This window comes from Neolewinella aquimaris (genome assembly GCF_014197245.1).
Lineage (GTDB): Bacteria > Bacteroidota > Bacteroidia > Chitinophagales > Saprospiraceae > Neolewinella > Neolewinella aquimaris.
Genome location: NZ_JACIFF010000003.1, coordinates 1 through 57671, shown reverse-complemented (window position 1 = coordinate 57671; position 57671 = coordinate 1). Strand labels below are relative to the sequence as shown.

At 57.0% G+C, this 57671-nt stretch carries 43 protein-coding genes (1 of these 43 running past the window's edge); 14 read left to right on the top strand and 29 right to left on the bottom strand.

Translation table 11 applies throughout. From position 1 onward, the window contains the following. The 4 genes from GGR28_RS06965 to rsmG all read left to right on the top strand — a co-directional run. Window positions 1-461, top strand: the final stretch of a protein-coding gene (locus tag GGR28_RS06965; RefSeq protein WP_183495032.1) for a PAS domain-containing hybrid sensor histidine kinase/response regulator. It extends 2104 nt beyond the left edge of the window; only the last 461 of its 2565 coding nucleotides appear in the window; the start codon falls outside the window, past its left edge; it ends in the stop codon at window positions 459-461. Window positions 462-547: 86 nt separating this feature from the next. Next, window positions 548-718, top strand: coding sequence for a hypothetical protein (locus GGR28_RS06960; RefSeq protein WP_183495031.1), 171 nt, complete (start codon window positions 548-550; stop codon window positions 716-718). 47 nt (window positions 719-765) lie between these two features. Further along, window positions 766-1461 (top strand): RluA family pseudouridine synthase, encoded by a 696-nt coding sequence (locus tag GGR28_RS06955; RefSeq protein WP_183495030.1) that lies wholly within the window; start codon window positions 766-768, stop codon window positions 1459-1461. A gap of 115 nt (window positions 1462-1576) precedes the next feature. Further along, a complete protein-coding gene (gene rsmG / locus GGR28_RS06950; RefSeq protein ID WP_183495029.1) occupies window positions 1577-2212 on the top strand; it encodes a 16S rRNA (guanine(527)-N(7))-methyltransferase RsmG in 636 nt (211 codons plus the stop codon). 80 nt (window positions 2213-2292) lie between these two features. Here rsmG and GGR28_RS06945 read toward each other — a convergent pair whose 3' ends face one another. The 13 genes from GGR28_RS06945 to GGR28_RS06885 form a co-directional block, all read right to left on the bottom strand. Then, window positions 2293-2475, bottom strand: coding sequence for a hypothetical protein (locus tag GGR28_RS06945; RefSeq protein ID WP_183495028.1), 183 nt, complete (start codon window positions 2473-2475; stop codon window positions 2293-2295). A gap of 32 nt (window positions 2476-2507) precedes the next feature. Then, window positions 2508-3254 carry a 6-phosphogluconolactonase gene (gene pgl / locus GGR28_RS06940; protein WP_183495027.1) on the bottom strand — a complete coding sequence of 249 codons (747 nt, stop codon included), beginning with the start codon at window positions 3252-3254 and terminating at the stop codon, window positions 2508-2510. Next, entirely contained in the window at window positions 3247-7350 is a 4104-nt protein-coding gene (locus GGR28_RS06935; protein ID WP_183495026.1) for a DEAD/DEAH box helicase, read from the bottom strand. The genes pgl and GGR28_RS06935 overlap by 8 nt, the downstream gene beginning before the upstream one ends. 122 nt (window positions 7351-7472) lie before the next feature. Further along, window positions 7473-8324 carry a purine-nucleoside phosphorylase gene (locus tag GGR28_RS06930; protein ID WP_183495025.1) on the bottom strand — a complete coding sequence of 284 codons (852 nt, stop codon included), beginning with the start codon at window positions 8322-8324 and terminating at the stop codon, window positions 7473-7475. Between the two features lie 2 nt (window positions 8325-8326). Next, window positions 8327-8857, bottom strand: coding sequence for a rhodanese-like domain-containing protein (locus GGR28_RS06925; protein WP_183495024.1), 531 nt, complete (start codon window positions 8855-8857; stop codon window positions 8327-8329). 18 nt (window positions 8858-8875) lie between these two features. Continuing rightward, the gene (locus GGR28_RS06920) at window positions 8876-9985 is read right to left on the bottom strand and encodes a diphosphomevalonate/mevalonate 3,5-bisphosphate decarboxylase family protein (protein ID WP_183495023.1); all 1110 of its coding nucleotides are present in this window, start codon (window positions 9983-9985) and stop codon (window positions 8876-8878) included. 12 nt (window positions 9986-9997) lie between these two features. Beyond that, window positions 9998-12343 (bottom strand): M1 family metallopeptidase, encoded by a 2346-nt coding sequence (locus GGR28_RS06915; protein ID WP_183495022.1) that lies wholly within the window; start codon window positions 12341-12343, stop codon window positions 9998-10000. 375 nt (window positions 12344-12718) lie between these two features. Next, window positions 12719-14050 (bottom strand): threonine synthase, encoded by a 1332-nt coding sequence (gene thrC / locus GGR28_RS06910; protein WP_183495021.1) that lies wholly within the window; start codon window positions 14048-14050, stop codon window positions 12719-12721. Between the two features lie 37 nt (window positions 14051-14087). Further along, entirely contained in the window at window positions 14088-15035 is a 948-nt protein-coding gene (locus GGR28_RS06905) for a homoserine kinase (protein ID WP_183495020.1), read from the bottom strand. Window positions 15036-15041: 6 nt separating this feature from the next. Beyond that, the gene (gene thrA, locus GGR28_RS06900; RefSeq protein ID WP_183495019.1) at window positions 15042-17498 is read right to left on the bottom strand and encodes a bifunctional aspartate kinase/homoserine dehydrogenase I; all 2457 of its coding nucleotides are present in this window, start codon (window positions 17496-17498) and stop codon (window positions 15042-15044) included. A gap of 105 nt (window positions 17499-17603) precedes the next feature. Beyond that, window positions 17604-18029 (bottom strand): rRNA maturation RNase YbeY, encoded by a 426-nt coding sequence (gene ybeY, locus GGR28_RS06895; protein ID WP_183495018.1) that lies wholly within the window; start codon window positions 18027-18029, stop codon window positions 17604-17606. A gap of 8 nt (window positions 18030-18037) precedes the next feature. Further along, complete coding sequence (locus GGR28_RS06890; protein ID WP_183495017.1) at window positions 18038-18424, bottom strand: ATP-binding protein; 387 nt, start codon at window positions 18422-18424, stop codon at window positions 18038-18040. A 102-nt stretch (window positions 18425-18526) separates the two neighbouring features. Next, window positions 18527-21853 (bottom strand): DUF4175 family protein, encoded by a 3327-nt coding sequence (locus tag GGR28_RS06885; protein ID WP_183495016.1) that lies wholly within the window; start codon window positions 21851-21853, stop codon window positions 18527-18529. Window positions 21854-22115: 262 nt separating this feature from the next. Between GGR28_RS06885 and GGR28_RS06880 the strand changes: the two genes are divergently transcribed. Then, on the top strand, window positions 22116-23030 hold the full coding sequence (locus GGR28_RS06880) for a PAS domain-containing protein (protein WP_183495015.1): 915 nt from the start codon (window positions 22116-22118) through the stop codon (window positions 23028-23030). Between the two features lie 10 nt (window positions 23031-23040). Here GGR28_RS06880 and GGR28_RS06875 read toward each other — a convergent pair whose 3' ends face one another. Further along, window positions 23041-24117, bottom strand: a complete 1077-nt coding sequence (locus GGR28_RS06875; RefSeq protein WP_319936712.1) for an NRAMP family divalent metal transporter — start codon at window positions 24115-24117, stop codon at window positions 23041-23043. Window positions 24118-24243: 126 nt separating this feature from the next. Between GGR28_RS06875 and GGR28_RS06870 the strand changes: the two genes are divergently transcribed. Then, window positions 24244-24627, top strand: coding sequence for a hypothetical protein (locus GGR28_RS06870; protein WP_183495014.1), 384 nt, complete (start codon window positions 24244-24246; stop codon window positions 24625-24627). A gap of 19 nt (window positions 24628-24646) precedes the next feature. On the opposite strand, the gene GGR28_RS06865 is transcribed toward GGR28_RS06870, so the two are convergent. From GGR28_RS06865 to GGR28_RS06845, 5 genes are all read right to left on the bottom strand, one after another. Further along, the gene (locus GGR28_RS06865; RefSeq protein WP_183495013.1) at window positions 24647-25774 is read right to left on the bottom strand and encodes a COX15/CtaA family protein; all 1128 of its coding nucleotides are present in this window, start codon (window positions 25772-25774) and stop codon (window positions 24647-24649) included. A gap of 451 nt (window positions 25775-26225) precedes the next feature. Further along, window positions 26226-28097 carry an ABC-F family ATP-binding cassette domain-containing protein gene (locus GGR28_RS06860; RefSeq protein ID WP_183495012.1) on the bottom strand — a complete coding sequence of 624 codons (1872 nt, stop codon included), beginning with the start codon at window positions 28095-28097 and terminating at the stop codon, window positions 26226-26228. A gap of 58 nt (window positions 28098-28155) precedes the next feature. Next, window positions 28156-29397, bottom strand: coding sequence for a D-alanyl-D-alanine carboxypeptidase (locus tag GGR28_RS06855; RefSeq protein ID WP_183495011.1), 1242 nt, complete (start codon window positions 29395-29397; stop codon window positions 28156-28158). A 414-nt stretch (window positions 29398-29811) separates the two neighbouring features. Continuing rightward, the gene (locus tag GGR28_RS06850; RefSeq protein ID WP_183495010.1) at window positions 29812-30549 is read right to left on the bottom strand and encodes a response regulator transcription factor; all 738 of its coding nucleotides are present in this window, start codon (window positions 30547-30549) and stop codon (window positions 29812-29814) included. Window positions 30550-30587: 38 nt separating this feature from the next. Next, window positions 30588-32003: a sensor histidine kinase gene (locus tag GGR28_RS06845; protein WP_183495009.1), complete on the bottom strand. Its 1416-nt coding sequence runs from the start codon at window positions 32001-32003 to the stop codon at window positions 30588-30590. Window positions 32004-32126: 123 nt separating this feature from the next. Here GGR28_RS06845 and GGR28_RS06840 point away from each other — a divergent pair, with 123 nt between their 5' ends. From GGR28_RS06840 to GGR28_RS19180, 6 genes are all read left to right on the top strand, one after another. Beyond that, on the top strand, window positions 32127-32861 hold the full coding sequence (locus tag GGR28_RS06840) for an RDD family protein (protein WP_183495008.1): 735 nt from the start codon (window positions 32127-32129) through the stop codon (window positions 32859-32861). Then, window positions 32861-33628 (top strand): sulfite exporter TauE/SafE family protein, encoded by a 768-nt coding sequence (locus GGR28_RS06835; protein WP_246416462.1) that lies wholly within the window; start codon window positions 32861-32863, stop codon window positions 33626-33628. Before GGR28_RS06840 ends, GGR28_RS06835 begins: the two co-directional genes overlap by 1 nt. Window positions 33629-33734: 106 nt before the next feature. Continuing rightward, window positions 33735-34934: an efflux RND transporter periplasmic adaptor subunit gene (locus tag GGR28_RS06830; RefSeq protein ID WP_183495007.1), complete on the top strand. Its 1200-nt coding sequence runs from the start codon at window positions 33735-33737 to the stop codon at window positions 34932-34934. Between the two features lie 6 nt (window positions 34935-34940). Beyond that, on the top strand, window positions 34941-38129 hold the full coding sequence (locus GGR28_RS06825; protein WP_183495006.1) for an efflux RND transporter permease subunit: 3189 nt from the start codon (window positions 34941-34943) through the stop codon (window positions 38127-38129). Window positions 38130-38151: 22 nt separating this feature from the next. Next, window positions 38152-38700, top strand: coding sequence for a 5' nucleotidase, NT5C type (locus GGR28_RS06820; RefSeq protein WP_183495005.1), 549 nt, complete (start codon window positions 38152-38154; stop codon window positions 38698-38700). Beyond that, complete coding sequence (locus GGR28_RS19180; RefSeq protein ID WP_183495004.1) at window positions 38697-39101, top strand: GtrA family protein; 405 nt, start codon at window positions 38697-38699, stop codon at window positions 39099-39101. Before GGR28_RS06820 ends, GGR28_RS19180 begins: the two co-directional genes overlap by 4 nt. 678 nt (window positions 39102-39779) lie before the next feature. On the opposite strand, the gene thrS is transcribed toward GGR28_RS19180, so the two are convergent. The 7 genes from thrS to GGR28_RS06780 all read right to left on the bottom strand — a co-directional run bounded on the left by thrS (window position 39780) and on the right by GGR28_RS06780 (window position 53749). Next, on the bottom strand, window positions 39780-41711 hold the full coding sequence (gene thrS / locus GGR28_RS06810; RefSeq protein WP_246416460.1) for a threonine--tRNA ligase: 1932 nt from the start codon (window positions 41709-41711) through the stop codon (window positions 39780-39782). A gap of 95 nt (window positions 41712-41806) precedes the next feature. Continuing rightward, the gene (locus tag GGR28_RS06805) at window positions 41807-43456 is read right to left on the bottom strand and encodes a glycoside hydrolase family 32 protein (protein WP_183495003.1); all 1650 of its coding nucleotides are present in this window, start codon (window positions 43454-43456) and stop codon (window positions 41807-41809) included. A gap of 21 nt (window positions 43457-43477) precedes the next feature. Next, complete coding sequence (locus tag GGR28_RS06800; RefSeq protein ID WP_183495002.1) at window positions 43478-45295, bottom strand: FG-GAP-like repeat-containing protein; 1818 nt, start codon at window positions 45293-45295, stop codon at window positions 43478-43480. Window positions 45296-45382: 87 nt separating this feature from the next. Next, window positions 45383-47137, bottom strand: a complete 1755-nt coding sequence (locus GGR28_RS06795) for a RagB/SusD family nutrient uptake outer membrane protein (RefSeq protein ID WP_183495001.1) — start codon at window positions 47135-47137, stop codon at window positions 45383-45385. Between the two features lie 19 nt (window positions 47138-47156). After that, window positions 47157-50417 (bottom strand): SusC/RagA family TonB-linked outer membrane protein, encoded by a 3261-nt coding sequence (locus GGR28_RS06790; protein ID WP_183495000.1) that lies wholly within the window; start codon window positions 50415-50417, stop codon window positions 47157-47159. 98 nt (window positions 50418-50515) lie between these two features. Further along, complete coding sequence (locus tag GGR28_RS06785; protein ID WP_183494999.1) at window positions 50516-51853, bottom strand: sugar porter family MFS transporter; 1338 nt, start codon at window positions 51851-51853, stop codon at window positions 50516-50518. A 210-nt stretch (window positions 51854-52063) separates the two neighbouring features. Further along, on the bottom strand, window positions 52064-53749 hold the full coding sequence (locus GGR28_RS06780; protein ID WP_183494998.1) for a substrate-binding domain-containing protein: 1686 nt from the start codon (window positions 53747-53749) through the stop codon (window positions 52064-52066). Between the two features lie 142 nt (window positions 53750-53891). Here GGR28_RS06780 and GGR28_RS06775 point away from each other — a divergent pair, with 142 nt between their 5' ends. Then, window positions 53892-54326, top strand: coding sequence for a TonB-dependent receptor plug domain-containing protein (locus GGR28_RS06775; protein ID WP_183494997.1), 435 nt, complete (start codon window positions 53892-53894; stop codon window positions 54324-54326). Here GGR28_RS06775 and GGR28_RS06770 read toward each other — a convergent pair. From GGR28_RS06770 to GGR28_RS06760, 3 genes are read right to left on the bottom strand one after another with little or no spacing between them, the layout of a single operon-like run. Further along, the gene (locus tag GGR28_RS06770; protein ID WP_183494996.1) at window positions 54310-54930 is read right to left on the bottom strand and encodes a DUF4230 domain-containing protein; all 621 of its coding nucleotides are present in this window, start codon (window positions 54928-54930) and stop codon (window positions 54310-54312) included. The genes GGR28_RS06775 and GGR28_RS06770 overlap by 17 nt on opposite strands. Window position 54931: 1 nt before the next feature. Beyond that, on the bottom strand, window positions 54932-55792 hold the full coding sequence (locus GGR28_RS06765) for a DUF3108 domain-containing protein (RefSeq protein WP_183494995.1): 861 nt from the start codon (window positions 55790-55792) through the stop codon (window positions 54932-54934). After that, the gene (locus GGR28_RS06760) at window positions 55789-56748 is read right to left on the bottom strand and encodes a lysylphosphatidylglycerol synthase transmembrane domain-containing protein (protein ID WP_183494994.1); all 960 of its coding nucleotides are present in this window, start codon (window positions 56746-56748) and stop codon (window positions 55789-55791) included. Before GGR28_RS06760 ends, GGR28_RS06765 begins: the two co-directional genes overlap by 4 nt. Window positions 56749-56951: 203 nt before the next feature. Here GGR28_RS06760 and ruvC point away from each other — a divergent pair, with 203 nt between their 5' ends. After that, window positions 56952-57527, top strand: coding sequence for a crossover junction endodeoxyribonuclease RuvC (ruvC, locus tag GGR28_RS06755; protein ID WP_183494993.1), 576 nt, complete (start codon window positions 56952-56954; stop codon window positions 57525-57527). Window positions 57528-57671: the final 144 nt, after the last annotated feature.

The window sequence follows — 57671 nt, the reverse complement described above, 5'->3', positions numbered from 1 at the left end:
CGCAAGCTCCGGTCATCCCATTGCGGGTGCCTGCCGTAGTTGCCGACCCCGCCAGGATCGTTCTGCTGGTCGAAGACTTTGAGCCGAACGCCATCATCGCCGCACGTTATCTAGCCGTCTTTGGGTATACCTGTGACACCGCCACCAACGGCCGGGAAGCCGTTGAGAAGGTCAAAACCGGAAGCTACTGCGCCATCCTCATGGACATCCAGATGCCGGAAATGAACGGATTCCTCGCCACCCGCCACATCCGGCAGTACGAACGGGACACCGGGGCCGCTCGCACCCCGATACTCGCGATGACCGCCCACTCCATGGCGGGAGACCGCGAACGTTGCCTGGCCGCGGACATGGACGATTACCTGTCCAAGCCGTTTAAAGCGCTCGACCTGAAGACCAAACTCAGCGCCCTGGTCAAAGCACCCGCCCCCCGGGCCCGTAACACGATCGGGGTCCGATAGGATATTATAAACCACCGCCCGATCGCATTTATGGGTGGTTATGATCGGCGGGTGTAGATCGTTCCCAACTGCCGTACCTTTACGCCATGGATTTCATCTTCACCATCGCGCTTATCTACTTCGCCTACCGGGGTTACCGGTGGTACACCCACGTACAGCAACAGGTGCGTCAGGGACCCAAGCGCCCCCCCAACATCGACATTACTCCCGAAGAGGAGGAACGTGATGACTACATCGATTACGAGGAAGTAAAGTGATTCCTCGCTAGCCTTTACGAAGCTTTCGGCTTCTACAATACCCTTTCATGCCAGATTCCGCCCCCCAACGCTTCCCCGGCCGCCCCGGTGATTGGGTTCTCTATAAAGACAACCAGCTCATCGCCTTCAATAAGCCCGCCGGCATGGCCGTGGTGCCCGATAAGAAGAAGAGCGCCAACCTGCTCCAGATCGGTGCCGCCTACGCCCACCACGATCTTTACCCCATTCACCGCCTCGACCGGCCGGTCTCCGGCGTAGTCTTGTTCGGTAAAAAATCATCGGCCCAGGCCAGTGTTTCCACTCAGTTTCAGGAGCGTACCGTGACGAAGACCTACCTCGCCGTCGTCGCCGAACGCCCGGAGCAGGACGAAGCTACCCTCGTCCATTACATTCGTGAGGGCAAGGGCAATACCTCGGAGATCGTCGATCAGTCGGACCCGGCCAGTAAGCGAGCCGAACTCAGCTACCGCTACCTTGGCAGCAGCGATCGGTACCACCTGCTGGAAATCAAGCTCCTCACCGGCCGCAAGCACCAGATCCGGGCCCAGCTTGGAGCCATCGGGAGTCCGTTGCGGGGGGATACGAAGTACGGTTTTAAGCGGGCGAATGAGGGCAAATCGATTGATTTGCACGCGTATACGCTTGCGTTCGATCATCCGATTAGTGGGGCGCGGGTTGAGCTGAAGGCGCCGCTACCGGAGGGGGTGGTGTGGGAGGCGTTTGGGGGGATTGTGGGGTTGTAGGTATCGCTGCCGGAGGCAGCATTTTACTGGCGCTGCCGGTAGGCAGCATTTTACTGGCGCTGCCAGGAGGCAGCGTTTTACATCGCCGCCGGGAGGCAGCATCGTACTTTATATTATGGGTGTAGAAAATGTTTTTAGGTACTTCCCCGATTTGACGGAGCGTCAGCGCGAGCAATTTTCCGCTTTAGGAGACCTTTACCGCGACTGGAACGCCAAGATCAACGTGATCAGCCGGAAGGACATCGACAATCTTTACGTACACCACGTGTTGCATTCTCTGGCGGTCGCCAGAGTCGTTGCTTTTCGGGCGGGGACGCGGGTGCTGGACCTGGGTACCGGTGGTGGATTTCCCGGTATCCCGCTCGCTATTCTGTTCCCTGATGCTGATTTCCACCTCATTGACGGAACAGCAAAGAAGATCAGGGTATGCCAGGAGGTCATCATCGCACTCGGTCTCACCAATTGCCGGGCCGAACAGCGCCGGGCCGAGGAACTGAAGCGGCGCGACTACGAATTCGTGGTGACCCGCGCCGTAGCTAAGATTGATAAGCTTGCCGAGTGGAGCCTGCGCCTCATCACGGACAAACAACGCAACGCCCTGCCCAACGGTGTGCTTGCCCTGAAGGGGAGGGGGCTGAAGGAAGAACTCGCCGCACTGCCCAAAGGAGCCTACGTCGAGGAATACCCGATCGGAAAGTGGTTCAAAGAAGATTTCTTTGAGGAAAAGGAGGTAATGTACCTACAGTACTGAAGCCACAACCCTTGCGGGTCACCTAACGGGCAGGGGGGCATGACCCAAACCCAACAACTAAAAATTCAACAACTCACATCCTACATATACCCCAGTGCCATCACCAAAAAGGTCAGCATAAAGGGCATGGACACCCAGAACCACTGGTTCATGAAGATGAGCATGAGGAAGAAGATCACCAGAGATACGAGGAAGAGCATCCAGTAATTACGCCGGGTCGTGTGGGGTTGGTGTTCGGCGGAGACAGCGGATTTGGAAGTCATAGGGGCTATACGTTGAGGTGCAAAGATAGGGTTTAGTAGCCTACTTCAGCGGCGGCAGACTTATCTAAAAACCAGTGTAGCTGTCCGTTGGGCGGATTGATGTGGGCGGCGGGAAAGGTAGTAGCCAGATGCTCCTTATTCACGATTTGAGCAACGCGCAGGGTCTTGCTGCTGCCCGTAATCAAAAAGATCACTTCGTCGGAAGCATTGATGACCGGTCCGGTGAGGGTCACGCGCAACTGACCGCTTTCGGGATGGCGGGCGACGGCACAGACGCGGCTGTCGGTAAGCAAATCCATGCTGTCGGGAAAGATGGAGGCGGTGTGGCCATCGGTTCCCATTCCCAGCATATTGATGTCGAAGATGGGCATCCCGTCGGAGTTTTGGGGCAGCAACTTGCTGATCGTCTCTCCGTAAGCCCGGGCCGCTTCTTCGGGCTCAAGATCGGTCGGTACGGGATGAATTTGCTCCGCAACAACCGGAACGTGATCGAACAGCAGCTTTTTCACCTCACCGTAGTTGCTCTCCGGATCGTCGTAGGGCACCATCCGGTCGTCGCCCCAGAAGAAGTGGAGACGGCTCCAGTCAATGCGGTCCTTGTATTCGCCGGCCAGTATTCCAAATAACAATTTAGGAGTCGATCCGCCGGAAAGCGCCCAGTAAAGGGGTGCGTCTTCCGACTTGGTGAGCTTGTCTACCAGGTGGTCGGCAAACGCGCGCGCTACGTCCTCACCAGTATCGTATACGTGTAAGTTGGGGCTGTAAATCGATTTATCCATTTTTGATCAGGTCTAATAGGTCATCTGCGCTCAGCCCTGCACTTTGCTCGGTTCCGGCGAGCAGGCTGTCGGCAAGGTCGCGCTTCTCGGCGTGCAATTTCACGATTTTTTCTTCAATGGTATTCTCGGACACGAAGCGATACACGGTCACCGGACGCATTTGCCCGATCCGGTGGGCGCGGTCGCTCGCCTGATCCTCCACGGCGGGATTCCACCAGGGATCGAGGTGCAGAACGTAATCGGCCGCCGTGAGCGTAAGACCGGTACCGCCGGCCTTGAGGCTAATGAGGAAAATGTCTCCTTCACCACGCTGGAATGCCTGTACGGCATCGTCTCGCTTGGGACCGGGAGTACTGCCGTCGAGGTACTGATAGGGTACGTCGTTCTCGATCGCCCAGGCCTCAACGATCTTGAGATGCCTTACGAACTGACTGAATATCAGTGCCTTGTGTCCATTTTCCCGCAACTCCTGCACCGTTTCCGCCAGTAGTTCCAGTTTGCTACTGGAGATGTCGACGTTTGGATCCACAAGCTTCGGATGACAGGCGGCCTGCCGTAATTTCATCAGTTCGGCCAGTATCTGGAAACGGCGGTTCGGTCCCTCGCTGTCGTCAATGCTTTCTAGTGCGTGTTGGCGTAGTGCTTCGTAGAAGGCGCGTTCCGGCTGGGAGAGTTCGACGGTGAGGGTTACCTCCGTTTTAGGCGGTAATTCTTCCAGAACCTCCTCCTTACGCCTCCGCAGGATAAAGGGCTGTATAAGTCGCCTGAGCTGCTGCCGGCGCTCGTTGTCGTTGTTCCGGGTTATGGGAATGGTATACTTCTCGTTGAAGCGCTGGAAGCTGCCCAGCAGTCCCGGATTCAGGAAAGTGAAAAGGTTCCAGAGCTCGCCGAGGTGATTCTCGATGGGTGTTCCGGTCGTTACTACCCGAAAGTCGCCCTGAAGCTTCATGGCGATCTGGCTGCGCTTGGTTCCCCGGTTCTTGATCGCTTGCGCCTCGTCAAGAATGATGGTGCCAAAGCGCTTGGCGGCAAGTGCGTCTCCCTCGAAGGGAAGCAAACCGTAGCTCACCACCAGCATATCGTAGGGACCTACGTTGTCGATAATTTCCTGGCGGTCGTTGCCGACAAGTAGGATAGGATTAAGGGTAGGCGCGAATTTTGCCGCCTCCCGAATCCAGTTTCTGGTGACGGAGGCCGGCGCAATGACGAGGGCAGGACCATCTTCCGCACGGGCCTGTAGCATGGCAAGTCCCTGGATCGTCTTACCCAGACCCATGTCATCGGCCAGACAGGCCCCAACTCCCCAGTCGGCCAGCCGCATCAGCCACCGGAAGCCATCGAGCTGGTAGGGCCGTAGTTCAGCGCGAAAGGTAGACGGCACGCGCGCCATGGTCTGGTTGACGCTCTGGATGCGTTGCAAACTGTCGCGCCAGGCGATATCGGCCTCGAATCCGCCGAGTTGGTCGACAATGTCATCCAACATTCCGCCCGCCAGCGGGTGAAGCTGCATGCCATCGCCCTTCGCAGACATGAGCCCCTCCATTTCCCGCAGCTTACGCCGCAGTTGTTCGGTAAGGGCTACGTACTGTCCTTCACTAAGCTGAATGAAGTTACTCTGCTCGTTTTCGCTGACCTTCTCAATGAGTTCCCGGAAACTTATCACCTGCTGGTCGTCGACGGCCAGGGTACCCTCCACATCGAACCAACCGGCCTTTTCCTTCACTCCAAGGCTTAGATCGCCGAAATCGACACTGCCCAGAAGCTTGATTCGCTCGCCGCGCGGATGCTCGAGCACAATGCGTTCCATCGCCCGCAGCGGCTGCAGTTCCAGTAAGATATTGAGACAGTCCTCCACCTCGTCGATCTGCCATTCATAATCGCGGTGTACGATCTTCTGTAGGGTAGGGCAGTCGATGATCACGCTCTCCGCCCGCTCGATCTCGCGGGCCAGGTCGCGCTCGGCCAGCCGGCGGTGGCCGTCGATGTCGCTGATCACCTTGTTCCTGCCCCGACCGGGTTTGAAGTACTGATCCTCCTCGTGAATGGGCCGAACGAAGAATTCCACCTTGAAGGTCTCGCCGACGGGCAACAGGTGAACGTAAGTACGGGAATCCGCCTTGGTCTCATCCAGATCGTCAATCACACCGGCCAGGGTGTTTTGAACCTCGGTGAACTTACTCAGGTTGCGGGCAACTTCGAGTAGGCGGTGACGGGCGCGCTTGGGGATTTCCAGTCCTTCGCCTATCTGACGATGTATCTGATCGTGACCGTCGTTTACTTCGATCACCTGGTAGCGGGTCGGCGTTTCCTTGACTACCTGAACGCCCGTACCCGTAAAGTCCTGCGCAAATCGGAGGTGAAGCCGATTGTTGGTCTCCTCGATGAGGAGTTGGGGATTGCGGCGCACCAGTTCCACTCCAATGGCGGAATTCTTACTGAGGTAAAGGTTCGGATGACCCACGAGGGCCAGCAGGGCATCTTCGTAGTTGATGGTAAAGCTGCCGTTCGGATGATAGCGGCTGTAGTCTTCCTCGATTGCCTTGGCAATGGCAACGTCCTGAGGCGTCATTCCCTCCACGTCACCCTGCTTCACGCGCTTCAGCGCTACTTTTCGGCCCTTCGACCAGCTTCCGCCCTTACTGAGCGTTTGCTCCCGCGGTTCCAGCTCGCGCTTTTCGAAATCAACGAACCAGACGAAGCGACTCGTCTTTTTACTGCGCTTATCGTTTCCCCGGTCCGGGGTTCCCATCCCCACCAAAACCTCCAGCGCCCGTTCCCAGGGCTCGATGCGAGGCATGGCGTCGGCCAGCGAATAGATACGCAGTTGATCGCTCAGTTGCTGGGCGCGCGTAGCGTATGCTTCCCGCGCATCGGTTTCGGGATGCCGGAGGGAGAGGACCCGCGTGAGTTCCATTTCCACCCACTGGTACCCATTGTCCTGGGCTCGCTCCCGCAGCGACTCGAGCTTGGTAAGGTATCCGGGAGTAAGGGATTCCGCACTACTATCGGTCCACAGGTGATAGAGGGCATCGAAGGTGAGCGCAAAGGCATTTGCCTCCATGCGGTCCAGTCCCTGTTGAGCGACCACCTGTGCGTCTTCGTCGTTGCGTAGGTAAGCATGAAGCGCTTTAAAGACCAGATATGTCCCCCCCAACCGCAGGTTTTGGACCGGGTCGATGTTGTCCAGGTGGTGGCCAATGAGTTCCGCACTCTTCACGCCACCGTTGCGGAGTAGCGACAACAAATAAAGGTAACCGGCCAGGTGGGCGGGATACTTGTTATCAAACTCCCTGCGGTACCCTTTCCTTACTTCCTCGATGAGTTCGTTGGCGCCCTCGTCTTCGTCGCGGAGTACGTGGTAAATAAGGTGGTTGGCGGAGCTTCGCCACTCACTCGTCTCGAGGTCGGCCCATAGCTGCAGTCGACTCCACGCGCCCTGTAAAACGAAGGCCTCGGCGAGCAGTTCCCGCAGTGGACCCGATTCCGGATCACGGATGTGCTCATGCTGTTCCAGAAATTCGATGAGCGAATCCAGGGGTTCCATGGCCACCAGGGCCCGCCGAAAGGCGTTGCGGAGGTTAATTTCCTGCCACGCCGGCAGTAAGTTTTCCACCCAGCGGGGGTCGAACTCGGCAAAGAGGGGGTCGATGAAAATACCCGTGCGCGCCTGATCAGGATAGAAATTCTCCGTCTCCCGCTGCAGCCGATCGAAGCCCGCCTCGTTCTGTAAATAGAAAGCAATGCGGATCTCCCGCATCAATGCGTGCGGACTGCTGGGCTGCCAATACGTCTTGTAGGGAAGTTCCCGCCGTATTTCGTTGAGCAGGACCGTGAAGTCCGGTCGCCGGCCGGCCTGTCGCATGATGGCCTCACTGAACAGCGGATTGATCCGCCAGCCGTGGTCGCTCTGCTTGATGAGCACGCCGGCCGTGTGGAGTTGATGGACGATCTCTTCGGTGGCCGCGTGGGTAAACCGCGATTCACCGGCCGGGGGTGGCATGCCGATTTTATTCAGCAATCGGGAGAGATCAAGGACGGAACGCTCTTCGTACACGATGCTCATAGCAGTAGCTACGTCACGCTCGGTTGCACTCAAAGTTTTCCAGGTGGTGCGGAAGGCTCCGTTCATTCAGTTTCAATCAGGGTTAACTGGTTTTAAAGGCGCAACCGGTAGAGTTAGTTGCCCAATCACTCGTTTTTTTCCCTACCGTTCCTCCTTTATTCTTCCGCAGCTTGGTGGGCAACTTCCGCGAGTTCTTCCACAATATCCCCGATAAGGAGGCGTAGCTTAGGTTCCACTACCTGCACGGTAGCAATTACGTCGTTAACGGTAGTGGGCTGGATGTCGGCAATCGGAAAACACTTGTTGCTCACTACGGAAGCAACGAACACCGGTAGGTCGGCGTGCCGGGCCACCAGGACTTCGGGCACGGTAGACATTCCGATCACATCGGCACCGATGATGTTTGCCATCCGGTACTCGGCAGGTGTTTCCAGGTTCGGACCGGCCAGGGCCAGGTAAACCCCCTCGTGTGCATTCAGTCCGTGTCGCTTAGCCAACTCCATGGCGCGGGCGTTGAGCTCACGATCGTAGGTATTGAGCATATCCGGGAAACGGGGCCCCAAACGATCGTCGTTGTGCCCCCTCAGGGGGTTATCGGGTTGCATGTTAATGTGATCGCGGATAAACACGACGTCGCCGGCGCATATATCGGGATTCACGCTACCCGAGGCATTAGAGATGAGCAGATACTCAATGCCCAACGCCTTAAGTACCCGCACCGGAAAGGTGAGCTGCTGCATGCTGTACCCCTCGTAGTAGTGGAGGCGACCAGCCATGGCCACGACGGGCGTGCCCCGTAGCGTCCCCAAAACGAGCTTTCCCCGGTGGGTCGCAACCGTCGATACGGAGAAGAAGGGAAGCAGCCCGTACACAAACTCGCGTTCGACCTCGATTTCCTCGACCAGGGTGCTGAGTCCCGTACCCAGAATAATCCCGATACGCGGCTGCGTCTTCGCACGTTGCTTAATGAAGGATACGCACTCCTGAATCTGTTGGTAAAGGGTCATGGTCAGTAAACTTTAATTGCTAGGCTATCGGGAAAGTAAGTGCCCCACTTTCGGTTATAGGTATGGATACGCTCCGTAGGTCCCCCGGCACTCACAACGGGAAAACCCGCCAACTTCCACGCATAAAGGCTGCCGTACAGGTTATACACCTGGGTAAACCCCCGCTCTCGTAACCCGGCGGCGACACGTTCACTGCGGTAACCCACCGTACAATAAACTACCAGGGGAGTGTCTTTCGCCATACCGGCGAGCCCGCCGTAATCAGGGTCATCGAATCCGAGGTGTACCGCTCCGGGAAGATGGCTAACGGCGTACTCTTCTCTCTCCCGGGCATCGAGGTATACGGCCCGGGGGAGTGCATGCGCTTCCTGTGCACTGATGGCCAGCGAATCCGCCGTGACCATGCTAGCCAGGCGCTCGTTGAGGGGTGGATAAGGGGTTTGTAGTCGGTTGGGTACGTCCTGACTTCCCAGGCGACAACCCCAACAAATCAGCAGGCCTAGGGCCCAGGCCAGTACTTTCAAGTTTCGCATCAGTTACCCTAACACCAATCAGGCATTAGTCGTTTCGTTGACGGCCAACTCCTCCGGCCCCCGACCGATTCGGTCGGCGAGGTACATCTTGTCCTCACAGTAATGAAGCAGGTGTTCACGGATGAATTTCTTCACCGGATCAGCCACCACATCCGGATAGAGTAAGTGGACGTTCGGTCCCGCGTCGAGGGTAAAGTGAACCGGGTGCCCCGTCTCCCGGCGAAACTGTTGCAGGGTGTTGATAACGTGTAGGGTGTTCGGCTCGATGAGGGTGTAGTACGGATGACTACTCATCATCAGGGCATGCAAAGTAAGTGCCTCGCTCTCGACAAGTTCACCAAACCGCTCCGTGTCTCCCGTGCGCAGCACATCCAGCATCGTAACGACCCGTCGATTGGCCTGAGCGTACCGGGTCGGCGCGTACGGATTGTGTTCCATCAGCCCGTGTCCGGCACGGCTGCTGACGGCCTTCTCCGTCCGGGAGATCAGCAAAATATCGTCGTGGTAACTTTGGAACACAGGGTGCAGTCGGTCTCCCACCGGGACGGCATATTCGTCGCTACTCTCCCCGAGGTCCGGCACCCGACCCCAAACGGCAGCCGTGCCGTATACGGAGCGACAGGCGCTACCCGAACCCAATCGTGATAGATAACTTGCCTTACGATTAAATTCGGACCGATCCGTAAGGGGAGCAAAAAGACGTTCTTCGAGGCTTACCAGGCAAAGTGCGAGCGCGCTCATCCCCGAAGCGGAACTAGCAATACCCGCCGAGTGCGGGAAGCTATTCGTAGTATCGATTCGCAACGACAGCTGCCGTAGGAAGGGATAAATCGGCAACAATCGCTCTAGAAAACCCTTGGTCCTGGTGGTAAAATCGGGCTTCGACTCCCCGTGAAAGAACAGCTCGACCTCAACCCCCTCACCTGCCGACCGCCGGGCGGCGTAGTGAAGGGTCGTGTCGGTGGCGGCACCGTCTAGGGTAAAACTGACCGATGCGTTCTGCGGCAGTTGGTCACCGTGCTTCCCCCAGTACTTTACCAGGGCGATGTTGGACGGACTGCGCCAGCGAATGGAGCCGTCTTTCACCTCATCGCTAACGATCGTGAGGGCTGGATTGTCGTAAGTCATGTGGTTGTAGCGTTACCGTTGTGATCCGGTTCCGTTGCTCCGCTGGGTCTCCTGCGAACGCCGGTTGCGCTGCATCGGGTTCTCGCTTCCCCCCCGACTGCGGCTCTGGTACAGGTCGAAACGGTTAAGCGAGCTACGGGAAGGGTAGTAGTTGTTGCTCGTATCGGTATCGGCAGTTTCCAGGAATGGATCCAGGACCACCGAAGTGACTTCCTTCGCAAAGGGGAACACCTTAGTCACCTCATCCGTACCCATTCTCCAGATCTCCGCCGGTACGCGCTCCACCTGGGTCGTTCCGTCGGCAAACGTGAATTCCAGAACGATGGGCATAACTAACCCACCAATGTTTTTGAAACTCAGTTCGTAATAGTACTTATCGGCTTCCAGCGTAGCCCGCTCCTCTTCACTCAGTCCATCCAGATACTGCTGATACTCCGCCTCGTCTAGAATGGTAGATTCCAGGGGATCATAGTCGGTGTAATAATCGCGCAACGTAGTATCGATTTCATCGTAGGTCTGGCCAATCTCTTCGTTGCGAATGCTACTGATGTTGCGGGGTGCCTCGGCCTGCTGCTTTCGCAGATTACTGTTTTCAACAACCGGATTCATGGTGTTGATCCGGAATGGACGAACCGACGTAAGGGCAATGTCCACATGGTCTACCGTATAGAACCATCCCCGCCAGAACCAATCCAGGTCAATGGCCGATGCATCCTCCATCGTGCGGAACAGGTCGGCGGGCGCGGGGTGCTTAAACTTCCACCGGTTTGCGTACTTCTTGAAGGCATAGTCAAATTGCTCCCGTCCCATCACGGTTTCGCGAAGGATATTCAGTGCCGTGGCCGGCTTGCCGTAGGCGTTGTTGCCAAATTGCCAGATTGATTCGGAGTTGGTCATAATCGGCGAGATATACTGCTTGTCGCCCTTCATATAATCTACAATCTTGTCGGCGGGGCCGCGGCGGCTCGGAAAGTCACGTTCCCACTGCTGCTCGGCGAGGTACTGCAGGAAGGTGTTCAGTCCCTCGTCCATCCAGGTCCACTGCCGCTCGTCGCTATTCACGATCATGGGGAAGTAGTTGTGGCCGACTTCGTGGATGATGACACCGATCATTCCGTACTTCGTCCGGTCGCTGTAGGTGCCATCCGCCTCGGTACGACCGAAGTTGAAACAGATCATCGGGTACTCCATCCCAATTTCGGCCGCGTTGATCGACCAGGCGACGGGGTAGGGGTAGGCAAAGGTGTAGTGGCTGTACCAACGCAGGGTATGGGCCACGGCTTTGGTAGAAAACCTTTCCCAGAGTGGATTACCCTCCTTGGGATACATCGACATCGCCATCACGACGCTGCCGTCTTCCTGTTCGACGCCCATGGCGTCCCAGATAAACTTACGCGAGCTGGCGAAGGCGAAGTCACGCACGTTCTCTGCTTTGAAGTGCCAGGTCTTTTCCTTCTTCACCTTCGATTTTTCCCGCTCAACCGCCTCCTCCTGGGTCGCGATCACTACTGGCTGAACCCGCTCCTTGCGTGCCTCCGTGAGCCGGTCGCGCTGTTTTTTTGTCAGTACGTCGCCCTCGTTCTGCAGGGTACCGGTAGCTGCCACCAGGTGATCGGCCGGTACCGTGATCTTTACGTCGTAGTCGCCGAAGGTCAGGGTAAATTCTCCGCGACCCAGAAATTGCTTGTTCTGCCAACCGTTGTTGTCGGTGTAAAGCGCCATTCTGGGGTAGAACTGGGCGATCGTGTACAGGTAGTTGTCGTCTTCGGCGAAGTATTCGGATCCCGAGCGCCCCCCACCGTCGGTCATTCGGTTGTTGATGTTATACCAGAATTTGATCGTCAGGTCCGTCTTCGCTCCGGGCTCCAGTACCTGCGGTAGTTCTACCCGCATCATCGTTTTTTGGATGTGGTAGGTCATCTCCTTTCCGCCGGCGTCCCGTACGTAGTCGATGTTGAATCCCCCCTCGAAGGATGGCTCCAGCCGGGAAAGCTGATTGAGGGTCATTCGCTCTCCCAACTCATTGGTCGACGTCTTATACGTATCTGAATCTAGCGCACGCACGTTCTGGTCCAGTTGAATCCACAGGTAGTCCAGCGGATCAGGGGAGTTATTGTGGTACGTAATTTTTTCTGTGCCGTATATCCTTTGTTGCTCATCGTCGAGCCTGATGTCCATTTCGTAATCCGCCTGCTGCTGCCAGTACATGTGTCCGGGTGCTCCGGCAGCATTCCGGTAGACGTTCGGGGTAGGCAGCTCCGAATCGAGCTGACGGAAAGGGTTTTTTGTATTGTCTTGTTGCGAAAACAGGGGAGCGGCCACGGCGAGGCACACCCATAGGGAAAGCAAAATTTTCATTTGGCAGGGATTTATAACATTTTCGCTAAGATATTACTTCATCCGCCATTACCAGTGGTAAGCCCGGCAAACTATGTCGGGCGGGGGCGCGGGAGGAGCGCAAGCAATCAAAAAGCGGTGTTCCGTGGCAAAACCCGCCATTTTTCGTTCCTAGTGTTCCACGTGGAACACAGAGCAATCAGAGGATGGTCATTCTGAGGCGACCCTGTCAATAGGGGAGCGGCTATACCGGTTAGCATACGGTACCATGTCATGCCGATAACAACACACTTGACCCCTCAGCACCTAAATTCATTAACCATATTGTTTGAAATGACTTATTCTTCAAACTAAACATCGGATAAAAAATGTTCCACGTGGAACATATCGCGGGAATTATTCAAACTTATCCAGTAAATACTTCCTTACGGGTTCGTACGCCGTTCCCATTTGGGAGGCCACTTTCTCCTTATCCTTTAAACTGGCAAGGCGCTCCGGTACGGGAATTTCATGCCCTAAAATGCGCTCTACATCTGGCTTAAACTTACTAGGATGGGCGGTTTCCAGGATAACACCCCGCGTAGCCGGATGATCCTTCTGCCACTCCTTTAGTGCTAAGTACCCTACCGCGCCATGTGGATCGATGGTGTAACCGTAGTTCCGCTCCACTTCCTTGACCGCAGCTTCGGTCACCTCATCCGTATAGCTGTATCCGGAAATCACTTCCCGCATGCTGCGGTGGGTCTCCTCGCCGGGGTGGTCCACACCTACGATATGGCCGTATAGGTTGGTCATTCGGGCAAAATTGCTGGGAGCCCCAACATCCATGGCGTTCGATAGGGTTGGAACAGACGCCCTGGTTCGGTACTGTCCCTCAGCGAGAAAACGGGGTACAACGTCGTTGTCGTTGGTAGCCGCGATGAAGTGATCTATCGGAAGCCCAAGCCGCTTAGCGATCAGGGCCGCGGTAAGGTTGCCGAAATTGCCGCTAGGCACACAGAATACCACGGGATCACCTTCTCCCAACTGCTTATAGGCCTCGAAATAATAGAAGGTTTGGGGAATCAGACGGGAGATGTTGATGCTGTTGGCCGAACTGAGGCGAAGACGGGCACGTAGGTCCCCATCCAGGAATGCACGCTTCACGATCGCCTGGCAATCATCAAACGTGCCGGAAACCTCAAGCGCATGGATGTTCTTGCCCAGGGTAGTCAGCTGCTTCTCCTGCAGGTCGCTCACTTTCCCGCTCGGGTAAAGGATTACTACCTGGATTCCAGGAGTGTCGTAAAAACCTGCAGCAACGGCTCCCCCGGTATCTCCGGAGGTAGCGACCAGAATGATCAGGTCTCGATCCGCATCGTCGTTATAGTAGGCCATAAGACGCGACATAAATCGCGCCCCGAAGTCTTTAAACGCCAGCGACGGACCGTGAAATAACTCCAGGATGTACTTCTGCTCGTCCAACGCAACTACGGGTGCCGGAAAATTAATGGCGTCCTCGACGATCCTACGCAGGTCACTGTCCGAAATTTCCGGTCCTAACAATTGTCGGGCAACCCGAAACCCGATCTCGGAAAAGGACAAGGTGGGCAATTCTCGGAAAAAGGAGTCAGGTAAGGGATCAATCCGCTCGGGCATGTAAAGGCCGTTATCGGCGGGTAATCCACGAAAAATAGCCTCCTTAACTCCTACCCGGTGGTCGGGATCGTTGGTACTATAAAATTGCATGGTATATATGTTGGAAGATTAAACGACCTGATTACGCTCAATCAATCACTTCAATAATTTCTACCCCCCGCTGATTGATGGGGGAAACGTACACCTGACTTTCAATGCCGCTGTCCTGGAAAACCGCCTGCATCCCCTGACCGACCGCCTGGGCAAGATAGCCACTGTCGCAGAGGGCAAATATGCTCGGGCCGGCACCACTGATGCTACAGCCGAGCGCTCCGCGCTGTAGTGCAACCGCCTGTACCTGATCAAACCCAGGAATCAATTTTTTCCGCTGCGGTTCAATAATGTGATCCCGCAGCGAGCGACCGAGCAGGGGAAGATCGTTGGTGTACAGCGCAGTAATAAAACTTGCCAGACTACCCATCTGCTGAATTGCCGTTTTGAGCAATACGGTATCACTCAGTACGGCGCGGGCATCGCGGGTGAGAATTTCAATCTCCGGATGCACCACCGCAACGTGTAGGTTTGTCGGCACCGGGAGGTGATGGACATCGAGTGAATCGTTCGAGCGGATCAGCGTAATGCCACCTACGAGACAGGGAGCAACGTTATCCGCATGAAAGCTTCCATCAGCTACTTCTTCTCCGAGTACGGTAAAGTAAAGCAGGGATTCCCGGGTTAGTGGAGCGCCCAGCAGTTCGTTGACCGCTACCGTAGCCCCCGCTGCACTAGCCGCCGAAGAACCCAGTCCGGAACCGAAGGGCATCTTCTTGTGAATCTCCAATTCGATGCCCCGCCCCTCCTCACCCAGGTGCTGTAGTAGCCGCAGGGCTGCCATTCCGGCCGTGTTCTTCTCAACTTCCGTAGGAAGGACTTTATCGCCCGTACCCGTAATGACCACGATGCGAACGCCGGAAAAGGAATCGTTCAGTCTGGCGACGATCTCATCCCCCGGTCGGTTGATGGCAAATCCAAGAATGTCGAACCCCACCGCTACGTTGGCTACCGTAGCCGGGGCAAATACTCTTACTTCCCGCATGTTATACTAACTTAAGGTTCCGATCTGGATGATTTCGGCAAACACGCCGGCAGCGGTTACTTCAGCCCCGGCGCCCGGTCCGCGTACGACCAGGGGACGTACGCTGTACCGATCGGTATAGAATACGATCATGTTGTCGCTACCGCTGAGGGTATAGAATGGATTGTCCTTCCCGACGGACTGAATGCCCACGGAAGCTTTTTCCCCCTCTAGCGTGGCCACCATTCGCAGCACCTTTCCGTCCTTCTCGGCCTGGCGGTATAGTCCGTCGAAGTAAGCTGCTTCTTCCTCCAGAATGGTGAAAAAAGCTTCGATTGATTCTGCCTCCATAGCGCCCTCGGGTAAAAAGCCGCTGAGGGAGACATCTTCGGCATCGAGCGCGATCCCGGTCTCCCGTGCGAGGATAAGAATCTTGCGGGCCACGTCCTTACCCGACAGATCGGTACGCGGGTCGGGCTCCGTGAAGCCTTTTTCCTTCGCTTCCCGAACGATCTCAGCGAATGGGCGGCTACCGTCCATGTTGTTGAAGATGAAGCTCAGCGACCCACTCAGTACTCCTTCGATCTTATTGATGCGGTCTCCACTGTCGATCAGGTCGCGAAGGGTTGATATCACCGGTAACCCCGCACCCACGTTTGTCTCGTAGCGGAACTGGACACCGCGCTTGTCGGCAATATTCTTGAGCCGCTGATACTGTAGGTAGCCGGACGAGGTGGCGATCTTATTAGGGGTAGATACGCTTATGCTCTCATCGAGGATGGTCTCATAGAACGAGGCGATCTGGCTGTTGGCCGTATTGTCAACGAATATACTGTTGCTAAGATTCAGGTCCCGCATCCGTCCGACAAATACGGCCAGGTCGATCTTTGTTTCCGCATGCTGAAGGGCGGTCCGCCAGTTCTCCAAGTCGATCCCTTCGGCATCAAAGAGCATTTTTTTCGAATTGGCTAGGCCCACTACTTTCACCTCCATTCCCCGCCGTTCACGAAGGTATTCGTTCTGCTTTTTTATCTGACTCAGCAGCGTACCTCCGATCAGACCGACGCCGACGATGAACAGGTGCAGCGTTTTATGGTCGGACAAGAAAAAGGCTTCGTGCAGCGCGTTAAGCGCCTTGGTTTCATCTTCCTTCGCAATGACGACCGACACGTTGAGCTCACTCGATCCCTGCGCGATCGCAACTGCGTTGATACCATTCTGGCCCAGCGCCCGGAAGAGTCGACCGGATATACCCGGCTGGTAGCGCATGTTCTCACCGATGATGGCGACTACACTCAACTCACGCTCTACCTTGACGGCGTTCACTACCCCCCGCTCGATCTCGAAGGCGAAGGCATCTTCTACCGCCACCTTGGCGGCATCGGCTGAGGCTGGCTGCACGGCAAAACTAATGGCGTGCTCACTCGATCCCTGGGTAATGAGAATGACGTTGATGCCGGCAGCAGCGAGCGATCCGAAGATGCGCCCGGCGATACCCGGCACCCCGAACATACCGGTACCGGAGACCGTACACAGGGCCACATTATTGATCGAACTGATGCCCCGCACGGCCGCCCCTTCCGGATTGCTCTCCTCACTGACCTTTGTCCCCTCAAATTCCGGTTCAAAGGTATTTTTGATGTAGAGCGGAATACGTTTTTGAAGCGCCGGCATCAGGGTAGGCGGGTAGATCACCTTAGCGCCGAAGTGAGACATCTCCATAGCCTCGGCGTAGGTCATCTTCGGTATGGTGAAGGCCTTCTTCACCCGGCGCGGATCCGCAGTCAAAACACCACTGACGTCCGTCCATATTTCGATCGCATCGGCGTCCAGCCCGGCGGCAAGCAGGGAGGCAGTGTAGTCCGACCCGCCCCGCCCAAGCGTGGTCGTCAACCCGCCCTTCGCGGAGGAGATAAACCCGGTAACTACCTGAACCTTAGGGTGTTCCGAGTAGTATTCACGAATTTTTTGGTAGGATTTTTCGAAATTTACCTTCGCGTTTCCGAACGTCTTGTCCGTCTTGATGATCCGGCGCGCATCCAAAAATTCCGCAGGTACCCCCGCCTCGAGAAGCTTCTGGGAGATGATGTATGCCGAGGAGCGTTCGCCGAAGCTCAGCACATAATCCATCGTTCGTGGAGAGGCCTCCCGGACCAGAAATATGCCGTACAGTAAGTTCTTGAGTACCTCATGGGAGCGGCGCATTTGTTGGGCGGTTTCCCGACGGAGTGCATCGTTGGTCAGCAGTTCGGTGATTGCCTGCTGGTGGCGTTCGGCGAAGGCATCGAACAACTGGCCGTAGCGATCCTCCCCCTGGGCGGCGAGCGTACTCATCTCGATCAGGCTGTCCGTTACCCCACCGAAGGCAGAGAACACCACGGTAAAGTGGTCACCGGAAGCGTAGTATTTTTTGAGTATCTCTACAATGCCGCGGATGCGGTCAGGTTGTCCGACGGAGGAGCCACCGAATTTAAGCACTTTCATGGGGTAAAGATGCCATTTTTACATGGCTTGCGGAGCGTTTGCAACTGCGTTTGAAGGAGGGTTTTACGATTGTCGGAACCCAATTCACTGCTCCTGCGCCCCCGCCTAAATGAGGTCCGCTGGGCGAAGGGACAGTGCCCACTGCTCCCGTTCGCGCATGGCTGCGGCTTCGGATTCCGACTTGTCGGCCTGTCCGCAGAGGTGCAGAATTCCGTGGATCATGACCCGGTGCAATTCGTCCTGATAGCGCTCGGAAAACTCGGTTGCGTTATCGGCCACCCGGTCGGTGGAGATGAATATATCGCCCGTAACGGTAGGGAAATCGGCGTAGGGGAAGGTGATGATGTCCGTCAGCGTATCGTGCTGGAGGTATTGAAGATTGACCCGGTGCAGGTAATCGTCGGAGCAGAAAATGTAATTGACCTCACCGATTTGGCCTCCCCGCTGGGCAACTACTTCCTCGATCCAGGCGGTAAGGGAGGGGAGGGGTTGACGGGGCAGTTGGCCGTCTTCCTCGTGGAACTCGATCATGGGAGAAATCAGAGCCGGAACCGCATCTCGACGGTAGAGCCACCGTTCGTGTACCGCATACGGTCACAGAGCTGGTTCATCAGGAAGACGCCGCGGCCACCGCACTCGCAGATGCGTTCGGGGCAGGTGGGGTCGGGAAGGCTGTTGTAGTTAAAGCCGCCGCCCTGGTCGGAAACCCGGATGGCGAGACCGTCCGTAACCTGGGCACACCTGATGCTCACTGTCTTCGATCGATCCTGCTTATTGCCATGAATGATGGCGTTGCTTACGGCCTCGGTCAGACTGATGAGGAGACTATCGTGCTTTTCCTGGTTAAGCTGGTAGCGGCTGGCGAGTTTCTCGACGAGCTGCTCCACTTTGTTGAGGTTATTGGGATCCGACGCGAGTGTGAGCATATAAGGTTGTTCAGGAAGCTAAACTAAGGACTGCAGAAATATAACATCATACCCCCGCAGAATAGTTGACAAAGACCTGAGCGGCAGAAAATTGGGTATGAATCATTCGGCGCCGAGCGAGCGGAAGTACTCGTTGACCAGTCCCTGGTAGTAAGGCTTCAGTTGGGGCGTGACCTTTCTGAAACGTTCCACCTCCGCACGCCGCTGCCTGATGTACTCTTCCAGGTTGGGGGGAAGTTCCCGGCGTTGTTGTTCCGCGGTTTCTGACTTTCGTTTCTCGTCCATTTTCTGCTCCCGTTCGGAGCGTTCGTGCTCCAGCATACGGGTGAGGATGTCCTGTTGCCGCATGAGCGATTCGTTGGTCAGTCGTTTATTGACCAGGTCTTCCTCGGCGGCGTTCATTTCCTCGATCAGTTGCTGGAGCTGACCGTCCTTGCCCTCACCACCCTGCTGGTTCTCCTGCTGTTTTTCCTCCAGTGCACGTCGCAGGGCGGCCTGTCGGGCGGCAAGTTCGGCAAATTCCTTGCTGGTGCCGCCCTCGCCCTTTCCGAGTCCTTCCTTCATCTCCCTCATTTCTTCCCCGATGCTCTTTTGTCCGTCGCTGCCGGGGTTTTCGCTGGGTTCTCCGCCCTGCTGTCCCTTTCCGGTATTCTGGGGGTTTTGGCACTGCTGCTGGCCCTGCATCTGTCCGGCCATCTGCTGCTGCATTTGCTCCATGCTTTCGCTGAGCATCAGGGCGAGGTCGTTAAGTCCGGTCATGGCCCGTTGCTGCAGGTTGGCAGCCTGGGGCGTGTGGCGTTCTTCCAGTTCGGTGATGGTGCCGGAGAGGTTGCTCTTGATTTCGGTGACCTTTTCGGTGACGAAGGTTTCAATCTGGAAGTTACGTTTGGCGAGGGCCTGCAGGGAATCTTGGACGAGTTCAAAATCGCCGTTGATCTGGAACTGCTGTTGCACGAGTTCCACGTAGCGGGGGGTGTTGATGGTCGTGTTGTTAATCTCGTCCATCGTTTCCTCCTGGTCGAAGCTGAGGTCGACGATGTTCTCCAGCAACTGACGGATCGCGGCCATATCTTCCTTGTTCGACTCCATCTGCATGCTCTCCATGGCTTCCTTCATTTCCTGAGCCATTTTCTTCATTTTCTTGCTGGCGTCCTGTTGCTTTTTAGCGGCTTCTTTGGGCTTTTGCTCCTGCATCTTTTGCTGGGCCTCCTGCATGTCCTGTTCTACCTCCTCCTGCTCTTCCGGCTTGGTGTCCAGGGGCATCGGCCGTTCGAGGGCTTCGTTTTTTTGTTCCGCCTTGTCCAGGTTTTTTTCCAGTTCCTTAAATTCTTCCTGCAGTTGTTCCTGTTGCTCCTGGAGTTGCTCGGTAGGTTGGTCACCCTGCTCGGTTTCCTCGGCAAGTTTTTCCTGTTCCTGGGCCAGTTCCTCCATCTTTTCGATGGCGTCCTGCATTTCCTTCTCCACTTCGAGCTGCTTGAATAGTTCCAGCATGCGCTCCAACTCGGCTTCGGCCTGCTCGTCGGAGAGTTCCATCTCCTCCATCTTTTCGAGCGTCTGATCCTTGTTGAGTTCTTCCATTAGCTTCTGGATCTCCTCCATCAGTTCCTGCAGTTCTTGGGAGAGCGATTCTTCAAACATCTCCTGGAGTTTTTCCTGCTTCTGCCTGATTTCCTCGTTTTCCTGGGCCTCGTTCTCGATGTTTTCCTCGAAGGCCTTCTGCGCTTCCTCGATCTGTTGCTGAATCTCCTGCTGGCGTTCCGCCAGTTTTTCGATTTCTTTCTTCAGTTTCCAGTCTACCTCCTTTTCCTGGAGCATTTTTTCCCGCAGTTTCTTCGTGTCGTCCTGTAGGTCACGGGTAGCCTCGAGGGCCTTCTTCAGTTGATCCTTGACCTTGCTGTCGTTGCTTTCGGCCCGCGCCTCCATCTCCTTTCGGGTCGGCATACGGTAGACCATGACGGGTGTTTTGGCACTCTTGCTGCCGTTGACGCCGTCGTTGTCAAATACTTCGAAGTAGTAGGTGAGTTCGTCACCGGGCAGTAGCTCTACGTCCGTACTCAGATCGATCACGTGATCGTAGCGGGTCTGCTGGCCAGCACGGCCGCTGATTGGAGTACGCTGCTCTTCGGCTTCACCCCCCTCGCGGATTAAACGATAGACAAAGTCCAGCTTACGGATCCCGTAGTCGTCCGAAGCCTCTCCTACGAAGAAGACCAGTTTTTCGTCGGTACTATCCTGAAAGGTCTCCACGCTGATCTGCGGGTACTGGTCGGGAACGACCGACAGGGTATAGGTCACCGAATCGGCTAGTGGGAGCCGGTCGTTGCCTACGTACAGGGTGTAGCGATCGTTGCGCAGGGCACGCTTGTCGAAGCTGTACAGATCGACGCCATCGCGGCGGAGCTGCCCGGTGGTATCCTCGCTGGCAAAACGTAGGTTAATGTTCCCCGTATTCTCCGTGTCGAAGGACCAGCGGAGTTGCGTACCTACGGGCACGGTGAGGTCACCGATGTTGGTGAGTTGTTCGTCGCGGCGGCCCAGATAATCCGGATAGTCGGCATCAACGGTAAACCCGGCGATGCTCGGTTTGGGCAAAATGGCGAGGGTGTAGGCGGGGCTTTCTACCTGTCCGGCGTAAAGGCGAAAGGGCGTATCCGCGCGCACGTTGTTAAAATTGTAGGTGAAGGTTTTCCCGTCTTCCCGGTTGAGCCGGTAACGGTAGCCATCCACTTCAATGTAGGCCTCGGCCGGAAGAACGTCGCCCTCGATCGTTACGGTGAGGGGGAAGTTCTCGTACTGCACCACCTCCAGCTCACCGGGTACACGGAAGGAAAAGGGAGCGGGCCGTTCGAAATCTTCCGAATTGCGAATCAGTCGATCGGTACTGTCTTTGATCAGGCTAGGGGCGGCAAAAAGTAAGACCAACAGCAACAGCAGGGGGGGAAGGGCATACTTCAGGTAGCGGCGGTTCTGGGTAAGGTCGATGGCCGACCGGAAGGGAACGGGACTGATCTCCGCTGATTTTTGATCTATGGAGGCCAGCAGAAGCGCCTTATCGCCGCTGTTGCCCGCTTGTCGCCGCAATTGCAACACATTCAGCAGTTTGTCCTGCACGTTGCTAAAGTGGCGGCCAATGATTTCCGCGGCCCGTTCGTGGCTGATCGTACTACCCAGTCTGAAGTAGCGGCTGAGGGGAAGTAGGACCCAGCCCCCGATGGCAAGGCCGCTCAGGCCCAGGAAGCCGTACCACATCATTTTGCGGGTACTGCCGCTGAAATAAAATTGAGATTCGAGTAAACTAACCGCCAAAAACAGTAACAAAATTAGGCCCGTACTGTACAGTAGGCCCCGGATAGCCCCGTTAATGTAGTATTTACGGATAAACTCATCAAGCTTACCGATAAGAAGATCGTAGTTGCTGTTGGTAGCCATAGTGAAACAGATTGGTGCCGCGGATCTCCAAAATACGGAAACCGCCGCGACCGCCGCGTTTAGTTACAACGCTCCAGGGCATCTTCCTATTGAAAGTAGGGAAGAAGTAATAAAAAATGTCAAAACACATATCTTTACCGTAGGTAAAATAGCCCAACTTAAATCAGCTCTCCGTCGTTTCATCCTCTACGGCACGCCGGTCCCAGTGACCTCGCCTGCTTCCGGGGATGCCGGGCGGTAGTAATTATTAACTTAAGAATCTATGTATCCCCTCACACCACCACAGATTTTAGCACTTGCGAATCGAGTGGTCGGCAATGGCAGCTCCGATCTGTTGTGTGCTAACCTCGAAGGTCAGCTGCGTTACGCCAACTCGTCCGCCTGCAAAACGCTGGGTTACAACTTTTCGGAACTCGTACAGAAAAAGATCGCCGATTACTCGCCTAATTATTCCCAGGATATTTGGGACGGCCACTGTCAGCGTACCATTTCAAACGGAAGCGACGAAATTTATACCTACCACGAAAACTGCAGCGGGACCCGATATCCGGTGGTGATCTATAGCGTTCCCCACATCATCTCCGAAACCAGCGAACAGCTGATCTGTAGCCTGGTAAAGGATGCCCAGAACAGCTACCGCTACCGGCAAATGCTCGAAATGGTGGAGCATTCCCACCGGATCGGCAGCTTCGACTACAATTTACGCGATCAGAGCATCCTGGTGAGCGATAACCTGCTCGCCATCATGGGCACCAGGGATCCCGATACGCTCAAGCCGGATGCGTTCGTGGAGCGCCTTTCCCGGGAACACACTTCCACCTGGAACGCCCACATGATCGACCTGGTCCGCGGGTACCACCGCATGGAAGAAACCCTGGTGGTGTCCACCGCCGGCGGCCGGCAGTCGCTCATGCGCGTCACCCTATGGTCGGTCCTCAACGGGGGAACGGTGAGCGGAATCCGGGGATTCTACGAGATCCTCGATGAATCGGAAAAAGAACGCATGGTAAGCCTCGAGGAAAACCAGCGCCAGCACATCATCCGCGCGCTTCGCTACACCAATGGCCGGGTGACCGGTCCGAACGGTGCCGGAAAGCTGCTCGACATCAACGGCAAGACCCTCTTTGCCCGGATGAAGAAACTCAACATCCACCGGGAAGATTACACCAACCGCTGATCGGCGCAGTTCACAGCAGACCGAGTAAAAATTCGCCGGCCTTGTAGAAAATAAAGAGCAGCACCGCCCCGCTGAGCAGGTTCTGCCACCAGCGGTTTACGCGCTCTCCCATAAGGGAGCGTCGGTTGGCCAGGACAAAGACGACCAGAGCGATAAAGGGCAGCAGAAGTCCGTTTATAACTTGAGCGATCACGATCACTCCGATGATGTCCAGTTGCAGTAACGCTACGCCGAGCCCGGTCAACAGTACCGACAGCCACACCCCACGAAACACCCAGCCTCCGGAATCAAACCCGAGCAATTCCCGCCCCGCCACGGCCGCGGCGAGGGGTGCGGTGGCGGCGGAACTGAAGCCCGCAGCAAACAACCCCGCCCCGAGGGCTAATTTTCCGTAGCCGCCGAGAATATTTTCCAGGGCGTCCCCGAGATCGGCGAAGGATACGAAAACGGGCGCGACCGACCCGACGATTAGAATAGCCGCCGTAATCACCATTCCAATTCCGAAGGAGAGGCCCAGCCCACGGCGCATGTCCTCCAGTTTCGAGCCGCTGCCGAGACCCGCGGCAAGGAAAAAGTTATAGGGAACAATGGTCGTACCGATGAGCCCGAACAGCACGGTAGGATCCACTCCGGCACCCGTGGTAGACCGTACCCCACCGCCTAGCGCGACCCGTACGGCAGCCACCAGAAACAATAATCCCATCCCTGACACCACGTAGGTCATCACCCTGCCCACTCGCGCGGTGCTGCCCGACCACAACAGGGCAACCACCGCACCGGCCAGGGGGATCAGCCACCACTGGTCGGCCGGAAGCAACAGCCGCAGACCACCCAGCGCGCCGAGCAGGTTTCCGGCCTGGTACGCCATACACCCGAAGAGAACGGACAGAAAAGTTACTACCGGAACCAGGCTACCGCCCCCGCTGCGAAGAATCTGCCCCAGCGTCTGCTCACTTACGATCGTGATGCGGGCCGTCATCTCCATGAATACATAACCAGCCGCTGCGGCGATGACCACTACCGGTAGATAACCGTAGCCATTAAGGACTCCGGCGCGGGCAGCGGTGGCTACGGTCCCCGGACCAATAAATGCGGCGGCAATAAGCGACCAGACGAGGGCTCGACCCCAGGAAGAAGTAGTGATGACGGTAGGTATTTATCCCCGAGTTTACGAAGAAAAAAACCGAAGCCTTCTTATCCGGGTTGCCCCTGTATGATCCTGCTGCTCCACACCCTGATCCAGGCCACCGTAGGCCTGATGTTCATCTTCTATCCGCAAGCGGGTGACCTCATCCCCGGATTCGGCACTTCCGAGGGCCAAAGCTTCGAACTCCTCATGAAAATGTACGGCCTGGCTTCCTTGTTTCTGGCCGGACTATCCCTCTACGCCTACCTGAAGCGAACCAGCGATACCCTCTTCCTTTTTCTGACCCTCAGCCTCAGCATCTACCACTACCTGATGATCCTAGTGCAGACCATCTACAACCCCGACCAGCGCGCCGCCCTCCTGCACTTTCTACTCGCCATTTTCCTGACCGGCCAGTACCTGGGCCGCAGAAAAGCCAGCTGGACGGACGATCCAGCGGCCCGTAAGTAGGGTCCAAATATTTTAACAACTAGTTCTCCACCATCTTTTCCACAGGCCTGAGACTCCGTCCCGGGTGGAACAAATAGTTGATGTAAACCACGGTCGAGACCACCGCGATCGCCGTAAACTGGTGGGCCACCCCCAGCCCCACGGGGACCTGCCCGATGCTGCTTACCACCGTCGCAATCCCCAGCCCAACCTGGGTTATCAACAGGATTATCAACAGGGTGTTGGCCCGGGTAAGTTGCCGGGATTGCACGGTCCTATAACAACGGTAAACAAAGTATAACACTATGATTGTCAGCGCGTAAGCCGTCATCCGGTGCAAAAACTGAAACAGAGCGGGCTGAAACAAACTGGCTTCGTAGTTGACCAGGTTTTCCACATTCCACGCACTGCCATCCTGTAGCACCGCGGGAACGAATTTACCATTCATATCCGGCCAGGTGGGGTAGGGCAGGGCGGCCTTCGCGCCACTCATCACACCACCCAGTAGAAGCTGACAGATCAGCAGGATATTCAGGGGCCAAACCAGCTTTTCAACGCGCCCCTGTGGAAAACCGGGCAGGCTTGGCTGAAAAACTTTAATGGTTATCCACAGCAGGTAAGCAAAGAGCGTAATGCCCAGAGCGAGGTGCAGGGTGAGCTTGTACGCGTTGACCCACGGCCGGTCGATGAGTCCGCTCGCCACCATGATCCACCCGAAACTGGCCGCCAGGGCCGCCAGCAGCACCACCACGCCCAGCCGGCGCATCAGGGGAGGGTCCAGGTACTTTTTCCGCCAGAAGATCATAAAACCCACCACGAAGACCAATCCCATTATGCGCGCCCACTGGCGGTGGAACCACTCCCAGAAGTAGATGAATTTAAAATCAGACAGTGAAATGTCGGCAAAGATCTTGGCGTACTGCGGCGACTCCTGGTACTTCTCGAACTCCACCGTCCAGTCGGCATCGTTTAGCGGCGGCATGGCCCCACTGAGCGGCTTCCACTCGGTGATGGACAGTCCCGATTCGGTAAGCCGCGTGATGCCGCCGATGACGATCTGTCCCACCACCATGACCAGCCCCACCAGCAGCCAGATCTTCACCGCGCGGGGATAGCTTCCGCCGCGGCGGGTGTTGCTGAAGGCCCTTTTTTCTACCGGCTGTCCCATCACCTTAATAGTTATTATCTTTTTTAAAATTTCAAATCCCTTTATCGTTATTAGGGGTGTGGAAAGCGGGAGAAAGGATTCCCATCTGGCTTGTCTATTCCAATCTCCACCGTTCGGTCAGCGTTTTCCACATATTCTACACACCCTAACGCGCCCTGAATCAAAGGGATTCGGGATTCGTCCACAATCGCGGGCACCCACCGGACGGGGAGAACTTTTTTACACTCTCCTGGGGATTCCGCCCGCTTTCCTGTCGAGAAGCAGTGGATTAAGAATGTTAGTAGCTGTGGAAATGTGGATAAGCTGCCCGATTTCGCGACACCTCTCCACCATGCTGTGGATAACCCCCCGATTCTCCACCGTTTTCCCCAACTGACCGGTGGAAAAGTGCAACAGTCAATCCCCTGATTTACAAGTTCTTTACGTATCGAAAACATTAGGATGTGGATAACTATTCACCTACGAGCTCCATCCACTCCATCTCCTTTTCCTCGATCGCCTCATTCACTTCGGCCAGTTCGCGTCCGAGCTCGGCAATGCGTTCGGGAGTCAGGGCGGCGGCGTCGCCGAATTGGCGGTTGATCCCCTTTTTTCGATCCTCCAGCTTGCTTATTTGTCCCTCTACGCGCCGGATCGCCTTGCGTTGCTCCTGCGTCAGCGCCACTTCTTGCTCTACCTTCTTTGGCGGGGCCGCGGGTGCGGTGTGAGTTGCGGCGGCAGCAGAACGTTCCTGGCTTTCCACCTTTAGCTGTTCCCGGTACTCGGTGTAGAGCCCGTTCCAGTCGCGGATTTTCCCGTCCCCCTCAAAAATGAAGAGGTGGTGAGCCAGTTTATCCAGAAAGAAGCGGTCGTGACTTACGATGAGCACGCAGCCGGGAAATTCCATCAGGAAGTCTTCCAGTACGTTCAGGGTCATGATGTCCAGGTCGTTCGTAGGCTCATCGAGAATGAGGAAGTTGGGGTTCTTCATCAGGATGGTCAGTAGGTACAGCCGTCGCTTTTCTCCTCCGCTGAGCTGGCTTACGTACACCTGCTGTTGCTTGCTGTTGAACATAAAGCGTTCGAGCAGGCCGCGGGCGGTGAGTTTGAGTCCCTTCTCCAGGGGAATGAATTCGGCGATCTCGCGCACCACGTCGATGACCCGCATGTCCTGCGCCAGGTTGATGCCATCCTGGGTGTAGTAACCGAAGTGGGTATTGCTACCGTGTACGACCTTCCCCGTATCGGGTTCCAGTTCCTTAGTGAGCATGTGCAGTAGGGTAGACTTACCGGCCCCGTTTCTACCCACGATGCCGGCCCGCTCTCCCTTCTGAAATTTGTAGCTGAACCCCTTCACCAGTTCCCGGCCACCGTAGGATTTACTGATGTTGTGGGCCTCCAGAATTTTGCTTCCGAGCCGCTGCCCCTTGATCTCGATGGTGAGTTCTTCCTCCTTACGGAACCCCCCTACCTTATTCTTGAGTTCGCTGAAGGCGGAGAGTCGGCTCTTGGCCTTCGTTCCCCGGCCGCTGGGCATTCGCCTGACCCACTCGAGCTCCTGCTTCATGCGCTTACGGTCCTTGTCGAGTTCGGCACTTTCGGTCTCCTCCCGTGAGGCCTTCTTGTTCAGAAAGTCGGAGTAATTACCGGTGTAGTGGTAAATGTTACCCCCCTCCAGTTCGATGATGCGGTTGCAGACCCGCTCCAGGAAGTAGCGATCGTGAGTGACCATCAGCAGCGTAAGGTTGGGCGACTGCAACCACTCTTCCAGCCACTCGATCATGTCGAGATCGAGGTGGTTGGTGGGTTCGTCCATAATGATGAGGTCGGGCTCGTCGATGATGAGTTTGGCCAGCGCGACCCGCTTGCGTTGTCCTCCGGAGAGGGTAGCTACCTTCTGGTTGACGTCCTCGATGTTCAGTTTGCTCAGCACCTCCTTGATGCGGGCTTCGATGTCCCAGGCCTGGAGTTCGTCCATGCGGCCGAGGGCATTTTGCAGCAACTGGGGAGAATCGGGGCGGGAGAGGGCCTCCTCGTAGTCGCGCACGGCCTTGACCATCTCGTTGTCGCTGTCGAAAACAGCGTCCATGACGGATGCGTTAGCTCCGAAATCGGGATCCTGGGAGAGGTAGGCCATGCGCGCGTCCTTATGTACGTACACTTCGGACCCGACTCCTTCCGGGAGATCGATGCCGGCGGCCACCCGCAGCAGGGTAGACTTACCGGTTCCGTTCTTGGCTACGAGGGCCACCTTCGTATTCTGCGCTACCTGCAGGTCGACGCGGTCGAAGAGGACTTTTTCTCCGTATATTTTTGAGACCTGCGTAAGCTCCAGGTATACCATGTCAGTTGATTTTGGGGTGCAAAGATGCGGATAAAGGCGCCGCCGGGTTCATCCAGCGCTACATATGGTCGTAGGCCCAGCCCAGTACCCGCTCCATCTCACGGTAATACTCCGAGCTTCGGCCCACGACGTTGTTGTGCAGAAAGCTGAAGGCCAGCCACCTTCCCGTGCGGGTACGGACCAATCCACTCAGACAAACAACGCCACTCAGTGATCCGGTCTTTGCCCACACGTAAGTTTCCGGACGGTCGGCAAAACGCTTGGTTAGCGTACCATTGACGCCACCCGCGGGTAGCAAATTCAGTAGACGTTCCCTACCGACGGATTCGTCTAGTGCAAGTACGATCCGCGCCAGCTGGCGCGGCTGCAGTAGGTTATACCGGCTCAATCCACTCCCGTCGGCGTACCTCATTCGCCCGAGTTTCATTTCAGCGAATAGGGTATCGGTGGCAAAATCAAGTAAACGCTCCTCATCCGGCGTTCCGTAGCGATCGGCGGCGCACTGGATAATTAATTGCTCGGCCAGATAATTGTCGCTGTCCTGCAGCAGCTTGCGGTACACCGTATCGGGTAGGGAGACCTCCAAACGCTGATACTGCCCGGTAGGTGGGAGCGGACGATTTCCGATTCCCACACTTTGCTGCGGGAGCGCCTGCGCCACGAGGTCGGTGGTCAGTTCCGGAGACAGGACAAGGGCACGCTGGAGGGGAAAATTAGCGGGATTGTAGAAGGTTTCTCCCACCGTAAATAAGTTGCTTCCTTCCGAACGGCTAATGGTGCGCTCCTGATCGCTGTCCTGCAGCAGAGCGGAGGCCACCGCGGGCGGGGATCCGTACAGGTGGCTTTCCCCGGAAGCATCCAGCGGGGTGAGGTCGAGGTACAGGCGGTTGCCGTACACCGGAAAGGACGACCTTTCGTAAACGTAGCCGTACTCGTAATCGTCCCAGCTCCAGCCGGCGCCGTAGCGCGGTGGTTGCTCGGTGGTGGGAAAGTTGAGTACCAGGGGGCGCTGCTGAGCGGTCAGCCAGGGGCTAAGCTCATCGTACGCACCAAATTCGGGGTGAAGGAGGAGAGGATAACCGCTTCCCCACACTTCCGTACGGTCGGCGTAGTGCCGGTAAAACACCGCCGGCGCCCGGTCGGCAAGGATCCGCCAACTCAGGTAAAAGGTGAGCAGCTTGACGTTGCTGGCCGGCACGAAGTAGCGATCGGCGTTGTACGCGTACACCACCGTGTCTCCCGCTACGTCGTAGATACAAAAGCCGGTATGGCCGGTGGAAAATACTGGATTACGGTCCACTAGTTTACTCAACTCCAGCGCAGTAGGCTGGCCCACGAGCGCTGATGAATGCAGAAAAAAGAGGGACGAAAACGATATATGTAAAATAACAGTAAAGTATCCTGGAATTAAGTTCCGCATATCCATTTCCTATTGTACCTTGGTATGAGCGTTAATGCCGGTAGAAGGTAGATAATCTCCTTCGGTACGGGTTAAACAAAAAAAGGGCCGAAGCGCGGGGCTTCGGCCGATAAAAATTATAATCCCAAAAACTATACTTAATAACGACGGATGCCGTCGTCAATTATCTTTACAGTGCGGCAATGCGATATGTAGGGGTGATGGTCCGGTATTCTGCCCCGCTGGCTGGGTACAAAACAATCCGTTGTGAGTGGATTGTATCGTTGCGTGGAATTTTAACAGCGCATTGCCGGTTCAGCTTTCCTGTTCGCTGCTGACGAGGAGTTGGAATCCGTTGCCGTGAATGTTGACGATCTCGATGGAGGGATCGGGCTTCAGGTACTTGCGCAGTTTGGTAACGAATACGTCCATGGAGCGGGCCGTAAAATAATTGTCCTCTCCCCAAATCTTGGTAAGGGCTTCGCTGCGGCTCAGGATATTGTTCTTGTGTAAAGCGAACAACTTAAGGAGCTGGGCTTCCTTCGGGCTGAGTTTGTCCTTGGATACCTCCCCCTTTTCGTCGGTATGCGTAAGGATACGGAGGGGGAAATGAAAGTGAAACTGACCGAAGTCAAATTCCGTCTGGTCTTCCTTGGGATCGGCGGGAACCTGACTGCGCCGTAGGATCACGTTGATGCGGGCCAGTAATTCTTCGCTGTTGAAGGGCTTGGTGATGTAGTCGTCCGCACCCAGTTCGAATCCGTTGAGCACATCGTCCTTCATCGCCTTAGCGGTCAGGAAAATGATGGGGGTCTGAGAATCCGTTTCCCTCACCTTTTTCGCAAGTTCGAACCCGCTGAGGCGGGGCATCATCACGTCGAAGATGCACAGGTCCCATTTTCCGGTGCGGTAAGCCTCCAGGCCGGCTACGCCATCAACGGCCAGGGTGACATCGTAATCGTGCACCTCGAGGAAGGAGCGCAGTACGTCGCCAAAATTCTGGTCGTCTTCGACCAGGAGTATCTTTGCTTCAGCAGGGTTGATATCACTCATAATATAGGTGCTATTTAGCGGTAAAGTCGATGCAACGGTCAGTCGGGCTGACGGTACGGAAAGGTCACGATAAAGCTACTCCCCTTTCCGGGTTCGCTCTTTACTTCGATGCTTCCGTTGTGCACCTCGGTAATGGTTTTTACGTAGGATAGGCCCAGTCCGAAGCCCTTTACGTCGTGACGATCGCCGGTGTGCACTCGGTAGAAACGGTCAAAAATGTTTTTTCGTGCTTCGCGGGTCATTCCCAGTCCGTGATCCGTTACGGAAATTTGGACGCCCCGCGCCACATTTCGGGTACTAACTATAATGCGCGGTGCTTCCGGCGAGTACTTATTCGCGTTGTCCAGCAGGTTGTTGATCAAACTGGAAAGGTGGGTCAGGTCACCCTCGACAACGTACGGATCGGCCTGTAGATCGGTGATTACCGTACCCCCGCGGGGCTCTACCTGCAGACAGATGTATTCTACGGCACTCTGAATCACGGCATTCAGGTCTACGGCGGTCAGGTTGAGGTTCAGGCGCGACTTGTCAAGTTTGGCCATTTGCAGCACCTTCTCCACCTGGTCGTTCATGCGCTTATTTTCCTGTTTGATGATGCGCGCAAACCGCTGCACCTTGGAGGGGTCATTGCTGATGCGGGGACTTACAATACTGTCGGTAGCCAGGGAGATGGTCGCGATCGGCGTCTTGAACTCATGCGTCATGTTGTTGATGAAATCGGTTTTCATTTCCGATACCTTCTTCTGGCGCAGGATGACGTAAATGGTATAGACAAAACAACCGAGAATAATCAGCACGAATACCACGCTCGCGGCAAAATTGCCGTAGAGGGAACTATAAATGACGCTGTTTTTATCCGGACTGTAGGCCCGGATCTCCCCCGGTATGGCCGGATCGTTGTCGAACAGGCTGACGACGTAATCCCCCTGCATCAAATCTGCGTGACGACTGGTATCGGAGCCGGCCGGAGAGAGCAACCGGCCGTTGCGGGAAATGAATCGTTGCTGGCGGGTGTCGTAAATGCCGTACTCCAGTTCGTCCTGGATACCGGCATTGCGCAGTTCCTTGGTCAGTTTTTTGTGGATCGATTCCCGGTCGATCCGTTCTTCCAAGTTCCGGGAAGCAAACTGGGCGCGTAGCCGGAATGAATTGGGGCTGATGCGGATGGTGCCCGCGGAAAGGAGGCCGGCCGAACGGTCTCCGATGATGAGCTCACCGTACATCGCCTCCGGTACTCCGCCCGCGTATCCGTTGTTGAGGGTCAGTCGGATTTCGTCCTCCTCCGTATCCTCCACTTCATCGGCGACCTGTTTGAGTACGCTCTGCACGGCGCGGTCGTAACGTTCCTTATTTACTTCCAGTCCCGTCTGAATTAACTGCAACTGTAGGATGATCAGGCCCACGATGGAGATGACGATCAGACCAACAATAAGGTAGATGGATTTTTTGCTCATGACGAAAGGGGGAGTAGGCTTACCGCCGGTGGCGGCGCGACAAGTCTAAGCTACAACGAGCCGGAGAAGTATCCGATGTATCGTCGGCTTGCCTTTAAAGGTTTAGTAACTTTGACGCCTCAGATGGCCACCGTCACCATACATACCACCCATAACGTAAGGATTGATTACGAGACGGCCACCGTCGGCCTTCGCATCGGTGCCTTCCTGATCGATCTGGTGATCGTTGCGGTGGTTTATCTGTCGGCAGTGTACGCCCTCGAACTGCTGCGTTTCGACCTCAATTACGTAGTGGCCCTCCGTCTGGCCCCCCTGTTTTGGCTGCTCGGCTATTTCTTCTTCTGGGAGATGGTGAGTCGGGGGCAGACGCCGGGAAAGTTGTTGTTGCGGCTGCGGGTGATCCGGCTCGACGGTCGCGATCCTACGCCCGCCGACTTTCTCGTCCGGACGGTTTTTTTGCTGCCCGATGCGATCTTCACTTTCGGCATGGCGGCCATCCTGTTTATCGTGACGGGAAGGTACGGCCAGCGGCTGGGGGACCTGGTCGCCCATACCGTGGTCATTAACGTCCGGGCGACCGGGGGAGTCAGTCTGGCCGACATCCTTACCATTCGCGACCGGAGCGAGCACCAGGCCCGCTTCGTGGCCGTACAGCGCATGACCGATGAGGACATGCTGGTGGTCAAGCAGTGCCTTCTCCGCTACCGCCGCTACCCGAACGAAGCACACCGGGGTGCCCTATCGCTCCTTGCCAATCGAATGACCGAACTGCTCGAGCTCCGCCGGGAGGAGGTACCCGCCTCGAAAGAAAAATTCCTCCAGACTTTGCTGCTCGACTACATCGTCCTGACCCGGTGATGCTGGACTACCTCATCGCCCTGGTGGGAGCTTTTCTCGCGGGGGGTATCAATACCCTGTCCGGCAACGGTTCGGCCATTACCCTGACCATACTGATGGAGGTACTGGGCCTACCCGCCGACGTAGCCAACGCCACCAACCGAATTGGCGTGGTGACCCAGAGCATGGCCGGCACCTGGGCCTTCAAGCGGGCCGGGCGCCTCAACCTGGCCCGACAGCGCCGGCGGGAAATGTGGCAGATCGTGGTGATCAGCAGCCTGGGGGCCCTGGTGGGGATCTACCTGAGTCTGGTGATGGACAATGCGACCTACCGCACCGTCTTTCGCTACCTGTTGGTACTCATGTTGATCGTGGTGCTGGTCAATCCGAAACGGTGGATCGCTGCGGAGGACGTAGAGAAACGCTTGTCGCTCTGGATTCTGATTCCCGCCTTTTTTGCCCTCGGGATTTACGGCGGCTTCATTCAGATGGGAATGGGCATTTTCTTCCTAGCCCTTATGGTACTCGTGGCGAAATACGAAATAATTCAGGCCAATGTGGTAAAGGGGATCGTGGTCGTCATTTATACCCTGATCGCGGTAGCTATCTTTGCGTGGCGTGACCTGATCGACTGGCGCATCGGCTTGCTGATGGCGCTGGGCCAAACGGCAGGCGGATACCTGACGGCCCGCTATGCGGCAAACGACCCCCGCGCGGGGGTATGGGCGTACCGCTTGCTGGTGGTGGTGATCGTTGGGGCCATTGCCAAAGCCTTTTGGCCCTTCTGAATTTACACTGCACCTGCGGCCCCGCCAAAATGTGCTGAAAGGAGAAGGTGTCGAAACACTATCTATACGGAGAGGTTAACTACCTAAGCCGCCAATCCACCAACTAATGAAAAAGAAGACCGTCAACAACTTTCTCAAAGCGCTACTGGGGCTGGGCATCATTGCGCTGGGCTACTTCGGTATGCAGTACCTGGGTTCGCTCAAGGAAGACGCGCCGCGGCGACAGGTCGAAAAAAGGGTACGTACCGTAGAAACACGCACCGTAAAGAACGAGGCGCTGGCGACCATGCTGGACATACAGGGTCGGTTGCAGGCCTACAACAAGATCGAACTCTACAGCGAGGTGGGCGGAATGGTGGAAGAAACGGGGCGGCCCCTAAAGGTGGGCACCTATTTCCCCAAGGGAGCGGTCATTCTGCGGATCGACAACGACGAGGCGCGCCTCAACCTGCAGGCCCAGAAAGCTACCCTGCTCAATTCAGTGGCTCAGATCATGCCGGACCTGAAGATCGACTACGCCGCAAGTTTTCCCGCCTGGGAGCGCTACCTCGACGCGTATGACATCGACCAGCCGCTGCCAGAGCTGCCCACGGCCGTCGACCAGCGGGAAAAGCTGTTCGTGGCGGGCCGGAACCTCTACTCCCAGTATTACAGCATCAAGAGCCTCGAGGAACGGCTGAGCAAATACGTCATATACGCCCCCTTCTCCGGTGTACTCACCGCGGTCAACATCGACCAGGGTGCCGTGGTACGTTCCGGGCAGATACTGGGCGAACTAATGGCTACGGGCTACTACGAACTGGTGGCCACCGTACCGCTGTCCGAACTGCAGTACCTCCAAACGGGCGGAAAAGTCAGGCTGCACAGCGAGGATATTCAGGGAGCGTGGGATGGTACCATTCGCAGGATCAGCGACCAGATCGACGAGGGATCGCAGACGGTGAACGTGTACATCGGCGTAAGCGGTGAGGGACTGCGCGAGGGAATGTACATGCGGGGAGAGGCTGCGGCCCGTACCCTGGAAAACGTAGTTGAGATCGACCGCACCCTGCTCATCGACGAGCGCAACGTATACGTCGTCCGCAACGATTCCATCCTGACCCTGCAGCCCGTGACGGTACAAAAGACCAGTCGGACATCGGCCATCGTAGGTGGGCTGGACGACGGAGCCCGTCTGCTTACCAGTACCGTACCCGGCGCTTTTGACGGTATGCTCGTGCGCGTTGCCGAACCGGAAGACACCGATGCGCCCTCCGTGGAGGCCTCTGACCTGAGCAGCACATCGACCACCAGCAGCCTGAAGTAGACCGACATGAAAGGATTTATCAACTACTTCATCAAGTATCCGGTAGCGGCCAACCTGTTGATGTTCGGTCTGCTGCTGATGGGCGGGCTGAGCCTGCTGCAGATGAAGTCGACCTTTTTCCCGGAAACGCCGAGTCGGGAGATCTTCATTCAGGTCATCTATCCCGGGGCCAGTCCGGAGGAAGTGGAAGAGGGCATCGTCAATAAGATCGAGGAAAACCTCAAGGGACTGACCGGGGTCGAGCGCTACACCAGCGTGAGTTCCGAAAACAGCGGAACCATCACGGTCGAGGTGCTCAAGGGCTACGATACGGACGTGATCCTGCAGGACGTGAAGAACGAGGTCGATCGCGTAAGCAGCTTTCCGGTAGGAATGGAACCGCCCGTCATCTACAAGCGGGAGCAACTGGGCCGGGCTATCTCCTTTGCCCTTACCGGTGAAGGGGTAAACCTGAACGCACTCAAGGTGGCGGCCCGACAGGTAGAAGACGACCTGCTGGCAATCGACGGCATTTCCAAAGTAGAGCTTTCCGGATTTCCCGACGAGGAGATCGAGATCGCCTTTCGGGAAGCGGATCTGCAGGCCTACGGATTGACCTTCCAGGAGGCGGCCAGCGCCGTTCAGCGCACCAATGTGGACATTACCGGAGGCACGGTGAAGGGGCTCAAGGAAGAGTTGCTGCTGCGGGCCCGGAACAAGGAATACTTTGCCGACGGACTAAAGGACATCGTCGTAAAAACCACGCCCGATGGCGGTACGGTTCGCCTCAGTCAGGTGGCCACCATTCGCGACCGCTGGGCCGACCAGCCGAACCGGGCTTACCTGGACGGCAAGCCCAGCGTAAGCGTCAACGTACAGAATACCCTGGAAGAGGACATGCTCTCCATCACCGACAAGGTGAAAGAATACCTGGAGGATTTCAATGCGGCGAACCCTACGATACAGGCTACCGTAGTCAGCGACGCGAGCATTACGCTGCGGCAGAGGATGAACACCCTGCAGACCAACGGCATTCAGGGATTCCTGATCGTGGCGCTCCTGCTGGCTGTCTTTTTGCACTGGCGGCTGGCCTTCTGGGTGGCGCTCTCCATCCCGATCAGTTTTGCCGGCATGTTCATCATAGCCAGTGCGCTGGATATCACCCTGAACGTCATTTCCCTTTTCGGCATGATCATCGTGATCGGTATCCTGGTCGACGACGGCATCGTGATCGGGGAGAACATCTACAGTTACCACGAAAAGGGACTGCCCCGCACAAAGGCCGCCCTGAACGGGACGTTGGATGTTCTCGGAGCGGTGTTCGCGGCCATCCTCACCACCGTTATCGCCTTTTCCAGCTTTTTCTTCATCGACGGGCGGCTCGGTGACATCTTCCAGGAAATGGCCATCGTGGTGATCTTTTCGCTGATCTTCTCCCTTGTGGAGGGTGCGATCATTCTACCGACCCACATCTCCCACTCCAAAGCCCTGGATCCGAACGTAAAGCCCAACGCCGTACAGCGCAAGTTCGACCAGATGATGAATTTCATGCGGGATCGGATGTACGCCCCGGTGCTGGACTGGACCATGCGGTTCAAGTTTCTCACGCTGTCCATTTGTCTGGCGGTCCTTTTTCTGAGCTTCGGACTGGTAAGCGGAGGTTTCGTGCTGACTACGGTGTTTCCGACCATCGAGCGCGACGACGTAGCCATCACCCTGCAGCTGCCGGCCGGTACGCCACAGGATAGGACGCAGCTCATCCTGGATGATATCGAAGCCGCCGCCAAACGGGTCAACGAGCGCATGAGCGCCGAGGTGTTCGGTGACGGGCGCGAAATTGTGGAGCGCATCGAAGTAAAAATAGGTCCCACCACTTACCAGGGCAACGTTACGGTAGCCCTACTGCCCGGTGAGGACCGGGGTGACGTGGCGCTGCGCGACGTACAGAACGCCATTCGGGAGGAGGTCGGACCGGTAGAGGAAGCCGAAATTCTCAGCTACGGAGGCAACTCCTTCTTCGGTAAGCCGGTGAGCGTGAGCCTGGTCGGTAGCGAGATCGAGGAACTGGAAAAGGCCACCGCCGACGTCAAGGCGGAGCTGGAACAAATGGCCGAACTTACCGACGTGATCGACAGCGACCAGGAGGGTCTGCGAGAGATAAACATCACCCTAAAGGACAAGGCCCGGTACCTGGGACTGGACCTGCAGGACATCGTCGGACAGGTGCGTTCCGCCTTCTTCGGATCCGAGGCCCAGCGCCTCCAGCGGGGGGAAGACCAGGTCCGCGTGTGGCTGCGGTACGGGGAAGACAGCCGGCGCAGCCTCGCCGATCTGAACAATATGCGTGTGCGGCTTCCGGACGGCAGTCAGTACCCGATCTCCGAAATCGTCAACCTCGAACCCCAGCGGGGCGTCATCTCCATCAACCACACCAACGGACAGCGGGAGGTGAAGGTAGAGGCCGACGTAGCCACCAATAACGTATCGGTCACCGACCTCAATGCGCTGGTTACCGACGAAATTATCCCTAGGGTACTGGCCAAGTATCCCGGCGTGTCGACCGTAGCCGACGGCCAGGTGCGCGACCAGATGAAGACGTTCAGTTCGCTCAAGATCGTTCTCCCCGTAGTGCTGGGACTGATGTTCTTCGTCGTAGCACTCACCTTCCGGTCTATGGGACAGGCGGCGGTTCTATTTTCGCTACTGCCCTTCGGGTTGATCGGAGTAATTTTCGGGCACTGGCTGATGGGCAAACCCATTTCCCTCTTTTCCGGTCTGGGCATCATCGCGCTGGTCGGTATCATCGTCAACGACGGCCTCGTATTCATCTCCACCTACAACGACAACCTGCGCAGCGGCATGTCCATGATGGATGCCCTCAACGACGCCGGTCGCAGCCGTTTCCGGCCGATCCTGCTCACCTCCCTTACGACCTTTGCGGGCCTCGCTCCCCTGTTGCTCGAGAAGAGCCGGCAGGCGCAGTTCCTCATCCCCATGGCTGTATCGGTAGCCTTCGGACTCCTGGCGGCGACGGTGGTTCTCTTACTCCTGCTGCCCTCCCTGATCGTCTTGCTCAACCGCGGCCGCGTCAGTGTAACCCGCATCAAGACCGGGAAAAAACCCGACTACCACGAAGTGGAACCCGCCTACAAGGAACTCGGCGAAGGCGGCTACGATGCCGAAAAGCCCATCGGAATCACGCGCGTGGAACAGTAAACCAGTCTACAAATAAGAAGGAATGCGCATTTGCATCGATATGGACGAGGTCATGGTAGATAACTACCAGCGGTACCACCAACTATTCGAAGAACACTACGGCCGCAAGGTCGATCCTCAGGAGTACTACGGTAAGAAGATATACGAACTGCCCGGAATCGAGGCCATGCGCGACGAACTACACCAGCCGGGGTTCTTCCGCCACCTCCCCATCATGAAGGACGCGGCAGAAGTAGTTAAGGAACTGTACGACAACTACGAAGTATACATCGTCACCGCCGCTACCGAATTCAAGAACTGCTTCACCGACAAGTGGGAGTGGCTCGAGGAGCACATGCCCTTCATTCACTGGGAAAGGATCGTCTTCTGCGGCAACAAGAGCATCGTGCACGGCGACTACATGATCGACGACAAGGTCAGCAACCTCAACACCTTCAACGGACAGGGCCTGCTCTTCACCGCCAGCCACAACGTACTGGACGACGGCGGCTACCCCCGTTTCGCGAACTGGATCGAAATCCGGGACTACTTCCGTACCCTACGCATCGCCGAGATCGCACAGGAAGGGTGAAGCGCACGGTCCGTAAAGTCTGGCGCTCCGGCTGGAAAAAGCTCCCCTTCGCCCTCACCGGACTGGTCGCCACCGGCATCAACTACGGCCTGTACCTCCTCCTGGTCGATCGCTACCTACCGCCCCTGCCGGCCACCACCCTGGCCTATTCCAGCAGCGTCGTCCTCAACTTCTTCCTCCAGCGCTACTTCGTCTTCGAGCTCCGCCGCTCCCTGCGCTCCGCCTTCGCCCTCAGCATGCTCGTCAGCCTCGGCGGCCTCCTGCTCGACGCCTCCATCGTCTACGGCCTCCACCGCTTCCCCCTACTGGGCACCCGCGAATGGCTCATCAAGGGCGTCGCCACGGGAGTGGTATTTTTCTACAATTACTACGGGAAGCGGCGGGTGTTTGAGGGGAGGTGAGGATTTACCATTTACAATATTTAATATACAATTTAAAATTTAGCTGCCGCACGTGATAGGTCGCTTCGCGAAGGGATTTACAATTTGCAATATTCAATTTAAAATTTGGCTACCGCACGTGATAGGTTCCTTTGCGATAGAATTTACAGTTTACAATTTACCACTTACAATATTTAATTTGGCTACCGCACGTGATAGCTCACCCCGATCGGACTTGTCTTAAACCAATTAAAGCACAAAATCCGCGAAAATCTGTGCCCTAATCCATCCAAATCCGCGTTCCAAAAATCCGTCGCGCAGCGACCCCCTCCCAGCATACTATGCCTCCACCGTGAATCTGCGAAAATCTGCGAAGCAATCCGTCCAAATCTGCGTTTCCATCCCCGTCGCGCAGCGACCCCATTTCTGCGAGCCACACCCCGACTTAAATCTGCGAGCATCTGCGAAGCAATCCGTCTAAATCTGCGTTTCAACCCCGTCGCGCAGCGACCCCATCCCTACATGCAACCCATCGCCTGAATCTGCGAAAATCCGCGAAGCAATCCGCTTAAATCTGCGTTTCAACCCCCCGTCACGCAGCGACCTCCCCCTCAGCGTCCAACGCCCCAACCTAAATCCGCGAAAATCTGTGCCCTAATCCGTTCAAATCTGCGTTTCAAACCTTATCGCGCAGCGACCCTACAACTCCCCCCGAAAAAACTCCACAAACTCCCCCACCGTCATCGCCCCACGGTCACCTTCACCCTGCACCCGCACGGCTACTTGCCCGCTTTCCGCTTCCTTCTCACCTACGATGAGCATAAAGGGAGTCCGCTTAAGCTCCGTATCCCGGATCTTGCGGCCGATGGTCTCGTTGCGGTCGTCGACGGAGCCGCGGATGTCGTGCTTGGCCAGTTCGGCGAGCACCTGCTGGGAGTAGTCGTTAAATTTCTCGCTGATGGGCAGGAGGGTGATCTGCTCCGGCGTGAGCCACAACGGAAATTTGCCCCCCGTATGCTCGATCAGGATGCTCGTGAAGCGTTCCAGGGAGCCGAAGGGCGCACGGTGGATCATCACGGGCCGGTGCGGCTGATTGTCGGCCCCGATGTACTCCAGTTCGAAGCGGTCGGGTAGGTTATAGTCGACCTGTACGGTACCGAGCTGCCACTGGCGACCGAGGGCATCCCGGACCATAAAGTCGAGTTTCGGACCGTAAAAGGCCGCCTCGCCGTAGACCTTCACCGTTTTCATGTCGATCTCGGCACAGGCGTCGATGATGGCCTGTTCGGCACTCTCCCAGTTCTTCTCCGAGCCGATGTACTTCTCGGGGGTAGCGGGGTCGCGCAGGGAAATTTGGGCGGTGACGTCGTCGAAGCCAATCATACCGAGCACCTCGCGCACGATATCCACTACCGCCAGAAATTCCCCCTTCACCTGCTCGGGCATGCAGAAAATGTGGGCGTCGTCCTGGGTAAATCCGCGTACCCGACTCAGTCCGTGCAGCTCGCCGGTCTGCTCGTAGCGGTATACGGTACCGAATTCGGCCAGGCGCAGCGGCAGTTCCCGGTAGCTCCGTGGACGGAACTTGTACATCTCGCAGTGGTGCGGACAGTTCATCGGCTTCAGCATAAATTCCTCTCCCTCGCGGGGGGTCTTGATGGGCTGAAAACTGTCGGCCCCGTACTTGTCCCAGTGGCCGCTGGTTACGTAAAGTTCCTTTTTCCCGATGTGGGGCGTGGTCACCTGCTGGTAGCCGGCATTCTCCTGGCGATCCTTCAGGTAGTTGACCAGCCGCTCCCGGAGCTGGGTGCCCTTCGGCAGCCACATGGGCAGACCGGCACCCACCTTTTCGCTGAACATAAAGAGCTCAAGTTCCTGACCGAGCTTGCGGTGGTCGCGTTTCTTGGCTTCCTCCAGCATCTCCAGGTACTCCTTCAGCTCCTTGGCCTTTGGAAAGGAAATGCCGTAGATGCGGGTAAGCTGCTTGCGCTTTTCGTCGCCCAGCCAGTAGGCACCCGCCACCTTCATCAGCTTGATAGCTTTGATCGAACCGCTGTTGGCGATGTGGGGACCGCGGCAGAGGTCGGTGAAGTTTCCCTGAGTATAGAACGTGATGGTGCCATCCTGCAGTCGGTCGAGCAGCTCGAGTTTATAGGGGTCCTCCTTTTCGGTGAAGTAAGCGATCGCATCGGCCTTGCTGATGTCCTTACGCACGTACTCCACCTTCCGGCGGGCGAGTTCCAGCATCTTTTCCTCGATCCGGGGCAGGTCTTCCGAGCTGATGGACCGGTCACCGGTATCAATGTCGTAGTAGAATCCATTCTCCACGGCGGGGCCGATACCGAGTTTGACGCCGGGATACAGTTCCTCCAGGGCCTCGGCCATCAGGTGGGCGGTTGAGTGCCAGAAGGTTTCCTTACCGCCCTGGTCGTTCCAGGTCAGCAATTCTACGGTCGCATCTTGCTCAATGGGGCGGTCGGCATCGATGATGGTGCCGTTGACGCGGGCGCTGATCACGTTACGGGCCAGGCCGGCGCTGATGCTCTGGGCCACGTCCATGGCGCTGCTGCCGGCTTCGAATTCACGTACGCTGCCGTCGGGGAGGGTGATGTTGATCATCAGGGGCTTCATTTTTTAGACCTGCATACGAGCGCAGGCCTTCGGGAGCGCGAAGGTAGGGTTTTGGGCGGGTACGCAGGTGCAAGGTCTTTTCCAAAGGAGCAAACCTACATGGGCTCGGCCCAGATGCTGCTCAGTGCATAGGCACTACCACCAATCAGTTTGCTTCCCTCCCCGAATAAGCTGATTTGATCGAACTGCTCGGTGGGGAAGAAGATGTCGGTGATCACCGTAGCTCCCCCGTCGGCAAACAGTTCGGCCGATGCCCGATCGAAGATGAGGTGCATGCGCAAGGTTTTCGCATCTCCCAGCCGCGGTGCCCGGGTAATTTCGGCGGCAAATTTTTCCGAAAAATCATTCTTCCCGCTCTTCGTCCGGTCGCTGAAGAACTCCTTCCGCGCCGGATCGTAGCCCACCCGGTACGTCTCTCCCTGCCCATTGGCCAGTTCCACTCCGAAGGGAAGTTGGTCGTCACCCACTAACTCGAATTCCAGGATCAGCTCGTAGGCGTCGTGACCGGCACCGCTAATGGGATCCGAGCCGGAATCGATGATCGTCTCCAGCGCAACGCTTTCGGAGAAAGTTCCCGCACGCAGCGTGTTTTCCACGGTCCGGAGTTCGGTGAGTTCGCGGACGGGGTTAGAAAAGACCCGTAGTCCTTCCGGCACCCGGTGCAGTTCCAGTTTCCTGGGTACCGTCATGGCACTGCGCCAGACCGTCGTGGGTACGTCGCGGGCATAATCCCAGTTGCTCATCCAACCTATGAAGATGCGACGCCCGTCGGCCTCCGGTACATCCGACCAGGTGACGCCGGCGTAGTTGTCGCGGCCGTAATCCAGCCATATGGCCTCGGTATTCTGCAGATCTTCGGCGAAGTCCGGATCGAGGGTGAAGTCGGTCCCGTCGAATTCCCCCACGAAATACTGGGTCGCGGACCCCCCGTTCGGGCCGCCGGGGTTGATGCTCAGGAGCAACACCCACTTAGTCGCCTCCGATCCTTCCACCTGTATCGGGAAAAAATCGGGACACTCCCAGACGCCGCCGTGTGCGCCGATCTCCGTTCCAAAATCACTGAGGTGCTCCCAGTCGATCAGGTTGTCGCTACTCCACAGCATCACGTGATCCTGGGCCGCGAAGACCATCAGCCAGCGACTGCGTTCCTCGTCCCAGATCACCTTCGGATCCCGAAAATCCCGGATGGGTTGGGTATTCGGTACGACTGGATTTCCGGCATATTTCGTCCAGCTCCGGCCACGGTCGTTGCTGTAGGCGATGCCCTGGTACTGAAAATCGTTGCGCCCCTCCTTTTCGAGCTTGTCGTTGTGGTAGGTGAAGATGGCTATCAGCGGGTCCTTCCCGTCCTCCCCCAATCCGCTGGTGTTGCCGTGGTCCACCACCGCGCTGCCCGAGAAGATCCAGCCCAGGGAATCGGGGTAGAGCGCGATGGGCAAGTTCTCCCAGTGCACGAGGTCCTCGCTCACGGCGTGTCCCCAGTGCATCGGTCCCCACACGTTGCTGTCGGGGTAGTGCTGATAGAAGAGGTGATACTCCCCATCTAGGTACACCATCCCATTCGGATCATTCATCCACTGGGTGGGTGGAGAGAAGTGTACCTGCGGCCGGTGCTGTTCGTTGTATTCAGCGGTCGGCTGGTTGGCATCGGGCATAGTCCCATCCAATTCGGAGGGCGCGGTTGGCCCGCAGGCGAATAGCCCGAGCAGCAGGAGGGTGGGGAAGAGGGTAAAAATGTCTTTCATGTGAATTAGCTTGAGCAGGGATTACTCCGTTTTTATAATGGTACCGCTGATGATCCCGTCGTCGGTCGTCGCCCGGTATCGGTAAACGCCGGCAGGTTGACTGCCCGCATTCCAGGTGGTTAGTAGCGTGCCGGAGCCGGGAATGGTTTCCCGGGTGCTGCGGATCCGCCGTCCGGAAGCGGAGAATAGTTCCAGGGTAAGTTCGGTACCGGCGGGCAATTCAAATTCCAGGGCCACTTCCTTGCGGAATGGATTAGGATAGGGGGTGATACCTGACAACCGGGATCCGTTTCGGTCTTCCCCTAAATCCGTAAGCGCGGCACCTTCCGTGAGGCTGATGGTCTGGTTAGCGGAAATATCGTAAAACGTTTCCACCTCTCCCGATAGCCAGGTCACCTGCAGTTCTTCGATCACGGTGGCCGCACCAATTCCGAAGTGAACGGGTTTCAGGCTCTGGGCGAAAAAGCCGGTGCCGTGGTGCCAGCGGTAAAGCGTCTGACCGCCGGCCTTGATACGAACTTCGGTGCCGTAAGCACTGCGGTTGCTTTTCGTACCCTCTAGTCTGACCTGTAGCCAGTTCTTGTCCCCTTCATTGACCAGATCGTTGCGAAAGAGAAAGGGCGTAGACTCTACGTTCGCGATGAGCACATCCAGGTCGCCGTCGTTGTCGTAGTCGAATACCTCCAGCCCCCGCGCGCGTTCCAGGCGGTCCAGACCGGTCTCCGCCGCCTGATCCACGAAGCCTTCCCTACCGGTTTCGATGAGGGTATTGCGAAAGAAGTAGTGCGGTTCCTCCGGTTGCTCGATCCCCTTGATGTACTGCTTGCTGACCGGTCCGTTTACGGCAAGAAGATCCTCGTCGCCATCGTGATCGCTGTCGAAAAACTGGACGCCCCAACCCCAACCGGTGTTATCCACACCAAGCTGCTCCGCAACGTCTTCGTACCTGCGGTTGCCGGTGTTCCGGTAGAGGGGATTGGGATGGTGATTGTAGATATTGGTAACGTAGATATCGAATTCGCCGTCGTTGTTGTAGTCCCCGATCGCGATGCCCATGCCGGCGCCCTCGTCGGCGACGCGGTAAGCCAGTCCGGTTTCGTTGTAATGCACGCCGGAAACGTTTGCGTAACACTGGTTGGCTTCCGTATCGTTGGCGAGGTAAAGGTCCAGAAAACCATCCTTGCCAATGTCGAGGGCCGCAGTGGTCCAGGTGATATTCGATCCGAAGAGCAGCGGGTGGCTGTTCATCACCTTAAAGGTGCCGTCACCCAGATTTTCGTAGCTGAGGTTCGGGCCGTTGAGCACGCTTACGTAGAGGTCCAGATCACCATCGCGGTCGTGATCGAACCAGAGCGCGCCGCTGCTGTAGCAATCATCGCAGCCCGCCAGATAGGCAGAGACACTTACGTCGGTAAAGGTGCCGTCGCCGTTGTTGCGGTACAGCTGATCCTTGCGGCTATTGCTGAGGTAAATGTCGGGATACCCATCGTTGTCGTAATCGCCCCACGAAGCCCCCATTTTTTCACCGAGGGAAGCCCGCACGAGCGTATTTACAAACTGATCGGCGAATCCCGCCCCGACGGTTACGTCCGTAAAGGTGCCGTCGCCCTCGTTGCGCATGAGGCGGTTCCAGGTGGAGTCCGCCCCCTCAACGAAGCTGTGGTAACCGGTCAGGAAAATGTCCTCATCCCCGTCCCGGTCGTAGTCGGCCACCGCAACCCCGTTGTTGTCGGAAATGTGCCCGAGGCCCGCAGCGAGGTTTACCTGAGTGAAGGGTTGGGCCGAGGCGGTAGGGAGTAAGCCAAACAACAGAATAATAAGTGCGGATAAATGATTCATGCAGCAATTGGTTGGGACAAAAAGCGGACGGGAGGATTGTTGCTGATCCTCCCGGTCCACGAAACGATCATAAAACATTAATTCTGCCTAGTTATACCCGGGGTTCTGAACGTAAAGCCCCTTGGAGATCGTGATTTGCTCCTGGGGAATGGCCAGGTACTCATCGCGGCCGGCGGTAAACCGGGCATCCGTCAGGTGGGCTACCCGATCGCGCTCCTCGTCGAAGTACGCGTTAAGGGTTTCTGCGGCGATGCCCCACCGCACCAGATCAAAGAAGCGCTTCGACTCGAAGGCAAGCTCCAACCGACGCTCCATGCGCAGGATTCGACGGGCGTTTTCCTGGTCGCCGAGCGTGCTGTACTCGCCAACCGTCCAGTCTCCCGTAGGATTGCCGTCGACATCCGCGATGCGCGATAGGCTCTCCGAAGAAATGGCCCGCTGGCGGATGCGATTGATGATCGGCAGGGCCTCGTCCATCCGGTTAAGCTCGATCAGGGCCTCGGCTTTCCAGAGTAGTACTTCCGCCCACCGTATCTGATCGGTGTTGCGGGCAATGCTGAAGAACGCCTCGTACTGCCGGAAGGCGGGGGAGGAGGGCAACTCCTGGTCCTTCATGCCGAGCTTAAAGCCGTATACTCCCGGTACCCTGGCGTAAGATTCGTCGTAGATGCGGGTAGGATCGTACTTGAAGGGCATGCCGATGATACCGATCGTATGCGCGATTCTGGGGTCCAGGGGATTGGCCTTGGTATCGTCGATCGTCTTGATCTGGCTTCCCGTATTGAAACTATCGAACAGCGGCAGACCGTCCTCGTCGGTCTTGTAGGCATTTGCGAGATTCTGCGACGGCTGGTTAAAGGAGCAGCAGCCGTAGCCGGGACCCAGCGAAGAGGTAAGGCCGGTAGAGAAATTACCTCTCCCCTGATTGGAACCGTCGTTGATGGAGCGCATCACGGCCCACACCGACTCCACGCCACTCTCGAACTCCCAGAGAAAGTTCTTGGCGTAGTCGTCGAAAAGGGCATACTCACCGGTCCCTTCGATGGCCTCGATCAGTGAGACCACCTCCTGGAGCTCGGCAGTGTTGATTTCGGTCACCTGGTGCTGATCGTTCTGCACGTAAGCCTTGTAGAGCAGCACTTTGGCGAGGTACGCCCGGGCGGCGTTGCGGGTGGGGCGTCCCTCGTCGGACTGGGTGTCGGGAAGGTTGTTTACCCCGTCCCTGAATTCGGCCGCGATGTACGCCCATCCTTCCTGGTCGCTTAATTCCCGGTTGGAAATTTCGATGACTTCGGCCTTGGGAACATCTTCGGTAACGAATACCGGATATTTATAGAGCACCTTCAGAATGAACTCGTAGTGCCCGCGAATGAAGCGCATTTCGGCCAGGCGCTGCGCCTTATCCACACCGGCCTCCGCCCGGTAGGTCGCATCGTCGATCAACTGAATGCGGCGGATGGCGTCGTTGATCCGGGAGATGCCCGAATAGATCCACTTCCAGTTCAAATTCGCATTAAAGTTAGCGGGGTTGTTGAGAGTGAACACCTCCGTCTGGTGCGTCGGAAACTGATCGCCAATTCCGCCGCCGCCCTTGTAGCCGTCGTCCGATCGGGTGGTTCCCCAGGCCCACAGGTCACCGAATTGATTGGCCAGCAAGCCGTCGTTGCCCAGGCTGGCGTAGGCGGCCACGACCATGCTTTCGACGCTCTGTACGTCGACCAGGTCCTCGCTGGCCACCACGCCCGTTGGCGTAAAATCTAAAAACTCCTCGCTACAGGCGGTAAGACCGAAAAATGCGCCGAGGATAGCTATGCGGATGTACCAGTGAATTGACTGATTCATGATTGTTGATTTTTTAGGTTTAGAATCCGGCATTGATGCCAAGGGATACGCGCAGTGGTTTCGGGTAGAGTCCGCCCAATGAGTTCTCGACCCGCCAGCCGACGTGGGGGAACTGGTTGGGGCCCTTGCGGTCCACGATCCAGGCCAGATTCTCGCCGCTCAGGTAAACCCGTAGATTGGAAAACACACCGCCGAGCCCGGTACCCTCGGCAAGGGTGTAGCCCAGGGTGGCCTGACGGAAGGCGAAGAAGTTGCCGTTGCGGAGATTATAGTCCAGCGAAAAGCCGAAGGGCTGGTTGCTGTTGCTCACCGCGGGAATGTAGCTGCCGGTATTGGTCGGAGACCAGGCGTCTAACTGGGCCACGCCGCCATTCTCCCCGTTATTGAGCGAGCCGAGCTCCATTCGGAAGACGTCGGGGGCTACGGTACGGCCCAGGGCTCCCCAACCGAAGAGGGTCAGGTCGAAGTTTTTGTAATCCAGGCGCACGTTGACGCCAAATTGCACGTCCGCCACGCCGTTGCCGCGAGAATCATCGTACTCCTGGTCGAGCACGCTAATTACCCCATCATTGTTGAGGTCGACGAAGCGCAGGGCACCCACGCGCTTACCGGTCTGTTCGGCGTGTGCCTCCACTTCCGCCTCGTTCTGGAAAATTCCGTCGGTGCGGTACCCGAAGAAGGCGTTCGGCGCCTGACCGATGATGTTCTGTTCCTGGTTGCCGGGGTAGGAGGTGTATAGATCTTCCGGAAGGTCGGTGATGGTAGACTTATAGCTGCCGAAGTTCGTACCGATGGAGTAGCCGAAGTCACTTTTCACCAGGCTGTTGTACTGGATCGCCAGTTCCCATCCGGTGGTTTTGAGGTCGGCGGCATTCACGAAGCGCCGGGCACCGTCGCCAAATGCACCAATGGCGGTAGGCACGATGAGGATGTCCTCGGTTTGCTTCTGAAATACCTCGAAGGAACCCGTAAGGGCATCGTTGCTCAGACCGAAGTCGAGACCGAAGTTGTACTCCGTTGAGGTCTCCCACTTCAGATCGGGGTTAGCGGTCTGAATAGCCAGGAATCCGGAGGGAAGAATGCCGCTGTCCTGATTGCCGATGTCGTAGGCGGTCGCGGCATCCGGACAGACGGCCTCGGCGCAACCCCCTCCCCACGGCAGGATCACATTCTGTGGCGCATACACGGCGCGGTACAGACCAAGGGTAGCATCGTTGGCGGTAAACTGGTTTCCCGTCTGACCGTACGCCAACCGCAGTTTCAGGTTAGAAATGAGGTTGTTGTTTGCCAGGAAGGGTTCCTCGCTGATCCGCCAGCCGAGGGAGGCGGCCGGAAAAATGGCGTAGCGGTTGTTGGCCCCGAAGCGGGAGGAGCCATCCCGGCGCAGGGTGAAGGAAGCCAGGTACCGACTCGCGTAGGAGTAGTTGAACTTACCGAAAATGGAGAAAAGCGAGAAACCCGTCTCCCCACCGTCGTTGGTCCGCTCGCCGGCAGCGGAGCCGAGCTGGAAGTACTCGTTCGTTTCTAGGGCGAAATCCTTGCCGGTGGCCGAGGAAAACCGCTGGGTACTCTCGATGGCCTCCGTGCCGGCCAGGAAATTGAAGTTGCTCTCGCCCCGCTCCAGTTGGTAGCTGAGCGTATTGTTGAACACCCAACTGGCGTACTGATTCTGCGACTCGGTCAGTTCGGCGATGTTGTTGGCCAGGAAGCCGCGGGAATACGTCCGGAAAAGGTTGCGGGTATTGATATTGTCGTAGTCTACCCCAAAATTGGTGTTGAAGAACAGGCCGTCCAGGAGCTCGATGTTGGCATAGACGTTACCGAAGATCTTCACGTTGCTGATCAGGTCGTCCTGGTTGTCAAAGGCGAGGGCTACGGGGTTGTCGCGGTCGGAAAATCCACCGCCGGGAGGGCCGGAGAAACGACCGTCTTCGGTACGTACCGGCAGGATGCTCTTGTAGCGGTAGGGGGCCTGTTCGGCCGAGCCGCCGAAGCCGTTGTCCAGAATCTCCCGGCTCTCCCGGGCGACGGCCAGGTTCTCTCCGATGGTCACCCGGTCGTTGAGAAACTTATGGAAGGAGTTGAGGCGAAGCCCGTACCGCTCGTAGCCGGTCTCGATCACCACGCCCTTCTGATCGAAGAAGTTGGCCGAGAACATGACCCCGCCCCGCTCGGTGCCCTGGGTAAAGGAAATGTCATAGTTCTGAATGATGCCGGTCTGGGATATCTCGTCCCAGTAGTCCACGCCCTCCTCGATGTCGCCCCCGTACACGCTGTTCGGAGAGCCGGCAGGCCGCAGCTGATCCGATTCGTCGAGCCATTCGGGATAGATCACCCGGTCCAGTACCGGTACGCCCGTACCCTGAATGCCGGGGCCGAGCGTAGGGTCGAGGTGCCACTCGTAAGTGTACACCCCGGTGGCATTGGGGTCGGAGCCGTCGTTGACCGCTCCCTGCCACTCGACGATCGCCCGCTCCCGGTTGTTGGTGAGGTCATCGAAGCGGAACCAGTTTTCGACACTGGTCCGGACGTTCACGTTTATCTTGGTATCCCCGGCCTTCGGCCGGCGGGTCGTGATGATCACTACGCCGTTGGACGCCCGCGATCCGTAAATGGAAGAGGAGGAAGCATCCTTCAGCACCTGTACCGACTCCACGTCACTAGGGTTGAGCCACGAAAGGCCCCAGCTCTGCGCGTAACCCGTACCCAACGCATCGGTATTGAAGGGTTCGATCGGCACGCCGTCGACGATGTACAGCGGGTTGTTGTTGTTCAGCGTACTCGTGCCACGTACCTGCACGCGTGCACCCTGTCCCGGATCCCCGGAAAGGTCGACGAAGACCCCCGCCGTCCGCCCCTGTATGCTCTGCATCACGTTGGGATTCGCTACGTCCTGGATCTCCTCCAGGTCGATCACGGCTACGGCACCCAGCAAATCCCGCTTGCGCTCGCTTGCGTAGCCCGTTACGACGACCTCGTCAAACAGCACTCCGGAAGAAAGCATGACGTCGAGCTCACTCGTGCCGGGCGTCCACGGAATGGTTTGGGTCGTATATCCGGTGTAGGAGAATACCAGTACCGCTTCGGGTACGATACTCAGGGTATAGTTTCCGTCGAGATCGGTCACGGTACCGTTCGTGGTACCCTCGATGAGCACGGACGCACCGATAAGGGGGTCCCCCGATTCAGCATCGGTCACCGTTCCGCTCACGGTCTCCTGCCCGTAGAGCAGTTGCCCTAAGCCGACCATCAGGATTAAGAGGTAAAGTTTAAGTTTCATAGCATAAGTGATTTAGTTGATAAGTGAATGGAGCGCGCCCGCTAACAGTAAGGGCCTTGCGGGGTGGAGAGAGGGCGGGTGCGCAGGTGCGGGGTTCATCAGCGAACAGCTTGAAGGTTTGGCATGACGAGATCGAGCTCCTCCAGCGGGACGCCCTTCGTCTCGGGCATCAGCCGCCAGACGAACAGCAGTTGGAGGACCATCATGAGGGCGAAGAAGGCGAACACCGGCGCGGTGCCGATGGCGGTAAACAGTACCGGCACGAGGGAAGGAATGATCGCGGCCAGTATCCAGTGCACCGAGGTGCCGAAGGAGGTGCCGCTCGCCCGCAGGTGATTGGGAAAGATCTCGCTCAGGAAGACCCAGATCACGGTACCCTGACCGATCGCGTGAGCGGCAATGAATACGAAGAGGAAGAGCGGAACGTACCACCCCTGCCACTGCAGGGCAAAGGCCAGCGCGACCAGACTCAGCGAGACGATGTATCCAACCGACCCGATGTACATCAGCTGCCGGCGTCCCAGCCGGTCGATCAGCGAAAGTCCGATGAGGGTGAAAACCAGGTTCACCGCCCCGATGCCGATGCTACTGAGCAGTGCCGAACTCTCCTCCAGCCCCGCCTCGGAAAAAATGCGGGGGGCGTAGTACAGAAAGGCATTGATGCCCGAAAACTGATTAAAGAAGGCCAGCAGGAAGGCCAGCATCAGCGGATAGCGATACGTTGGATCGAATATGGTCTCCGAATGGTCCGCTGCTCCGTTATCACGGCTTATCTCCTCCACCATTGCTCCTGCGTCCCCGCCCGGATCGATCAACTGCAGGACCCTTTCCGCCCCCGCGCGGTCGTTGCGGTAAATCATCAGCCAGCGCGGAGACTGGGGGACCCCGAAGACCATCACCGTATAGACGAAGGCGGGTATGGCCTCCACCCCGATCATCCACCGCCAGGCGTGCTCGCCCAGGTCACTCAGGAGGTAATTAGAGAGGAAGGCGACCAGTATGCCAAAGACAATATTAAACTGGTAGAGCGCGACAAGCTTACCGCGATTGCGGGCGGGAGCGATCTCGGAAATGTACGCTGGCGCGGCAATCGTACTCACCCCCACCCCGATGCCCCCCACGAAGCGAAAAGCCGCAAACACCCAGGGATCTCCGGCCAGCGCGGAACCCAGCGCGGAAACGAGATAGAATATACCGACCAGGATAAGGGTCATTTTTCGCCCCAACCGTTCCGTCGGTATCCCGCCGGACAATGCGCCAACAACGGTGCCCCACAGAGCCGACGCCATAATCACAAAACCGTGAAACATCTCCCCCTGCTGCCACAGGGCCTGCAGGGAAAGATCCGCCCCCGATATCACCACGGTATCGAATCCGAAGAGGAAACCGGCCAGGGCCACCGTGATGGACCAGAATAATATTTTGCTATTTTGCACGTAGTCGACTTATACTACTGCAAATATGAAATTCACCTAACCGATATACCGGGTACATCCGTGCCAAGGTGCTTGGAATATCATCCCAATTTATGCGCTAACTTAAAAAATTGATTGTCAGCTGTTTACGGTGCAATAAGTTTGGGGGGTGGGACAATTTTATAGATTTACCGCACCCATAGCAGGCAAATGGTCACCATATTTATGGGGTTAAGCACGAAATTCTTCCCGGTACCGTGACGGTGGATCGTTAAATCTTGCCTTGAACACCTTCGTGAAGTATTCGGGAGTGGAATAGCCGACCGCGTAGGCGACTTCCGACACCGGCGTATCGGTTGTCCGGAGCAGCTCAGCCGCCCGGTCCAGCCGCACCCGCTCGACGTAGCTCGTCACCCCCTCGTGAAACAGGGCCTTTACCTTCCGGTAGAGTTGGGAGCGGGAGAGGCCGAGTTCCCGACAGAGGTCCGTCGCCTTGAACCCCGAATCGGGGTAGTGGGCTTCGACCGCCGCCACGAAGCGCTGGATGAATTCACGATCCTCCGGATCGAGCAAATCCTCCTCCTCCACCGGGCCGGGGATATCCCCTGAAGCATTGTCCCTGCCCTCCCGCCTGTCCTTTAACAGGGCGTTGATACGTGCGATAAATACCTGTACGTCGAAGGGTTTATCTTCGGTAAAGGCATCCTCGTCCGCTTCGGCCAACTGATCCGCCAGATTGTGGAGTTGCCGTTCGTTTTCCAGGATCACTCGGTTCTTCTCGCGTACACTGCTGAGGGCAGCTTGCTTCGACCGCAGGGAACGGAACAGGGAAACCGCCAGTGCCAGGCTAATGAGTAACATGACCAGCAGCGCAGTGATGAACAGCCGCTGGTGTTGGTAAATCACGCGGAGGGATTCCAGCCTGCCCATCTCCTCATCTACCGTATCCTGCAATTTGTCTACCCGCTTCATTTGATTGTGCAGGATGCTAGCGTTCGTCGAGTCGATGACGATTGTTTCCAGGGTATTCTCCTTCTGGTACGGCAGGTCGTTCAGTATCGCGAGCAGCAGCCGAATCGCCTCGTCGCCCCCCGTCGGATAAAGAATGGAGGCGTCCAGAATACCATCCTCCACCGCTTCGATGCCGCGGCCGGTGCCGGGGATCCCGTCGATGCCGACGAAGAACAATGATTCCGCACGATTCAGGTCACTCGCAATAGCGTGCGCGCGCTCGGCCAGAAGGTCCGTATGGCCGAACACGATGTCCAGTTCTGGGTACGCCTCCAGGGAGTCGCGCAGCATGGCTTCCGTGACGGTCAGATCAGTCTCCTCGATGGTTGCCACCACCCGCAGCCCCGGGGCGAGGGCGATGGCGTCGGCGAATCCGCGGGCGCGTTCGGAGCCGGGGGAGATTAATTGGGGTAACTCGATGGTCAGTATGTCTCCCCCCTCCGGAAAGATTCCGGCCAGGTACTGTCCCGCCGTGAACCCTATCGCATAATTATCCGCCCCGATGTAGGCCGTATAGAGGTTGGATTCGATCTTCCGATCGATGAGCACCACCGGAATACCGCTTTTGTAGGCACGTTCCAGGACCGGAGACAGGGATTCGGTTTCGTTGGGTGATACCAGCAACGCATCGACCCCCAGGTCGATCAGTTCCTCGATGTGACGTATTTGCTCTTCGTTGTCACTGTGCGCTACCCGCCGAATCACCGCCAGCTCCGGGTGGAGACCGACTTCGCGATCTACCTCCCGGTTCATCACGTCCCGCCAGGCATCATCGCAGCACTGGGAGAATCCGATGGTGGTGACTCCCGGTAGCGGGGTCGGGCCCGACGGCAACCCACAGCTGAACATACTGGAAACCAGCATCAGCCACAGGTAGCGTACCGGCGTCGTAGTGTTCCATTGCATACGGGGAGGGCGATGGGGGAGCTTGCAATCTACAAAGCAAAAAAGTCACGGTATGTAGGCTACCTTCCGTACCGCCCCTCCCGGCCCGTGCGGGGAAGCCCTACCTTTATTCATTCATCATTTAATGACCACAACTACCATTATGCCTAAGTCAATACTCAGCACGCTCGTACTGCTGCTGCTCGTGGTAGTTTCCTGCAACGCTCCCCGGGAAGTGACGGACGCCAAGCGGGTGGAAAACGCGATGCGCAGCTCCCGGGGTTCCTCATCGGTCGAGGTCGACGCCACTTCGGGGATTGACCTAACTTCTTACTTGCGCAAAGTATCGGGCGTCTCGGTGCAGGGAAGCGGTCCTACCGCGACCGTCCGCGTCAGGGGAGACATCAACTTCAGTTCCGATTCCACCCCCCTGTTCGTCGTGAACGGCACCATCCTGGGCAACAGCTTCGCCTCCCTGTACAACACGATCGACATCAACGAGATCGCCCGGGTAAGGGTACTCAAAAACCTGAGCGACACCAACCTGTACGGACTACAGGGCGGCAATGGCGTCATTGAATTTACCCTGAAGGAGTAGCCTCGGCCGGCTCCACCACCAGTTCATACCCCGCGCTGCGTGCCAAATAAGCAATGCCCTCCAGGACGGAATTGCCCTGCTCCCGCGCCCGCGCCATTAGTTCGCTACTCAGAGCTTCGTCCCGCAGGCGCTCCTTGGCGCGCTGGTTGAGGCGGCTGTAATCTTCCGCGCTGAAGGTGTTGAACCAGCTCTCGTTGAGGTCGCGGTAGATCAGTTCGTGGTCGATGGCCAGTATCTCGGGCTCCGGTAGGTTTCTCACCGTAAGGGTGCGGCGATCGGGGTCGATGCTGATGTCGAGCTGCTCCAGGTCATAGCCCACCAATACCGTCCCGCGTACCTCCACGGTCGCCTTTTTGTTGAAGGAAAACTTCGAGGGGAGGGGCAAATAAAGGGTGACGTTGCGGGAAGAGGTCGAAGAAAAAAGCTCGCTTACGTCGCCTTCCACCGTCACCAGTTTCATTACGTTGCGCACGCGCTCGAGCAGCAGGGTAGCCTCCTCGTGCACCAACTGGTCCTGCTGCCGCGACTGCCAGGCGGAGAAGGCGGCGATGCCGAGGAAGAAGGCCAGAACGGCGACCAGCAGGGTAAGGAGTATGCGGCTCATGTCATTCTATTTTGGCCGTCATGGGGTAGCGCAGGCCATTATAGGATTGCAGTACGGCCTTTACGCTGCCCACCGATACCGGCGATTCGATCATCAGGGGAATGCGGTTTTTGTCGTCGCTGACGTAGATCTTCATCTCGTCCCCCTCCTTAAACAACTCGCCGGTGATGAGTTGTGGACTGAACCGAAGGGTATTGTAGCGCCCGCTCCCCTTTATTTTTACGTTTTCCTCCGGACCGAGGTAGCGGATCTTCAGGGGGTGCATCTCCTGGTCCATGACGATCTTGATCGGGATCTCGTCGTTTTTCCGCAGCCGCTGGTAATCGAGGTTGCGCGCGAAGTAGACGATCGAAATCAGGTCGTGCATACAGGGATCGACATCCATGTACTTCGGCTTGGTGTCGTTGCGGGTCCGGCCGCGGTAGCTCACGATGCGCTGTTCGTCCTGGTAAAAGGTCGTGCGGTCGTACCGCTGGTAGCCGCCTTCGTGGATGTCCTTGATGTGAATTTTCGGAAGCAGGGTTTCCTTGTCGAGGTAGCTCTCGTAGTTGTCGGTCACCTTGTAAAACCATTCATAGCTGGGGTAGGTCCGGCCGCGCACGGTCACCCGGTACTGGTCGGGCAAGTCGTGCACTTTGAAGGTCACTTCGCCGGCGGCGAGCCACACGAAGTTCCAGTTGTAGTAGAGCTTGTACACGATTTTCTCGCCCGACTGGAAGGCGTTGTTTTCAATGGAACATACGTCGGCAACGGGCGGGGACGCGGGTGCAGCGGGAATTCCCTGAGAAGCAACGTCGGTGGCACCACTCCCCGAGAACAGGAGCAGGAGCAGGGCAGTGCACTTCAGGAGGAGGGAATTCATGGGGTTTTGTTTTTTCTGATAATGAACCAGTAACCAGGGAGGGATGGCAGTAATACGTTAACGCTGAAAAGGGCGGTATATGCTGCTAGTACCGCAATCGCCGCTTCCGCGTCCGCACTCCACAGTAATAATCCGAGTTCGGTGCGGGTGACGAAATTGAGTCCCGGGGGCATTGGCACCCCCGCCTGCACCAAATAGATGGCCGCGATGCCCGCCAGCCCACTTACCAACGGCAACTCCAGCCCGAAAAACCAGAGGAGCAGATAAAGCTGTGTACAGTAGACGACAAATCGCAGACAAGCGTATCCACTCCCCGCCAGCATAAGCCCGAACGGAATGCCGGACAACGAAGCCCGCAGCTCGCTCACATCCCGACTAAACCGACGTGCGGTCCAGTCTACAACCCACAGCAACAACGGCTTCCCCCCCAGGCCCGCAATGAGGATCACCAGTGGACCGAGCGGCAGCAGCCAGAACGGGGAAGGCCAGTCTTGTGCGATGCCCGGCAGGGTGAACACCGTAAATACCAGGGCCGGCCAGGCGACGAGTAAGAAGGCCACCCACTGGCAAAGTCCGCCCAGCAGGGAGGATGCCACCACCGCCGACCATTCGGAGCGACGGGCTATCAGTAGCCGTCCACCAATTTCTCCAATTCGATTGGGCGTAGCGGCGCTCACACTCACCCCGGCCAGGGTGGCCCGCAGCACCTTGCCGTACGACCAGGGTGCGAAGGGTTGTAGTAGAAGTTGCCATTTCTTGGCCTCCAGCAGCCAATTTAGGGGCATGAGGGCTACGGCGAGGGCCACGTAGCGCCAGTTGCCCGGTCGGCCCAGTGCACTTACGAATTCCGCCCAGTCGAGCCGTTCCCCCACCCGGACGAACTGGTAAACGAAGGCGACCAGCACGACGGCGCCGAGCAGTCGCAGCAGCCACCTGGTGTAGGCGGAGCGGAGCATGTGGCGAAGGTACTTCTCCGGCCCAGAAGCACCCGCTTGCAAACTTCAGATTCGAATAAGCTCCAAATAGTTTTCACCCGGGCCTTATCCAAAAAATTTGTTGGCCACGTTATTTTCCCGTTACCTTGCGTTCACGTATTGTATCTCCGACTACGGCAAACGGTTGCCTCTTTTCGTAATTACTCACTCTAACATTTTTTGAATTGGGCGCTAAATCCTCTCCCGAACCGGCCGTGTACCGGATTATCGGTGTCGACCCCGGCACCGTGGTACTCGGGTTTGCCGTAGTCGAGGTACATCCCCGCAGCCGTCGCATCGTTGAGCTCGGTGTGCTCAAACTGGCGCAGTTCCGCGACCATTCCCTCCGCCTGGAGACCATCCACCGCCGGCTCACCCAGGTGATTCGCGACCACAAACCCACGGTCATGTCGATCGAAGCCCCCTTCTTCGGCAAGAACCCCCAATCCATGCTCAAGCTCGGCCGCGCCCAGGGCGTATGTATGGCCGCCGCCATCGGTCAGGGGCTTGAAGTCACCGAGTACGCCCCCCGCAAGATCAAGCAAAGCATCACCGGCAACGGCAACGCCAGCAAGGAACAGGTGGCCGCCATGCTCGAAAATGAGTTCGACCTCGATACCAGCCGCTACCTCGCCGATGCGACCGACGCCCTCGGTGCCGCCATGTGCCACTACTACCAGCATCGCTCCGCGGTACCCGGCGCCAAGCAGTTTTCGGGCTGGGAAGGCTTTCTGAAGGCGAATGCGGATCGGGTGCGGTAGTTTTTTTAACGCAGATTGCCTGCGGTGTAGCGGTGGGTAGCTTTTTCAACGCCTTTATGTTTGTAGTGTCCATTTTTCTGGTCACATTCTTTAGCGGCAAATGTGTAAATTGTTACGGCGGCCCTTCGCTAGAAGGCAGGGCCG

Bases quoted from the DNA above. Each gene is read 5' to 3' on its own strand.
- GGR28_RS06960 (WP_183495031.1), top strand. From the start codon at position 548: ATGGATTTCATCTTCACCATCGCGCTTATCTACTTCGCCTACCGGGGT.
- GGR28_RS06870 (WP_183495014.1), top strand. From the start codon at position 24,244: ATGATCCTGCTGCTCCACACCCTGATCCAGGCCACCGTAGGCCTGATG.
- thrC (WP_183495021.1), bottom strand. From the start codon at position 14,050: ATGCAATTTTATAGTACCAACGATCCCGACCACCGGGTAGGAGTTAAG.
- GGR28_RS06860 (WP_183495012.1), bottom strand. From the start codon at position 28,097: ATGGTATACCTGGAGCTTACGCAGGTCTCAAAAATATACGGAGAAAAA.
- thrS (WP_246416460.1), bottom strand. From the start codon at position 41,711: ATGAAGCCCCTGATGATCAACATCACCCTCCCCGACGGCAGCGTACGT.
- pgl (WP_183495027.1), bottom strand. From the start codon at position 3,254: ATGGATAAATCGATTTACAGCCCCAACTTACACGTATACGATACTGGT.
- GGR28_RS06765 (WP_183494995.1), bottom strand. From the start codon at position 55,792: ATGAATTCCCTCCTCCTGAAGTGCACTGCCCTGCTCCTGCTCCTGTTC.
- GGR28_RS06790 (WP_183495000.1), bottom strand. From the start codon at position 50,417: ATGAAACTTAAACTTTACCTCTTAATCCTGATGGTCGGCTTAGGGCAA.
- GGR28_RS06925 (WP_183495024.1), bottom strand. From the start codon at position 8,857: ATGCGAAACTTGAAAGTACTGGCCTGGGCCCTAGGCCTGCTGATTTGT.
- GGR28_RS06930 (WP_183495025.1), bottom strand. From the start codon at position 8,324: ATGACCCTTTACCAACAGATTCAGGAGTGCGTATCCTTCATTAAGCAA.
- GGR28_RS06820 (WP_183495005.1), top strand. From the start codon at position 38,152: ATGCGCATTTGCATCGATATGGACGAGGTCATGGTAGATAACTACCAG.
- ybeY (WP_183495018.1), bottom strand. From the start codon at position 18,029: ATGATCGAGTTCCACGAGGAAGACGGCCAACTGCCCCGTCAACCCCTC.
- GGR28_RS06885 (WP_183495016.1), bottom strand. From the start codon at position 21,853: ATGGCTACCAACAGCAACTACGATCTTCTTATCGGTAAGCTTGATGAG.
- GGR28_RS06915 (WP_183495022.1), bottom strand. From the start codon at position 12,343: ATGAAAATTTTGCTTTCCCTATGGGTGTGCCTCGCCGTGGCCGCTCCC.
- GGR28_RS06865 (WP_183495013.1), bottom strand. From the start codon at position 25,774: ATGGGACAGCCGGTAGAAAAAAGGGCCTTCAGCAACACCCGCCGCGGC.
- GGR28_RS06850 (WP_183495010.1), bottom strand. From the start codon at position 30,549: ATGAGTGATATCAACCCTGCTGAAGCAAAGATACTCCTGGTCGAAGAC.
- GGR28_RS06780 (WP_183494998.1), bottom strand. From the start codon at position 53,749: ATGCAATGGAACACTACGACGCCGGTACGCTACCTGTGGCTGATGCTG.
- GGR28_RS06955 (WP_183495030.1), top strand. From the start codon at position 766: ATGCCAGATTCCGCCCCCCAACGCTTCCCCGGCCGCCCCGGTGATTGG.
- GGR28_RS06840 (WP_183495008.1), top strand. From the start codon at position 32,127: ATGGCCACCGTCACCATACATACCACCCATAACGTAAGGATTGATTAC.
- GGR28_RS06795 (WP_183495001.1), bottom strand. From the start codon at position 47,137: ATGAATCAGTCAATTCACTGGTACATCCGCATAGCTATCCTCGGCGCA.
- thrA (WP_183495019.1), bottom strand. From the start codon at position 17,498: ATGAAAGTGCTTAAATTCGGTGGCTCCTCCGTCGGACAACCTGACCGC.
- GGR28_RS06845 (WP_183495009.1), bottom strand. From the start codon at position 32,003: ATGAGCAAAAAATCCATCTACCTTATTGTTGGTCTGATCGTCATCTCC.
- GGR28_RS06920 (WP_183495023.1), bottom strand. From the start codon at position 9,985: ATGACTTACGACAATCCAGCCCTCACGATCGTTAGCGATGAGGTGAAA.
- GGR28_RS06760 (WP_183494994.1), bottom strand. From the start codon at position 56,748: ATGCTCCGCTCCGCCTACACCAGGTGGCTGCTGCGACTGCTCGGCGCC.
- rsmG (WP_183495029.1), top strand. From the start codon at position 1,577: ATGGGTGTAGAAAATGTTTTTAGGTACTTCCCCGATTTGACGGAGCGT.
- GGR28_RS06945 (WP_183495028.1), bottom strand. From the start codon at position 2,475: ATGACTTCCAAATCCGCTGTCTCCGCCGAACACCAACCCCACACGACC.
- GGR28_RS06770 (WP_183494996.1), bottom strand. From the start codon at position 54,930: ATGAGCCGCATACTCCTTACCCTGCTGGTCGCCGTTCTGGCCTTCTTC.
- GGR28_RS06800 (WP_183495002.1), bottom strand. From the start codon at position 45,295: ATGAATCATTTATCCGCACTTATTATTCTGTTGTTTGGCTTACTCCCT.
- GGR28_RS06805 (WP_183495003.1), bottom strand. From the start codon at position 43,456: ATGAAAGACATTTTTACCCTCTTCCCCACCCTCCTGCTGCTCGGGCTA.
- GGR28_RS06835 (WP_246416462.1), top strand. From the start codon at position 32,861: ATGCTGGACTACCTCATCGCCCTGGTGGGAGCTTTTCTCGCGGGGGGT.
- GGR28_RS06905 (WP_183495020.1), bottom strand. From the start codon at position 15,035: ATGCGGGAAGTAAGAGTATTTGCCCCGGCTACGGTAGCCAACGTAGCG.
- GGR28_RS06830 (WP_183495007.1), top strand. From the start codon at position 33,735: ATGAAAAAGAAGACCGTCAACAACTTTCTCAAAGCGCTACTGGGGCTG.
- GGR28_RS06880 (WP_183495015.1), top strand. From the start codon at position 22,116: ATGTATCCCCTCACACCACCACAGATTTTAGCACTTGCGAATCGAGTG.
- GGR28_RS06890 (WP_183495017.1), bottom strand. From the start codon at position 18,424: ATGCTCACACTCGCGTCGGATCCCAATAACCTCAACAAAGTGGAGCAG.
- GGR28_RS06825 (WP_183495006.1), top strand. From the start codon at position 34,941: ATGAAAGGATTTATCAACTACTTCATCAAGTATCCGGTAGCGGCCAAC.
- GGR28_RS06775 (WP_183494997.1), top strand. From the start codon at position 53,892: ATGCCTAAGTCAATACTCAGCACGCTCGTACTGCTGCTGCTCGTGGTA.